Origin of the sequence: Kordia aestuariivivens (assembly GCF_014397005.1) — a bacterium.
In the GTDB taxonomy this organism is placed as follows: Bacteria; Bacteroidota; Bacteroidia; order Flavobacteriales; family Flavobacteriaceae; genus Kordia; species Kordia aestuariivivens.
Genome location: NZ_JACGWS010000007.1, coordinates 115343 through 173013 on the forward strand (window position 1 = coordinate 115343; position 57671 = coordinate 173013).

Annotated in this window: 58 protein-coding genes (1 of these 58 cut by a window edge); 25 read left to right on the forward strand and 33 right to left on the reverse strand. The window is 34.8% G+C overall.

What is annotated here, in order from left to right:
• The 4 genes in view from H2O64_RS12550 to H2O64_RS12565 are tightly spaced (at most 50 nt apart) and all read right to left on the reverse strand, a layout consistent with a single transcriptional unit that may run on beyond the window.
• Nucleotides 1-45, reverse strand: the beginning of a protein-coding gene (locus tag H2O64_RS12550) for a metallophosphoesterase (RefSeq protein ID WP_187562549.1). The gene continues 3645 nt to the left of window position 1, outside the view; only the first 45 of its 3690 coding nucleotides appear in the window; the start codon lies at nucleotides 43-45; the stop codon falls past the left edge of the window.
• Between the two features lie 50 nt (nucleotides 46-95).
• Entirely contained in the window at nucleotides 96-365 is a 270-nt protein-coding gene (locus tag H2O64_RS12555) for a hypothetical protein (RefSeq protein ID WP_187562550.1), read from the reverse strand.
• Complete coding sequence (locus H2O64_RS12560; protein WP_187562551.1) at nucleotides 362-616, reverse strand: peptide methionine sulfoxide reductase; 255 nt, start codon at nucleotides 614-616, stop codon at nucleotides 362-364. The genes H2O64_RS12555 and H2O64_RS12560 overlap by 4 nt, the downstream gene beginning before the upstream one ends.
• Complete coding sequence (locus tag H2O64_RS12565) at nucleotides 613-870, reverse strand: glutaredoxin family protein (protein ID WP_187562552.1); 258 nt, start codon at nucleotides 868-870, stop codon at nucleotides 613-615. Before H2O64_RS12565 ends, H2O64_RS12560 begins: the two co-directional genes overlap by 4 nt.
• A gap of 159 nt (nucleotides 871-1029) precedes the next feature.
• Here H2O64_RS12565 and H2O64_RS12570 point away from each other — a divergent pair, with 159 nt between their 5' ends.
• Nucleotides 1030-2274 (forward strand): Pycsar system effector family protein, encoded by a 1245-nt coding sequence (locus H2O64_RS12570; RefSeq protein WP_187562553.1) that lies wholly within the window; start codon nucleotides 1030-1032, stop codon nucleotides 2272-2274.
• Between the two features lie 15 nt (nucleotides 2275-2289).
• Here the strand turns inward: H2O64_RS12570 and H2O64_RS12575 are convergent, their stop codons facing one another.
• From H2O64_RS12575 to H2O64_RS12585, 3 genes are all read right to left on the reverse strand, one after another.
• The gene (locus H2O64_RS12575) at nucleotides 2290-4662 is read right to left on the reverse strand and encodes a GAF domain-containing protein (protein WP_187562554.1); all 2373 of its coding nucleotides are present in this window, start codon (nucleotides 4660-4662) and stop codon (nucleotides 2290-2292) included.
• A 283-nt stretch (nucleotides 4663-4945) separates the two neighbouring features.
• Nucleotides 4946-5359, reverse strand: a complete 414-nt coding sequence (locus tag H2O64_RS12580; RefSeq protein WP_187562555.1) for a hypothetical protein — start codon at nucleotides 5357-5359, stop codon at nucleotides 4946-4948.
• Between the two features lie 3 nt (nucleotides 5360-5362).
• Complete coding sequence (locus tag H2O64_RS12585; protein WP_187562556.1) at nucleotides 5363-5671, reverse strand: hypothetical protein; 309 nt, start codon at nucleotides 5669-5671, stop codon at nucleotides 5363-5365.
• Nucleotides 5672-5862: 191 nt separating this feature from the next.
• On the opposite strand from H2O64_RS12585, the gene H2O64_RS12590 reads away from it, so the two are divergent.
• Nucleotides 5863-6075, forward strand: a complete 213-nt coding sequence (locus H2O64_RS12590) for a hypothetical protein (RefSeq protein WP_187562557.1) — start codon at nucleotides 5863-5865, stop codon at nucleotides 6073-6075.
• Between the two features lie 14 nt (nucleotides 6076-6089).
• Here the strand turns inward: H2O64_RS12590 and H2O64_RS12595 are convergent, their stop codons facing one another.
• From H2O64_RS12595 to trmB, 7 genes are all read right to left on the reverse strand, one after another.
• Nucleotides 6090-6425, reverse strand: coding sequence for a 2Fe-2S iron-sulfur cluster-binding family protein (locus H2O64_RS12595; protein ID WP_187562558.1), 336 nt, complete (start codon nucleotides 6423-6425; stop codon nucleotides 6090-6092).
• A 305-nt stretch (nucleotides 6426-6730) separates the two neighbouring features.
• On the reverse strand, nucleotides 6731-7786 hold the full coding sequence (locus H2O64_RS12600) for an NAD(P)/FAD-dependent oxidoreductase (RefSeq protein ID WP_187562559.1): 1056 nt from the start codon (nucleotides 7784-7786) through the stop codon (nucleotides 6731-6733).
• 65 nt (nucleotides 7787-7851) lie between these two features.
• Nucleotides 7852-8094 (reverse strand): NifU family protein, encoded by a 243-nt coding sequence (locus H2O64_RS12605; RefSeq protein ID WP_187562560.1) that lies wholly within the window; start codon nucleotides 8092-8094, stop codon nucleotides 7852-7854.
• A 19-nt stretch (nucleotides 8095-8113) separates the two neighbouring features.
• A complete protein-coding gene (locus H2O64_RS12610; RefSeq protein WP_187562561.1) occupies nucleotides 8114-9241 on the reverse strand; it encodes an Mrp/NBP35 family ATP-binding protein in 1128 nt (375 codons plus the stop codon).
• Nucleotides 9242-9671: 430 nt separating this feature from the next.
• A complete protein-coding gene (locus tag H2O64_RS12615; protein WP_187562562.1) occupies nucleotides 9672-10007 on the reverse strand; it encodes an MGMT family protein in 336 nt (111 codons plus the stop codon).
• On the reverse strand, nucleotides 10004-10648 hold the full coding sequence (locus H2O64_RS12620; RefSeq protein ID WP_187562563.1) for a lysine transporter LysE: 645 nt from the start codon (nucleotides 10646-10648) through the stop codon (nucleotides 10004-10006). The genes H2O64_RS12615 and H2O64_RS12620 overlap by 4 nt, the downstream gene beginning before the upstream one ends.
• Nucleotides 10648-11322 (reverse strand): tRNA (guanosine(46)-N7)-methyltransferase TrmB, encoded by a 675-nt coding sequence (gene trmB, locus H2O64_RS12625; protein WP_187562564.1) that lies wholly within the window; start codon nucleotides 11320-11322, stop codon nucleotides 10648-10650. Before trmB ends, H2O64_RS12620 begins: the two co-directional genes overlap by 1 nt.
• 71 nt (nucleotides 11323-11393) lie before the next feature.
• Between trmB and H2O64_RS12630 the strand changes: the two genes are divergently transcribed.
• Complete coding sequence (locus H2O64_RS12630; protein WP_187562565.1) at nucleotides 11394-12455, forward strand: glycosyltransferase; 1062 nt, start codon at nucleotides 11394-11396, stop codon at nucleotides 12453-12455.
• Here the strand turns inward: H2O64_RS12630 and H2O64_RS12635 are convergent.
• Together H2O64_RS12635 and H2O64_RS12640 are read right to left on the reverse strand one after the other, a co-directional pair.
• Nucleotides 12429-13472, reverse strand: a complete 1044-nt coding sequence (locus tag H2O64_RS12635; RefSeq protein ID WP_187562566.1) for a sensor histidine kinase — start codon at nucleotides 13470-13472, stop codon at nucleotides 12429-12431. The genes H2O64_RS12630 and H2O64_RS12635 overlap by 27 nt on opposite strands.
• 6 nt (nucleotides 13473-13478) lie before the next feature.
• Nucleotides 13479-14159 carry a response regulator transcription factor gene (locus tag H2O64_RS12640; RefSeq protein ID WP_187562567.1) on the reverse strand — a complete coding sequence of 227 codons (681 nt, stop codon included), beginning with the start codon at nucleotides 14157-14159 and terminating at the stop codon, nucleotides 13479-13481.
• Nucleotides 14160-14290: 131 nt separating this feature from the next.
• On the opposite strand from H2O64_RS12640, the gene H2O64_RS12645 reads away from it, so the two are divergent.
• The 5 genes from H2O64_RS12645 to H2O64_RS12665 all read left to right on the forward strand — a co-directional run bounded on the left by H2O64_RS12645 (nucleotide 14291) and on the right by H2O64_RS12665 (nucleotide 23491).
• A complete protein-coding gene (locus H2O64_RS12645; protein WP_317173827.1) occupies nucleotides 14291-17221 on the forward strand; it encodes a TonB-dependent receptor in 2931 nt (976 codons plus the stop codon).
• 40 nt (nucleotides 17222-17261) lie between these two features.
• A complete protein-coding gene (locus tag H2O64_RS12650) occupies nucleotides 17262-18443 on the forward strand; it encodes a multidrug transporter (protein ID WP_187562568.1) in 1182 nt (393 codons plus the stop codon).
• Nucleotides 18444-18625: 182 nt separating this feature from the next.
• Complete coding sequence (locus tag H2O64_RS12655) at nucleotides 18626-20452, forward strand: T9SS type A sorting domain-containing protein (protein ID WP_187562569.1); 1827 nt, start codon at nucleotides 18626-18628, stop codon at nucleotides 20450-20452.
• A gap of 336 nt (nucleotides 20453-20788) precedes the next feature.
• Nucleotides 20789-21766: a LuxE/PaaK family acyltransferase gene (locus tag H2O64_RS12660; protein ID WP_187562570.1), complete on the forward strand. Its 978-nt coding sequence runs from the start codon at nucleotides 20789-20791 to the stop codon at nucleotides 21764-21766.
• A 108-nt stretch (nucleotides 21767-21874) separates the two neighbouring features.
• Entirely contained in the window at nucleotides 21875-23491 is a 1617-nt protein-coding gene (locus H2O64_RS12665) for a glutamate synthase-related protein (protein ID WP_187562571.1), read from the forward strand.
• A 372-nt stretch (nucleotides 23492-23863) separates the two neighbouring features.
• Here H2O64_RS12665 and tyrS read toward each other — a convergent pair whose 3' ends face one another.
• Nucleotides 23864-25165, reverse strand: a complete 1302-nt coding sequence (tyrS, locus tag H2O64_RS12670) for a tyrosine--tRNA ligase (protein WP_187562572.1) — start codon at nucleotides 25163-25165, stop codon at nucleotides 23864-23866.
• A 65-nt stretch (nucleotides 25166-25230) separates the two neighbouring features.
• Between tyrS and H2O64_RS12675 the strand changes: the two genes are divergently transcribed.
• Complete coding sequence (locus tag H2O64_RS12675) at nucleotides 25231-26235, forward strand: NAD-dependent epimerase/dehydratase family protein (RefSeq protein WP_187562573.1); 1005 nt, start codon at nucleotides 25231-25233, stop codon at nucleotides 26233-26235.
• A 38-nt stretch (nucleotides 26236-26273) separates the two neighbouring features.
• Here H2O64_RS12675 and H2O64_RS12680 read toward each other — a convergent pair whose 3' ends face one another.
• Genes H2O64_RS12680 through H2O64_RS12690 form a run of 3 tightly spaced genes read right to left on the reverse strand, consistent with a single transcriptional unit; the run spans nucleotide 26274 to nucleotide 28796 of the window.
• Nucleotides 26274-26735, reverse strand: a complete 462-nt coding sequence (locus tag H2O64_RS12680) for a DUF4296 domain-containing protein (RefSeq protein ID WP_187562574.1) — start codon at nucleotides 26733-26735, stop codon at nucleotides 26274-26276.
• On the reverse strand, nucleotides 26732-28066 hold the full coding sequence (locus H2O64_RS12685; RefSeq protein WP_187562575.1) for a dihydroorotase: 1335 nt from the start codon (nucleotides 28064-28066) through the stop codon (nucleotides 26732-26734). Before H2O64_RS12685 ends, H2O64_RS12680 begins: the two co-directional genes overlap by 4 nt.
• Entirely contained in the window at nucleotides 28059-28796 is a 738-nt protein-coding gene (locus H2O64_RS12690; RefSeq protein ID WP_187562576.1) for a polyprenol monophosphomannose synthase, read from the reverse strand. The genes H2O64_RS12685 and H2O64_RS12690 overlap by 8 nt, the downstream gene beginning before the upstream one ends.
• A gap of 273 nt (nucleotides 28797-29069) precedes the next feature.
• On the opposite strand from H2O64_RS12690, the gene H2O64_RS24370 reads away from it, so the two are divergent.
• Nucleotides 29070-29729, forward strand: coding sequence for a DUF4271 domain-containing protein (locus tag H2O64_RS24370; protein ID WP_187562577.1), 660 nt, complete (start codon nucleotides 29070-29072; stop codon nucleotides 29727-29729).
• Between the two features lie 21 nt (nucleotides 29730-29750).
• The gene (locus H2O64_RS12700; protein WP_187562578.1) at nucleotides 29751-30497 is read left to right on the forward strand and encodes a uroporphyrinogen-III synthase; all 747 of its coding nucleotides are present in this window, start codon (nucleotides 29751-29753) and stop codon (nucleotides 30495-30497) included.
• Nucleotides 30498-30586: 89 nt separating this feature from the next.
• Here the strand turns inward: H2O64_RS12700 and pckA are convergent, their stop codons facing one another.
• Together pckA and H2O64_RS12710 are read right to left on the reverse strand one after the other, a co-directional pair.
• Nucleotides 30587-32185 (reverse strand): phosphoenolpyruvate carboxykinase (ATP), encoded by a 1599-nt coding sequence (gene pckA, locus H2O64_RS12705; RefSeq protein WP_187562579.1) that lies wholly within the window; start codon nucleotides 32183-32185, stop codon nucleotides 30587-30589.
• A gap of 68 nt (nucleotides 32186-32253) precedes the next feature.
• Nucleotides 32254-32652, reverse strand: a complete 399-nt coding sequence (locus H2O64_RS12710; RefSeq protein ID WP_187562580.1) for a DUF423 domain-containing protein — start codon at nucleotides 32650-32652, stop codon at nucleotides 32254-32256.
• Between the two features lie 254 nt (nucleotides 32653-32906).
• Here H2O64_RS12710 and H2O64_RS12715 point away from each other — a divergent pair, with 254 nt between their 5' ends.
• Together H2O64_RS12715 and H2O64_RS12720 are read left to right on the forward strand one after the other, a co-directional pair.
• Nucleotides 32907-34271 carry a saccharopine dehydrogenase family protein gene (locus H2O64_RS12715; protein ID WP_187562581.1) on the forward strand — a complete coding sequence of 455 codons (1365 nt, stop codon included), beginning with the start codon at nucleotides 32907-32909 and terminating at the stop codon, nucleotides 34269-34271.
• A 75-nt stretch (nucleotides 34272-34346) separates the two neighbouring features.
• The gene (locus tag H2O64_RS12720; protein ID WP_187562582.1) at nucleotides 34347-34817 is read left to right on the forward strand and encodes an Lrp/AsnC ligand binding domain-containing protein; all 471 of its coding nucleotides are present in this window, start codon (nucleotides 34347-34349) and stop codon (nucleotides 34815-34817) included.
• Nucleotides 34818-34955: 138 nt separating this feature from the next.
• Here the strand turns inward: H2O64_RS12720 and H2O64_RS12725 are convergent, their stop codons facing one another.
• The 3 genes from H2O64_RS12725 to H2O64_RS12735 form a co-directional block, all read right to left on the reverse strand.
• Nucleotides 34956-35651 (reverse strand): zinc metallopeptidase, encoded by a 696-nt coding sequence (locus H2O64_RS12725; RefSeq protein WP_187562583.1) that lies wholly within the window; start codon nucleotides 35649-35651, stop codon nucleotides 34956-34958.
• Nucleotides 35652-35765: 114 nt separating this feature from the next.
• The gene (locus H2O64_RS12730) at nucleotides 35766-36344 is read right to left on the reverse strand and encodes a hypothetical protein (RefSeq protein WP_187562584.1); all 579 of its coding nucleotides are present in this window, start codon (nucleotides 36342-36344) and stop codon (nucleotides 35766-35768) included.
• Between the two features lie 22 nt (nucleotides 36345-36366).
• Entirely contained in the window at nucleotides 36367-39369 is a 3003-nt protein-coding gene (locus tag H2O64_RS12735) for a leucine--tRNA ligase (protein ID WP_187562585.1), read from the reverse strand.
• Between the two features lie 439 nt (nucleotides 39370-39808).
• Here H2O64_RS12735 and H2O64_RS12740 point away from each other — a divergent pair, with 439 nt between their 5' ends.
• From H2O64_RS12740 to truB, 8 genes are all read left to right on the forward strand, one after another.
• Nucleotides 39809-40687, forward strand: a complete 879-nt coding sequence (locus tag H2O64_RS12740) for a cell division protein FtsX (protein WP_187562586.1) — start codon at nucleotides 39809-39811, stop codon at nucleotides 40685-40687.
• A 23-nt stretch (nucleotides 40688-40710) separates the two neighbouring features.
• A complete protein-coding gene (locus H2O64_RS12745; protein ID WP_187562587.1) occupies nucleotides 40711-40881 on the forward strand; it encodes a hypothetical protein in 171 nt (56 codons plus the stop codon).
• Between the two features lie 107 nt (nucleotides 40882-40988).
• On the forward strand, nucleotides 40989-42341 hold the full coding sequence (locus H2O64_RS12750) for a hypothetical protein (RefSeq protein WP_187562588.1): 1353 nt from the start codon (nucleotides 40989-40991) through the stop codon (nucleotides 42339-42341).
• A 19-nt stretch (nucleotides 42342-42360) separates the two neighbouring features.
• The gene (locus H2O64_RS12755) at nucleotides 42361-43128 is read left to right on the forward strand and encodes a hypothetical protein (protein WP_215907162.1); all 768 of its coding nucleotides are present in this window, start codon (nucleotides 42361-42363) and stop codon (nucleotides 43126-43128) included.
• A 188-nt stretch (nucleotides 43129-43316) separates the two neighbouring features.
• Nucleotides 43317-43676, forward strand: a complete 360-nt coding sequence (locus H2O64_RS12760) for a hypothetical protein (RefSeq protein ID WP_187562589.1) — start codon at nucleotides 43317-43319, stop codon at nucleotides 43674-43676.
• Between the two features lie 58 nt (nucleotides 43677-43734).
• Nucleotides 43735-44013 (forward strand): DUF3098 domain-containing protein, encoded by a 279-nt coding sequence (locus tag H2O64_RS12765; protein ID WP_187562590.1) that lies wholly within the window; start codon nucleotides 43735-43737, stop codon nucleotides 44011-44013.
• 3 nt (nucleotides 44014-44016) lie between these two features.
• A complete protein-coding gene (locus H2O64_RS12770) occupies nucleotides 44017-44814 on the forward strand; it encodes an undecaprenyl-diphosphate phosphatase (protein WP_187562591.1) in 798 nt (265 codons plus the stop codon).
• Entirely contained in the window at nucleotides 44814-45509 is a 696-nt protein-coding gene (truB, locus tag H2O64_RS12775; RefSeq protein WP_187562592.1) for a tRNA pseudouridine(55) synthase TruB, read from the forward strand. Before H2O64_RS12770 ends, truB begins: the two co-directional genes overlap by 1 nt.
• Before the next feature lie 257 nt (nucleotides 45510-45766).
• Here truB and H2O64_RS12780 read toward each other — a convergent pair whose 3' ends face one another.
• Complete coding sequence (locus H2O64_RS12780; protein ID WP_187562593.1) at nucleotides 45767-46378, reverse strand: thioredoxin family protein; 612 nt, start codon at nucleotides 46376-46378, stop codon at nucleotides 45767-45769.
• Nucleotides 46379-46549: 171 nt separating this feature from the next.
• Here H2O64_RS12780 and H2O64_RS12785 point away from each other — a divergent pair, with 171 nt between their 5' ends.
• Nucleotides 46550-47131 (forward strand): DNA-3-methyladenine glycosylase I, encoded by a 582-nt coding sequence (locus tag H2O64_RS12785; protein ID WP_187562594.1) that lies wholly within the window; start codon nucleotides 46550-46552, stop codon nucleotides 47129-47131.
• The gene (locus tag H2O64_RS12790; protein ID WP_187562595.1) at nucleotides 47131-47691 is read left to right on the forward strand and encodes a hypothetical protein; all 561 of its coding nucleotides are present in this window, start codon (nucleotides 47131-47133) and stop codon (nucleotides 47689-47691) included. Before H2O64_RS12785 ends, H2O64_RS12790 begins: the two co-directional genes overlap by 1 nt.
• 49 nt (nucleotides 47692-47740) lie before the next feature.
• Here H2O64_RS12790 and aat read toward each other — a convergent pair whose 3' ends face one another.
• The 4 genes from aat to H2O64_RS12810 all read right to left on the reverse strand — a co-directional run bounded on the left by aat (nucleotide 47741) and on the right by H2O64_RS12810 (nucleotide 51521).
• The gene (gene aat, locus H2O64_RS12795) at nucleotides 47741-48370 is read right to left on the reverse strand and encodes a leucyl/phenylalanyl-tRNA--protein transferase (RefSeq protein ID WP_187562596.1); all 630 of its coding nucleotides are present in this window, start codon (nucleotides 48368-48370) and stop codon (nucleotides 47741-47743) included.
• 191 nt (nucleotides 48371-48561) lie between these two features.
• Nucleotides 48562-49953 (reverse strand): short-chain fatty acid transporter, encoded by a 1392-nt coding sequence (locus tag H2O64_RS12800; protein ID WP_187562597.1) that lies wholly within the window; start codon nucleotides 49951-49953, stop codon nucleotides 48562-48564.
• 326 nt (nucleotides 49954-50279) lie between these two features.
• The gene (locus tag H2O64_RS12805; protein ID WP_187562598.1) at nucleotides 50280-50654 is read right to left on the reverse strand and encodes a DUF3127 domain-containing protein; all 375 of its coding nucleotides are present in this window, start codon (nucleotides 50652-50654) and stop codon (nucleotides 50280-50282) included.
• Between the two features lie 6 nt (nucleotides 50655-50660).
• On the reverse strand, nucleotides 50661-51521 hold the full coding sequence (locus H2O64_RS12810) for a flavin reductase family protein (RefSeq protein WP_187562599.1): 861 nt from the start codon (nucleotides 51519-51521) through the stop codon (nucleotides 50661-50663).
• A 292-nt stretch (nucleotides 51522-51813) separates the two neighbouring features.
• On the opposite strand from H2O64_RS12810, the gene H2O64_RS12815 reads away from it, so the two are divergent.
• Nucleotides 51814-52983, forward strand: coding sequence for a sensor histidine kinase (locus H2O64_RS12815; RefSeq protein WP_187562600.1), 1170 nt, complete (start codon nucleotides 51814-51816; stop codon nucleotides 52981-52983).
• A 207-nt stretch (nucleotides 52984-53190) separates the two neighbouring features.
• Here H2O64_RS12815 and H2O64_RS12820 read toward each other — a convergent pair whose 3' ends face one another.
• Nucleotides 53191-53580, reverse strand: coding sequence for an HIT family protein (locus H2O64_RS12820; protein WP_187562601.1), 390 nt, complete (start codon nucleotides 53578-53580; stop codon nucleotides 53191-53193).
• A 112-nt stretch (nucleotides 53581-53692) separates the two neighbouring features.
• Nucleotides 53693-54169, reverse strand: coding sequence for a transcription elongation factor GreA (gene greA / locus H2O64_RS12825; protein WP_187562602.1), 477 nt, complete (start codon nucleotides 54167-54169; stop codon nucleotides 53693-53695).
• Between the two features lie 197 nt (nucleotides 54170-54366).
• Here greA and H2O64_RS12830 point away from each other — a divergent pair, with 197 nt between their 5' ends.
• The gene (locus tag H2O64_RS12830; RefSeq protein ID WP_187562603.1) at nucleotides 54367-54810 is read left to right on the forward strand and encodes a Rieske (2Fe-2S) protein; all 444 of its coding nucleotides are present in this window, start codon (nucleotides 54367-54369) and stop codon (nucleotides 54808-54810) included.
• 212 nt (nucleotides 54811-55022) lie between these two features.
• On the opposite strand, the gene H2O64_RS12835 is transcribed toward H2O64_RS12830, so the two are convergent.
• Nucleotides 55023-57410, reverse strand: a complete 2388-nt coding sequence (locus tag H2O64_RS12835) for a TonB-dependent receptor (RefSeq protein ID WP_187562604.1) — start codon at nucleotides 57408-57410, stop codon at nucleotides 55023-55025.
• Nucleotides 57411-57671: the final 261 nt, after the last annotated feature.

Below are 57671 nucleotides of genomic sequence, written 5' to 3' on the forward strand. Positions count from 1 at the left end.
TAGTAAAAGAACTATTATTCCTACTGATCGTAAAGATTTTATCATTGGTTGGTGTTTTATTCGATTTAAAGATAATCATTCATTTTCAAAATGATTTACTTTTTGTAATTGACCTCACACGTTTCGCATGTATAGGTATCTTTTTTTAGTATTATTTTATCAAGTTTACTCGCAACTTCGTGGATAAAGCTGTTATACTCATTGTGTTCTGGAGTAATGTTGTTTGCCGTTATTTTTTTGTAAAATTGACCGTCCCATTCTTGTTTCCCCCAACAGTTTGGGCAGATTCCTTCTGGAGCTTTTACGGTTGCTTCTTGATTTTTATTGGTCGTAAAGTAGTTTTTTAGGTTTTCGATGATATTCATGTCTGTTTTTTTAAATTGGTTAAAAAGTGAATGACTTTTTGTTCGGGCATTTCACAAGGTTTTAGGAGTTCGCCTTTACTTGTAATATAATAATTTAAACTTATAAAATCATTTCCACCTAGTTCTTCGGCGAAGATTTTATAGCTATTTCCATGATTGAATTCACTCTTTGTGACTCCATATTTTTTGTTATGATAATGGACTTCGGAATATCCAAGTGGTAATTGCTCAATGTATTTTATAAGTATCATATCATTAATTTTTTTAACCATTTTTCGAGTTCTTCTGTACGTGGATTTCTAAGTTTTTTATCGCCAATGGTAATCGTAGGAAAGTTTAGTTTTCTATTTTCATATAGATTTCGCAACGCTTCCGCATGCGCTTCATTTTCATTAACATCTAAAAATTGATATGGAAATTCTGTGTCATTCAAAACATCTATATAGTAATTTGTTTTGTGACAGGCTGCGGTTCCGAATAGTTTTATTTTAGGAATTGTTTTCACACTTTTTTAAGTCGTTTTTTTGTTATAAACTTACAATTGTATGTTTAACAAAACCTTATGAAAGGTTTCGTAAAATATATGACTAAACTATACGTTTTACTGTTCTTTTGTCAAGATTGATGAAAGTTTAGTATTTTTACTTAAATTAAAAAAACCTTTATGGATACGCTTATTGTTGAAGCTGAAAATTTTGTTGTTGATTATTTGAATAAGAATTTAGACAGCAAATTTGTTTATCATAATTTATCACATACCAAACGTGTTGTTGAAAGTACACAAGAAATTATTGAAGCCTTAGCGATTACTGATCCCGAAGCAACACAATTATTGCTTGCAGCGTGGTTTCATGATACAGGATATACAAAAGGAATTGAAGGTCATGAACATGATGGTGCACTAATTGCCACCGATTTCCTAAAACAACAAAACGCTTCCGAAGAAGATATTAATGCGGTTAGTCAATTAATTTTGGCGACTAAAATGGGCTATTCGCCCAAAACACTTCTTGAAAAAGTTATTTGCGATGCCGATTGTGCGCATATCGGAAGTAAGAATTTTGAGGATTTAACAGCGTTGTTGCGCAAGGAATGGGAACTTACCAAAGATAGAGTCCTTACAGAAAATGAATGGCTCGATGAGAATATTAAATTTTTAACGAGTTCGCACAGTTTTCATACTACATATGCTGCAAAAAATTGGCAAAAACGCAAAGGGAAAAATTTATCAAAACTATTAAAAACAAAAAGTAAATCTTCTTTTGAGCGATCGAAATTAAAACATAAAAAAGCTGAGTTAAGTTTTAAGAAGAATAAAGTTGAATTGCCCGAACGTGGAATTGAAACCATGTTTCGTGTCGCATTACGAAATCACATCACGTTAAGTGATATTGCTGACACAAAAGCAAACATATTATTATCGGTAAATGCCATTATTATATCTTTAGTACTTTCTAACTTGGTTTCTAAACTTGATAATCCTTCAAATGATTATTTAATTTACCCAACAATTATTTTTGCAGTTTTCACCGTAGCATCAATTGTACTTTCTATTTTGGCTACGCGACCTAATGTGACACAAGGAAAGTTTAGCAAAGAAGATGTTGCCAATAAGAAAGTGAATTTGTTATTTTTTGGAAATTTTCATCAGATGAAATTGGATGAATTTGAATGGGGAATGGGAGAAATGATGAAAGATCGCGATTATTTATACGGCTCACTTACCAAAGATTTATACTTTTTAGGATTGGTCTTGAATAGAAAATATAGCATATTGCGAACTACATATACCGTATTTATGATCGGAATTGTAATTAGTGTCCTTTCTTTTATTATTGCCTTTTACACAAGAGATCCAGAAGTTGGTAGAAAGACACATGAGGCTACAACAGCTTTTTTACTGCATTAAAAAGCAGGAAGAACTCTATTTGAGTTCTTCCATTAATTCATCTATTGTTATGGATGATTTTTCGTTGAAATCATCTTTATATAGTACTTCTACACGAAGTGCTCGTAAACCTGAAACACCTTGTAAGTCTTCCAATTCCAGCTTTTCTAGCTTTCCAAAATAGTTTTTGGATTGCATATATTTGATATATTTTACATACTCACGTGCATCTTTGTCTTGTGAATATACAATGGCAATTTTCCCCGGAATCGTCAATCGGTCATTAGTTCCTTTAATGTTGGCTTTGTCAATACGTTTTTTAATGATTTCGTATCGAATGTTATATGCGCCATCTACATCAAATTGTTTTTCATCCATTCGGAATTTGATCGCTAACGGACTGCTATGCACCAAAATCAATGAAGCAACTTCTAAATCGTGCTCCATTTTCTTTCTAGCCTGATGCGCCACTTGTTCCATTTCGTACATATTCTGCAATTGCCACAAACGCAAATTGAATAAGTACAAATCGTTGAAGGTTTTATTTTTCACCAACGATTGTCCAATGTACATGTTGTACTCTACACCATCTGTTTTGTATCGCTCAAAATAATGCGGAAACATTTCTTGTGCTTCTTCTTGTTTTTTATCGAGGTAATTTGCTAATTTTTTATTCAGAATATTTACGCTGTCTTCATACGCTTTTCGCTTGTCATACACTACTTGTAGTTCATCATCTAAGCTGTCAATGTATGTCTTTACAACTGCAGCGATTTCTTCGTCCGAATTTTTTAAATGATTGAATACTGGATAAATATCTTTTTTCAAGAATTGTAAAATGCCTAATTCGTCACCTGCATTTAATCCTTCTTTTGTATGATTCAAATACTCAGCAATTCTGAAAATCAATTCTTCATATATTGGCAATTCAACTTTTTTAAGCGCAGCTTCTAAAACATGTATTGCTAATTCTAATTGTGTTGTTAAATCCTCTTTAATCGCTTCATTTCGCGCCAGAGAAGAACCTTTAATATCACTTTGTCCAAATAGTGGATATACATTTTCAAATACAATATCATCAATCATCGGATCTTCTACATGTTCCGCTAATTTGTTTTGATAATCTTCGGCAGCATCATAAAAACGCCACTTTACCGCAGGATGAATGGAAGTATATTGTTCTTGAATTGTAGCTTCTAATATATTTTGATAATCTTCAGAAGCACGCGAAACCGCCGCTTCAAATACTGGAATGATATCTTTTAATTTTTGTTGATTTACCGAGTTGAGATCATACGCTCTTGGAGACGCAATTTCCAACACGGCTAAGTCTCTACCTTTAGATGCTTTTATAGGAATTAAGATAATACTCTGAATTCCTTGTACTTTCAATCGTTTATAAAATCCGTTTTCACCCGCATGCGATTTGTATTTTTCAACATCAGAAATTGCCATTTCTTTGTGATCTTTAAAGATATTTTTCATGATTCCTTCGCAAAAGAATTCGGAACATGCTATTTCTTTTTCATCTTTGAAAATTAGGCTTTCAGACTTTTTTATGTGACTTATATAAGTGCCATTTTCAGGAGTTCCATACATGGAAAATCCTAATTTTAAATCTTTTATGTTGAAAAATTCACTTAAGTTTTGACGAATATCTGAAAGAAGATTGTCATCACTTCGCAACAAGTTTTCTCGCAAAGAAGAAAGCGTTTCGTCAAAAGTAACATCAAATAGATTCATAATTCCAAAGCCTTTGAAAATGTAACTTTCTAACGGAAATTTTTCTTTCCAAATTTCGATGTTTTCATAGTTATCTAGCAATAGTTTTACATCTTCATCGGTAATCTTAGGCGCATTTTCGGTTGGGACAATCTGGCAAAAATCGCCATTAAACGCAACTCTGTAGTGCTTGGTAATACCTGAATTTTCATCGGGAATATCAAAGAAGAAAGGTCTTTTTAAATCGATTGTATATCCATAACATACATTCAAAATCATGACGCACGCATGTAAATACAGTTCTTTTTCGGCTAAATTTCTAGCGGTAAAGCAGTATTCATGCTCTGCATTTTCAAGTATTTTTTTGAGTCGATTCGAATATTTAAAGGATTGAAAAGAAAATGGTACCGTTGCTACTTTGATTTCATTATCCGAAAGAATTTCTGGAAACAAAGCATCTAAAAGCAGATCGATTTGTTCTTTATATTCTTCTAATTTTGACAGCTCTGTAAATCCTGAACGCAACTCCGGATACGTGTCTAAGTATGTGGTAATTTCTTTTGCAGATTTGTGATATGGATGAGTTTCATCTTCCACATATTTATCGTAGAATGACATTACTTGCTCAAAACTGATCACAAGCTGTAACGGCAAACTTAAATTATTATTTTCGTTTTTGTTTTCCATAACTGAAACAGTTTAGTCTACAAAGATAATGAATCTTACATTATGTGGTTATTGTTTTGACTTCTTAGACTTTTTTAGACTTGCTTAGATTGTTGAATTTATCAGATTTTTCCTTGACACGCGTCACACTGAACCGAATGCTGTACTTCGACAAACTAAGCATTCGGTTCAGCATGCCGAAAAAATTTAATCTTCTTCATGAATTGTACTTACTACTCACATGAAAATGACTTATCCTATATTCAAGAGTCTTTTACAGATAATTTTACGAATATTAGAGTACTTATTTTGGAGATCGCGTAACACGAATTGATACTTCTAAGTTATCTAAAAAGTATTGACGTATTTCTGCTATTTCTTCCGATGTTAACGAATCTGCATAGGTAATGACTTTACCTTCCATTTTAAATAAAAGATTCAGTTCTGGGCATGTTTTGAAAAAGGTTTTAAAATTTTCATAGAAAAAATCCTTAACTGTGATTTCATAATCGTGTTCTTCTTCCATTGCTAAATGGACAAGGTCTTTATGCCACATTAGTATATCTCTAACTAATAATTTAATGATTGGTGTTCCTATTTCTGTTTCTCCTAAAGCTTCATTAGTTTTGGCAAATAAATGGTACTTACTACTCCCATGAAAATGGCTTATTCTATGTTCAATAAACTCGTCTAGTAATAATTTTATAATTGGTTTCATTCTTTATATTTTTTTATAATTATTTTTTACAAATTTTGATATTTCATTTAAATATCTAAAATCTAATTTAAAACCCATTTCTATCTGAAATTGTCTTTGATAAAAATAAGCTCTTTTTTCCTTAGAATGTATATTTCCAAATTTTAAAACTTGTTCTTTAAAATCTAAACTTGCCTCCACTATAGACTCTAAAGCATGTGTTCCTTCATGGATTATTAACCCTAAAAATTCTTCTAATTTATTATCAGCAGCTGTTGTTTTTCTAAAATACATAACTCCTCCTCTCTCAATGGACAAAGCTAATAAGATCATATAATAAAGTTAATCTAACTCCTGAGGAACGTATTCTTAACGAATATGAACAAGAGTTCTATGCAAATTTTGAAATTGTAGATGAAGACGCTGATATAAAACCCTGTGAATTAAAAAAACAAATAATTTTTCACAACTATTTTGTCGATGTAATAAAGTTACTTAAAGTCAACGAAGAAGTAAATGAAGAATTGATTAAAGAAGCAGAATTAATTAAAAGCGAAATACCTAATATGACCAAGAAGGTTACTGTTAGGAGAATTAGTGGCTTTTTTGCTAATGTTAGAAAAAAGAGTTTGCCTTTATTGAAACAAATCTTAGAGCTAGGAAAAAAAGAAGTTTTCAAAAAAGGAATAAATTTTCTACTTGATGGCATGAGCGATTTGATTACCATGATTGGATAAATCAAAAACAACTATCAACTCTCCGGCGCCAACTCAACTTCCAAACCATCCATTTCTGGTGTCATTTGAATTTGACAACCCAAACGGCTGTTATCTTCTACATAGAACGCCTCTGCAAGCATCATATCTTCGTCTACGCTCATTTCTGGCAGTTCATGATCAGACTTCACATAACATTGACACGAAGCGCACATTGCCATTCCGCCACAAATTCCAATAGTTCCTTCGGGTGCTAATTCGTACGAACGCACAATTTCCATGAGATTCATTGCCATGTCTGTTGGCGCTTGTACTTCATGCAAAACGCCTTCTCGGTCTGTTATTTTTAGTGTGATGTCTACTTGTGACATTTTTGATGTACGATTTTGTGATTTACGATTGTTGATTTTAAAGCTATTCTCGATACATTTTTTTCCGTTTCTCTTCAAAAATTACTCGAATTGACGTAATTCTGATTTAAAAAGACGTCAGTTCGAGTGATTTTTTATCATCTTGACGAAGTCAGAAATGATGAAAAATTGTATCGAGAACATGTTACTTTATTACGTCATTACAAACGATAGTGAAATAATCTGTTAATCGAAAAACAGATTGCCACAAGTTTTTTCTATTTCTGCTTTGCTCAATATAAAGAACTTTCGCAATGACACTATAATTAATTTATTGCTTTTACAACCGCTTTTGGTGCTTCTTTTCGAGATCCGTCAAAACCATCAATTCCACTAACAGTTGTGTATTTCATTACATATTTTTTGTTTGGAAAGATCCGTTGATACGCACTTTGACACATTAACGTTGCTTCATGAAATCCGCAAAGAATCAATTTCAATTTCCCTGGATAGGTATTGACATCGCCAATGGCATAAACCCCAGGAATGTTGGTTTGATAGTCTAATGTATTGTCAACTTTAATTGCGTTTTTCTCAATCTCTAATCCCCAATCTCCAATTGGACCTAGTTTTGGCGCCAATCCGAATAGTGGAATGAAATGATCGGTTTCTAAGGTAAAAGATGCTTCTCCTTTTCTAGAAACCTCAACACCTGTAACCTTGCCTTCTCCATGAATTCCTGTGATTTCCGCAGGCGTAACCATATTGATTTTTCCGAGATTTTTGAGTTCTTGTACTTTTTCAACAGAATCTAATGCGCCACGAAATTCGTTTCTTCTGTGAACTAAGGTTACTTCCGAAGCAACATCTGTTAAAAAGATACTCCAATCGAGTGCAGAATCGCCTCCACCTGCAATAACAACTTTTTTATCACGATAAATTTCTGGATCACGAATGATATATTCGACTCCATGATCTTCGTAATTTGCTAAGCCCTGAATTGGTGGTTTTCTCGGCTCAAAACTTCCCAATCCGCCAGCAATGGCAACAATTGGCGCGTGATGTTTTGTTCCTTTATTTGTAGTAACGATGAATGTACCATCGTCTAGTTTTTCAATAGTTTCTGCGCGTTCGCCAAGCGTAAATGTTGGTTCAAATGGCTCAATTTGCTTCATTAAATTGTCGACCAAATCACCAGCCAATACTTCCGGGTATCCAGGAATATCATAGATTGGCTTTTTAGGATATATTTCAGAACATTGTCCACCTGGCTGTGGCAATGCATCAATTAGGTGACATTTTAATTTTAATAATCCTGCTTCAAAAACAGTAAACAGTCCAGTTGGACCAGCTCCAATAATGAGTATATCGGTTTTAATCATTTTTCTTTCAATAATATATTACAAAAATAACATGTACAAGAATGTCTTGTTATGACATTTATCAGCTAGTCAACGCTGATTACTTTTTCTATTTGCGGAACATGTTTTTTTATGGTCATTTCAACACCAGATTTTAATGTCATTTGATTTACACTACATCCGACACAAGCTCCTTCTAGTTGTACTTTTACCAACGTATCATCATTTTCAATTCCTACGAGTCTAATATCGCCGCCATCACTTTGAAGAAAAGGACGAATTTCATCCAATGCTTTTTGTACGTTATTTTTTATTTCTTCACTTGTCATCCTGTATCTTGTTTACGTGTTATTTTTTAACTGCTGAACATCCTGCCATCGTTGTTATTTTGATAGCTTCTGTAGCAGGCAAACTTTCGTTACGATTAACTACTTCTTGTACCACATTTTGTGTCAATTTTTCAAAAGCAGCTTCTATTAATGTAGCTGTTTGCATTGCTGCAGGTCGTCCAACATCTCCAGCTTCACGAATACTTTGCACCAATGGAATTTCTCCTAAGAATGGCACATCGATATCTGTAGCTAGGTTTTTAGCACCTTCTTTTCCAAAGATGTAATATTTATTATCTGGCAATTCTTCAGGAGTAAAATACGCCATATTTTCTATAATTCCCAATACAGGAACGTTTATACTTTCTTGTTGAAACATAGCAACCCCTTTTTTAGCATCGGCTAATGCTACATTTTGTGGTGTACTTACAACAACAGCTCCCGTAATTGGCAACGACTGCATGATGCTTAAGTGAATGTCTCCAGTTCCAGGAGGTAAATCGATGAGTAAGAAATCCAATTCGCCCCAAGCGGCATCAAAAATCATTTGATTTAAGGCTTTGCTCGCCATGGGTCCACGCCAAACGACTGCTTGATTTGGTTTTGTAAAAAATCCGATAGAGAGTATTTTGACACCATAGTTTTCTACAGGTTTCATTTTAGAAACATCACCTACACGAACCGCTAATGGTTTTTCGCCTTCTACATCAAACATTATTGGCATTGATGGTCCGTAAATATCAGCGTCTAATACACCAACACTAAAGCCCATTTTAGCTAAAGTTACGGCTAAGTTTGCTGTAACTGTAGATTTTCCAACACCACCTTTTCCAGAAGCAACCGCCACAATATTTTTGATATTTGGCAACGATTTTCCTTTGATTTGAGGTTTTTCAGGCGCTTCTACTTTTATGTTTACTTTTACTTTAGCGTCTGCATATACTTTTTCACGTAAAACGGAAGTGATTGACGTTTCTACTTTTTTCTTTGCTTGTAATGCAGGATTTGTAATGACAATATCAACTACAATTTCATCTGCAAATGTCATTATGTTTCGTACCGCTCCGCTAGCAATCATGTTTGCGCCTTCACCTGGAACAGTGATGGTACTTAATGCTGCTTGTATGTCTTTCTTTTCTATTTTCACAACGTTGTTTTTTTAATCTATAAGTTTAGATGAAATGTATTTTTTAGCCCTTTAATGTAAATTGATTCTAAATTGCAAAGATAGTAGTAAAAGTTCGTATTGTAAAGCGAAGAAATCGAAATGATTGATAGGTCGATGTGTTTGGTTTATAGTGTTTGTGTTTTTTATGTGTTGAAAGATTGAAGAATTGAAAAATTATAATGATTAAAAAAAGACTTTTGACTTTAATATTTAAAATTTGATATTTTGCGGTTTACCTTTTTTTAGCCACGAATGCACGAATGTTTTCAATGGATTAATTTTGTCATTCCTGCGGAGGCAGGAATCTATTTATGTATTGCGTTACTTGTGGGAAGTTGAATCAAGTTCAACTTGACACTTTGAGTAAAATTCAAAAATATAAAAGTGTTTTCATTATCAAATTGATACATTAAGATAATTCTGTTGCTGGATCCCAAAAGTGTTTTTCTAGGTTTTGAATTTGATTGTCAATGACTTCTATGCCTTCACTTTCTAACAATTGTTGCATGAGATTTGTGCCTTGAAAGTGATGTTTTCCTGTGAGCAATCCCTTTTTATTGACAACTCTGTGTGCATGTACATCTTCATGTTTTCCAGAACTGTTCATTGCCCAACCAACCATACGCGCACTTCTTGCTGCACCTAAGTATTTGGCAATAGCGCCGTAACTGGTAACACGTCCGTACGGAATGAGTTTTGCAACTTCGTATACACGCTCAAAGAAGTTTTTGTTTTCTGGTTTCATGTGATGTCTTGTCCGTTATAAAAGATACGTACAAGTGTAACGATCACCAAAATTAACATGAGTACACTTAAAATATAGTCTGAATATTTAGAGAATTTACCTGAGCGCGATTGCGATTTGTCAAAGTAAAAAACATACATATACAACATGGCAAACGTACCAAAACCTGCCGCCAATACAAAGGTGACAATGTCCGTGATTGTAAATTCCATCAGGTCAGAAACATTCCACAAAGCATTTAGTCCTGCAAAGTATGGAATTGGCAATACGTTGAGCGTTGCTAAGAAAATCCCTTTGAAGAAACTGCTTTTTTTGCTCACTTTCACCATTCGGATTCGCTTTTCTTTTTTCTTTCTGGCAATGATGAAAAAGTAAATTCCTAAGAGTCCAAAAATAACCAATGCTACTTTTAGTAATACATCGATAACTTCTTGATTGTGGTATAGATATTTAGAGATGGAAACCGCAATTATTGCTTGAACAATAACTACTAGCGAAGCGCCAAGTGCAAAGATCACACCATTCATTTTCCCCTTTTGTGTACTTATTTTTGCCGCTGTAATGTTTATTAGTCCGGGCGGCACAACACCTAAGAGTGCAGCCGAAAAGGTAACAAAAAAGAGAATAATGAGATCGGTCATTACTTGATTTTGAAGTGAATATAGGTAATTGCTTTGTTTACTTCCAAATATTGCAACTCATAAAATGTCTGAATGTCAGTAACTTCGGCTGGACTTCCTTCATTTTTGTATACATCATGGTTAGCGTATAAGACATTGTGTCCTGCGCCATGCAAGAGTCCTAATGTATAACCGTGCATAAATTCGCTATCCGTTTTTAAGTGTACAGTTCCTTCTGCTTTTAGTATTTTTTTGTAGCGTGCTAAAAATTCTGCATTCGTCATTCGGTGTTTGGTACGCTTGTATTTTATTTGCGGATCTGGAAATGTAATCCAAATTTCAGAGACTTCATTTTCTGCAAACATTCCTTCTATGAGTTCTATTTGAGATCTAACGAAAGCAACATTTTTCATATCATCTTCTAAAGCCGTTTTTGCTCCTCGCCAAAACCGAGCACCCTTGATATCGATTCCAATAAAATTTTTATTTGGAAACTTTTTTGCTAAAGCTACCGTGTATTCTCCTTTACCACAACCTAATTCCAATACAATTGGCGCGTCATTCTTGAAAAAATCGCTATTCCATTTTCCTTTAAGCGGAAATTCATTTGCTACAATTTCTTCGCGTGTTGGTTGTATCACATTTGAAAACGTATCGTTTTCTCTAAAGCGTTTTAGTTTGTTTTTACTTCCCACAATGTTTTCTTAATATTTTGACAAAACTAAGAAAATCTCGCAGACCTTTTAATATTCTTATCTTTGATTTCATGAAGAATTCCAAAACGATACTTGTTGCGCCACTAAATTGGGGCTTAGGTCATGCTACACGTTGCATTCCTATTATAAAAGCATTGCTTTCGCACGATTTTACACCTGTGTTGGCTTCCGATGGAATTGCCTTGCAGTTGTTGCAGAAAGAGTTTCCTGAGTTGGAAACCATCGCTTTGCCCGATTATCAAATAGAATATGCTAAGAAAGGAACGAATTTTAAGTTGAAAATACTGAAAGATTCACCAAAGATGATGAAAGCTATTTCGAAAGAAAAAAAGATTATTAAAAAGTTGGTAAAGACACGCGATTTTTGCGGAATTATTTCTGATAATCGATTGGGCGTGTACAGCAAAAAAGTGCCTTCTGTTTTTATCACACATCAATTGAATGTGTTAAGCGGAAACACTACTTGGCTGAGCAGTAAAATTCATCAATTAGTTATTAAAAAGTTTGATGAATGTTGGGTTCCTGATGTTGCCGGAAAACCAAATCTTTCTGGAAAATTGGGACATTTAAAAAATAGTTCACTTCCGCTAAAATATATTGGACCATTGAGTAGATTGCATGCGCAAGAAGCACCAATGGTGTATGATTTGATGGTGATTTTGTCAGGACCCGAACCGCAACGAACGATGTTGGAAGATAAGTTGTTTGAAGAAGTGAAACATTTTGATGGCAACGTACTTTTTGTTCGTGGAAAGATTGAAACTAAACAGGAGCGTTTTCAGTTTTTGAATTGTGATGTGTTTAATTTTATGCAAAGTGCCGAACTCGAAAAGGCATTTAACGAAAGTGAATTTGTATTGTGTAGATCGGGTTATACCACCGTAATGGATTTGGCAAAGTTGCAGAAGAAAGCATTTTTTATTCCAACTCCAGGGCAGTTTGAACAAGAATATTTAGCCAAACGGTTGCAAAAACAACAATTAGTTCCATTTGCAACACAAGCCGATTTTTCTATTGATCAACTTTCGCGCGTACACGATTTTAAAGGATTGAGCAGTTTTAATCAAGAAGAAAATTATGAAGATTTATTCCGCCTTTTCCAACGTAAATGAAAATTCGGAACCGACATCATATTCACTTTCTATATATATTTTTTCGTTGTGCGCTTCAATGATATGTTTTACAATGGAAAGTCCTAAACCTGAGCCACCTTCTTCACGCGAACCACTTTTGTCCACACGATAGAAACGTTCAAATAATCGTGGGATGTTTTCTTGCTCTATTCCTTCTCCGTTATCTGTTACACGCACAATTACTTTATTTCGGATTAAGTTTTCAACGCTTATTTCTGTAGTTCCGTTTTCACGCCCGTATTTTATGGAGTTTACAACGAGATTGGTAAGCACTTGCTGAATTCGTTCTTTGTCTGCCAACACCATAATTGGTTTCGCATAATTCATGTCAAATGCTAGTGTAATCTGTTTTTTAGCTGCTTTCATTTCCAACAGATCAAATACATTTTGCACCAATTCAATGATGTCAAATTCTTCCGTATCTAAGTGTACATCGCCGGCTTCGAGTTTGGTAATCATGTCTAAATCCTTCACTATGTAGATAAGACGCTCTACCCCTTTTCCTGCACGATTTAGGTATTTTTTACGAATGTTTTTATCTTCCATTGCACCATCAAGCAACGTCAAAATATAGCCTTGCACGGTAAATAATGGCGTTTTTAATTCGTGAGAAACATTCCCAATAAATTCTTTTCTATAGTTTTCTCGAATTTTTAAGGTTTCAATTTCGAGTTTTTTATTCGTGGCAAATTTTTCAATTTCTTTTGTTAACGTTGCCATATCAGTTGTGATCGGATAATTCTGAAAATCGCTTACATCTAACAACGTTACATCGTCATAAATTCGTTTTACACGCCTATAAATAAAACGTTCAACTCTATATTGAATGATGAAGAAACAAAAGGTAAAACACATACACATAAAGAGTATAGGTATTATCACGTTTTGAATTCCGGAAAAATATAGCAATATGACTAACGCCAACGTTGTAAATAAGGTAATATATAACGACGAACGCAGCGCAAACCGATAGGATCTTTTGAGTTTTTTTGCCATGTATTATTATACGTATTTGTAACCTACGCCTTTTACGGTTTTGAAATGATCTTCGCCAATTTTTTCTCTAAGTTTACGAATGTGTACATCTATCGTTCGTCCGCCAACAATGACTTCATTTCCCCAAACTCTATCCAAAATTTCTTCACGTTTGAATACTTTTCCTGGTCGCGAAGCTAATAATGATAGCAATTCAAATTCTTTTCTTGGTAAGATGATTTCTACACCGTCTTTTAAAATTTTATATTCTTCTCTGTTGATGACAATGTTTCCAACCGTAACAATTTGAGCGTTACTGTCATCATCTTTCAGTCTGCGAAGCAATGCTTTTACTTTACTCACCAACACTTTTGGTTTTATTGGCTTTGTAATGTAATCATCTGCGCCAGCATCAAATCCAGCAACTTGTGAGTAATCTTCTCCTCTAGCAGTTAAAAACGTAATTATTGTATTGGCAAGATTGCTGTCTTTTCGAATATTTTCACACGCTTCAATACCGTCCATTTCTGGCATCATTACATCCATAATGATTAAATGCGGTTTTACTTTTTTTGCTTTTGCAATAGCTTCTATACCATTTGTTGCCGTTGAAATTTGATATCCTTCAGATGATAGATTGTATCCAACAATTTCCAATATATCTGGCTCATCATCAACAAGTAAGATTTTAATATCCTTTTTTTTCATTTGTGCGTTGTTTCGTTTAAGTAGTTGATTTTGTTTTATTAAACAATAGTTATGTATTATTTCAACACTTCAAAAGTAAAGATAAAACTAAATATTGAAAGCAGTTAACACACATTTAATATGATAACATTATGCTAACATACACATCACAAAGTTTTAACCTGCAAGTAACACCATCTTTACAAGCTGCCCATTTCTTTGTAATTGAAATAAAAATTGAAATGAGACAGAAAATTACATGCACACTTTTCCTATTCTTTACCTTTATAATAGGACATGCACAAACCAATGGTTCTATTGCCGGAAAAGTGTTAGATAAAGAAGTTAATAATGATCCACTACCGTTTTCTAATATTACAATAAAAGGAACAACTAAAGGAACAACTTCCGATTTAGACGGATTATACCAAATTCCAGATGTAGCTCCTGGAACTTATACACTCGTTTTTAGTTTTGTTGGATACGAAACAAAAGAAGTGCTAAATGTGGTTGTAAATGCTGGGAAAGTTACCACACTCGATGTGATTTTGTCTGCAAATGCTGCTGCATTAGATGCGGTGATTATTACGACTACAACGCGTAAAGTATCGGAAGCTGCTTTGTTATTAGAACAAAAGAAAGCCGTAGATATCAAACAAAGTATTGGTGCGGAAGAATTGGCAAAAAAAGGTGTGAGCGATGCTGCTGGTGCAGTTTCAAAGATATCTGGAGTTTCTAAACAAGAAGGATCAAGCAATGTATATGTACGTGGTTTGGGCGACAGATATTTGAATACCACTTTTAACGGATTGCCATTACCTGCAAACGACATCAACAAGAAGAATATTGAATTGAGTTTATTTTCTTCTGATATCATTGAAAATGTATCGATTAGCAAAGCATATTCTGCAAAACAATATGGAGATTTTGCTGCGGGTAATGTAAATATTGATTCGAAAGATTATAAAGGAAAAGGATTTTTTAATGTGTTTGCAGGAACTAGCGTCAATACAAACGCCATCGGAGAGAATTTTGTAAAAAGTGAAGGTTCTGGGTTTTTTGGAGATTATGCACGACACAATCAGAATCCTTTCGCTGTGATTTTATCACACGGAATTGACCCAGAAGATGTAAGCGCACCTATTAATGTAAGTTTTGGAGCATCTGCTGGAAAATCTTTTAATTTTGAAAATGGTTCTCGTTTAAGCGTATTTGGAACGGTTTCTTTTGAAAACGCGTATGAATATAGAAGAGGAGAAGCGACTGACTTTACAACGGTTGAAAAGAAAGCTTTTGGAGATGCAGAAGAATTCGAATATAGCACAACAACAACGGCTATGACAACTGTAAATTATAAGATTGATGATCAAAACAAACTTAAATTCAATTCATTATTCATCAACAGTTCTACAAATGAAGTTGGATATTTCGGAATTGACGGAAAAGGAAGAAATAGAGATGCAATCTTAAATACAGATGAAGGTTTTTATCAAATGAATGCTCAGTTCGATCAAAACCAAGTATATGTAAACCAATTGATTGGTAATCACAAAAACGAAAAAATTGAAATTGATTGGGCTGCGGGTTACAATGTTGTATTGGCAAAACAACCAGACAGAAAGCGTATCAGTATCGAAAACTATCAATTTGCGTTGGATACGGATCCAACCACAAATCCTACATTTTACAGTAACGTAGATTTTGACAACCAGCGTTATTTCCAAGATATTGACGATACAGAATTTAACGGACGTATCAATCTTGCATACAAAGCAACTGAAAACTTGAAGTTAAACTTTGGGTACAATGCAAGAAGTAAAGAGCGTAATTTTGAAAACATTCGTTACGGATATGACATTACAGATTCTGACTTTGCAATTACAGATGTAAATAACTTAAATAACATTTTCAACATCCAAAACTTTAATTCTGATGGAGGAGCAATTTATGATATCAGAGTCATCAATACAATTCCTACTTTAGGAAATAGAAACAGACCTGGATTGGCTGAAAACACATATAGTGGTAATTTAGATTTGTTTGCAGGTTATGTAAATGCTGAAATCAAAAGCGAAAAATGGTTAATTGTTCCAGGAATTCGATTAGAATCATTCGACCAAAGCGTTGATTATGATGTAATTAATTTAGGGAACAATGGAAATTCAAGCGCTAGTGCTTATGAAAATTTCTTCTTACCAAGTTTAAACATTCGATATGCATTAACCGAAGAGCAAAACTTACGTTTCTCTGCAAGTAGAACGGTTTCATTGCCTGAATTTAAAGAAACTGCACCTTTTGTATACATTGATGTAACCAACAGAATTGGTGGAAATCCTGACTTATTAGGGTCAAGCAACCCAGATTTTGTAAATGTAAAAGACATATCCTATTCAGATATTTTAAACTTCGATGTAAAATATGAATGGTTTTTTGGAAAAGGGGAAATTTTCTCGGTGTCTGCTTTCGCAAAACAAATCAAAGATCCAATCAACAGAGTTGTTGCTTTTGATGCTACGGGAACACAACGGTATTTCAGAACTGGTGAACAAGCAAATGTATATGGTGTAGAAATTGAAATTAGAAAGAACTTATTACAAGACGAAAATGAAGACACATTACTTTCTGTAGGTTTAAACACCACAATAATGCACACAGAACAAGACTTATATGATGCTGTTGAAGGTACGTATAGTGTAAGTTTTAGAAATGATAAAGAACAATTACAAGGAGCTTCTCCATTCATTATGAATGCAGATATAAGCTACTCTCCAACATTTGGAAGCTACAAACCAACAGGAAACTTAGTCTTTTCATACTTCTCAGACAGAATTGATGCCTTAGGATCTGGACAATTAGGAAACATTGTTGAAAAAGCAGTGCCAACATTAGACTTTATCTTAAAGAATAAAATTACAGACGACTTCGAGATTAATTTCAGCGTAAGAAACTTACTAAATCCAAAAATAAAATACGTTCGAGAAACTTCTGGAGGAGATGTATTGGTAACCTCAACAAACGGAAAAGGAGTTTCTAATTTCGATAGAGGAAGAAATATAGGAGTACAATTAAAATATAATTTTTAACAAACAACAACCTTTCACAACACAACTTAAAATTAACGAAATGAAAAATTACTTAGTATTTGGATTCGCACTTTTAGGGTTATTATCAATCACTTCTTGTGCTTCAGATGATACTGCCGACATTAACATCATAAATAACGGTGGAACAACGCCCGTAACTCCAGGTTCAACAATATTTTTATCTGGTACATACACGGAAGATTTAACATTAGACATCAATAACTCTTACAAAGTTAACGGATCATTAATCATGGAATCTGGTACTACATTAACAGTTCCTGCAGGAATGACCTTAGAAGCATTAGCTTCTGGAGCTGATGTGTATATTGCTATTTCTCAAGGTGCTAAAATCAATGCGGTAGGAACTGCAGCAAATCCAATTATCTTTACGTCTGATGCTTCTGCACCAACTGCTGGAGATTGGGGAGGATTAATTTTATTAGGAAGCGCGCCTATTAATTCTGTAGCTGGAACTGCAACAGCAACTTCTGAAATTGCGAGTTTACCTTACGGAGGAAATAATGCTGCTGATGACTCAGGAATTTTACGCTATGTACGTGTACAATATTCTGGTGGAGCTGCTGATGGACAATCTGAAAACAATGGAATTTCTTTCTACGGAGTTGGAAACGGAACCACTGTTGAATACATTCAAGTTTTCGAAGGAAAAGATGATGGTGTTGAATTCTTTGGCGGAACAGTAAACGTAAACAATGTTTCTGTTGTAAATGCACAAGATGATTCTATCGATTGGACAGAAGGATACACCGGAACTATTACGGATGCGTATGTAAAGCATGGAGCTGATCACGACAAAGGAATTGAAGCTGATGGTTTCAACACTGACATCGGAAACAACTCAAACCCAATCTACTTTTCTAGTCCAACATTAACAAACCTTACAATCATTGGTTTAGGGTCTGCTAACAGTAGTGAAGCAATTCGTTTAAGAGCTGGAACAAGAGCTACATTTACAAACGTAGTTTTACAAGGATACGCAGAAGGATTTGACTTAGATGGAAACGATACTGATAGCCCAACTGGAGCTGGAGTTACAAGTGGAGAAACTTCTGTTACAGATATTTTATTCACAGACATCACTTTGAAAGTAAAAAATGATACAGGAGTTATGTTTACAGATGCTGACTTTATCACTGGTGACGGAAACGGAACTGGAACTGACTACGCTACTTGGGGCGCTGGTTGGACGGTAGGAAATTAATTCAAAAAAACATACAAAATAAAAAACGCTTTCTGACTAGAAGGCGTTTTTACTGTTTATACAGTAATTCTTTTGCTATCAAATAGTTAAAACAACGTAGAAATACGCAAGTCTAGTATGACAATTCAAGTTCTTTTGTATATTTGCACTATATATTATTATAAATAGTTAAAATATAACATATGATTAAAAATTACTTATTATTAGTTGCTTTGCTAATATCTACTGTCACTTTTGGACAGGTATTAGTTGAAGACTTTGATTATGGAACGACAGCTGGAGATTTAACTGCAGTAAGTGGTGGAGCATGGGTTCAACACTCAGGATCTACAGGACCAGTTGCGTATGTTGCTGCTCCTGCTAGTTTAACGATGGCTGGTTACCCTTCATCAGGAATTGGTGGACACGCAACGTATTCAGGGACTTCTCAAGACGTAAATAGAGCTTTTACTGGAATTTCTTCTGGAACTGTCTATGGAAGTGCACTTATAAACTTAAGTGCTGTGGGTACAGGGAATTACTTTATGCACTTTAACTCTGGTGGTTTTAGAGCAAGAGTTGGAGCACAAGATGACGGTAGTGGAAATGTACTTTTTGGTATTGGAGCTAGTAGCTCTACACTAACGTACGGAACAACTCCTTACAGTTTAAATACAACATACTTATTAGTTTTCTCTTACGAGATTGCTACTGGAGTTTCTAACTTATATGTACTATCTGCTGTAACTCCTACGGAGCCTGCAACGCCAGAAGCTACAAATACTGGAAGTACTGGAACAACAATTTCAGCGATTGCTTTCCGTCAATCTAGTAACATTCCAGCTGTAGCAATTGATGGTGTTCGTATTGCAACAAACTGGAACGAAATCATGAACAACTCTTCAGTTCCTTCATTAAGTATTGTAACGCCTGCTGATGCTAGTGTGTTTGACCCAGGAACTTCAAATGTTGATGTAACTTTTACAACGCAAAACATTGATTTAATGATCGCTGGAAACCAAGTAAATGTAACAGTAGATGCAAATCCTACTGATGCTGATACTACAAGTCCTTACAGTGTCACTACAATGGATGGTGGTATGTACAACGTAACTGTTGAATTACTTGAAAACAACATGGTAGTTGATACGAAAATGGTATCTTTCTCTGTTGCAGCTATTACTCAAGTAACTAACATCACTGACTTACGTGCTGGAACTATTGGTGAATATTATGAACTAACTGGTCAAGCGTTCATTTCTTATATCGTAACAGAAGGAACAAGAAATCAAAAATACATCCAAGATGGTGCTGCTGGAATCTTAATTGATGATGTAGCAGGAACATTAAGTGCTCCTTTAAACATTGGAGACGGAATCATTGGATTACAAGGTCAATTATCTCAATTTGGTGGTGTATTACAATTTGTACCAACAGCAAATATACCTGGTGCAGCTACAACTGGAAACACAATAACTCCAATTGATGTAACTGTTTCTGATTTATTAACGAATGGTGAAACATACGAAAGTAGATTAATTAGATTAATAGACGCAACTTTTGACGCTGGAGATGTTGGCGGAATGTTTGCTGACAACACAAACTATAATGTAACTGTAGTTGGTGGAACAGACATGACTGTTTGTAGAGTTTCTTTTGGTGACGAAGACATCATCGGAAGTGTGATTCCTTCTACACATGTTAATATTATTGGTTTAGGAGGAGAGTTCAACGGAACACGCCAAGTATTACCAAGATATGCTAGTGATATTGAAGATGCTTTAAGTACAGAAGAATTCGGAACTACATCTTTTAGCATGTATCCAAATCCTTCAAACGGAAGTACAGTAACGATATCTTCTGCTTCAAACAATGCAAAAGACGTAAAAGTATACAGCATTATTGGAAGACAAGTAATCAATACTACAATTACAAACACATTAGACGTTTCTGGTTTACAATCAGGAGTCTATGTAGTTCAAATTACAGAAAATGGTAAATCGGCTACTAAGAAATTAGTGATCAAGTAATTTTACCAAACACATATTACATACAAAAAAAGCATCTTGAAGTTTCAAGATGCTTTTTTAATTTAGTGAAACTCAACTTTGAGAAGCTTATACTGAACTTGATTCAGTATCTATGACGCACACAAAGTTATTAGTTGAACTAATCCCGCTGAAAAGCGGGATCTTATAATAGTTTGTATCAGTTTTGAGAAATCAACAAGACACACTTAAGATTGTTAGCTTAGCTAGGTTCAGTTTTAAAAAGTCTAGAAAAGCATCATTCTGATTTTAATTCAGAATCCCATCAAACTAATTTTCTTCTTATTTTAAGTACTTTTGTCGTTTGAGCCTAAAAAAATGAATTCCAATACTATTTTCAATATCACCGATGAAACAACTTTTGAAGCACTTGCGTTTCAAACGTTCAAACATCAATTTGAAAATAATGCTACCTATCGCTCATTTTGTGATTTACTATACATTCATCCAAGCGATATCAAAAAAATAGAAGACATTCCTTTTCTTCCCATCGAATTCTTTAAATCGCACGAAATTGTCTCCAACAACAACCCTATTCAAGAAACATTTACAAGTTCTGGAACTACGGGAAGCACACCAAGCAAGCATCATGTAACAGATGTATCAATCTATGAAGAAAGCTATCTAAAAGGATTTGCACATTTCTATGGAAACATTGAAGACTATGTAATTTTGGCGCTATTGCCCAATTATTTAGAACGCACTGGCTCTTCACTAGCCTATATGGTAAATGACCTCATCAAGCGAAGCAAACACGCAGAAAGTGATTTTTACTTACACGATTTAAAAGCGCTTACTGCACAACTCATCAAACTAGATCAAGAAGGAAAAAAAGTGCTCTTAATTGGCGTTTCTTTTGCCTTATTAGATTTGATTGAAATAACTCAATTCCAGCTAAAGCATACCATTATTATGGAAACTGGCGGCATGAAAGGTCGCAGAAAAGAAATGATTCGCGCAGAATTGCATCAACAGCTTTGTGAAGGTTTTGGCGTGACCGAAATTCATTCCGAATACGGCATGACCGAACTACTTTCACAAGGATATTCCAAAGGAAACGGAATCTTTCAAACGCCGCCTTGGATGAAAATCTTCACGCGCGATCCTGAAGATACCTTAACAATTCAACCCAACGGAAAATCGGGTGGCATCAATGTAATCGATTTAGCAAACATTAATTCTTGTGCTTTTATTGCTACGCAAGATTTAGGAAAAGTGCATGCTGATAACTCTTTTGAAATTCTAGGACGCTTTGATCATTCGGATATCAGAGGTTGTAATTTAATGGTGTTTTAACTCAAAATGAACAAACTACGCTTCAATTTGTAATCAATCGTTTTATTCTTCGACTTAAATGTTAAATAATTTCTATCTTAATAGAAATCTAACAACCAACCACAAAATATGTCGAAAACATTCATAGAAATTGCTAAAATTTCTCAACTCAAAGAAAAAGAACCTACACACGCATTAGTCCTAAACACTGACTTAGTCATTATAAAATTTGAAAAAAATATCTCTATTTTATACGGAAGATGTTTGCATCGTGGTGCGTTAATGTCGGATGGTTTTATAGAAGGAGATAATTTAATCTGCGGGCTGCACGGCTGGGATTACAGATACGACACAGGCGTTAGTGAATACAATGATGCTGAAAAACTACATAAATTCACAACACATATAAATGGCGATATCATATCAGTTGATGAAACTGAAATTGAAGCATTTCAAATACAACATCCACAACCATTTAAACGAGATGAATATCTTGGTACGTATGCAGACACACACCCAGAAGCTACAGAACCATATACTGGTTTCATAAAAGATTTAGCTAAAAACGGATTAAAAAACCATGGACATCACGGACCTTCATCTTCCATGGGCGTTGATAGAAATACATTGCCAAAATGGGAAGAAATCCAATTTCTTCCTGCGCAACTTTCCAGAAGACCTTTATTAGATCATGATGTTGTAAACACACAAGTTATTATTGGCTCAAAAGCTAAAAAACCGCTTCATTTAGAAATGCCCGTTTTTGTATCTGACATGAGTTTTGGAGCATTATCAAAAGAAGCTAAAATAGCACTTTCAAAAGGTGCTGAACTCAGCGGAACAGGAATTTGTTCGGGTGAAGGCGGAATGCTTCCAGAAGAACAACAAAACAACTCACGCTACTTTTACGAATTAGCTTCCGGAAAATTTGGCTTCTCTTGGGAAAAAGTAAAAAAAGCACAAGCCTTTCATTTCAAAGGTGGACAAGGTGCCAAAACAGGAACTGGCGGACACTTACCTGGGGCTAAAGTTACCAAAGAAATTGCCGAAGTTCGCGGATTAAAAGAAGGAGAAGCCGCAATTTCGCCAGCTGCTTTCCCAGATTTATTCACGGTAAATGACTTCAAAGCTTTTGCAGAAGAAGTAAGAGAACATACAGGAGGAATTCCGATCGGTTTCAAAATTGCTGCCAGCAGAATTGAAAACGATATTGACTTCGCATTAGCCGTAGGTGTAGATTATATTATTTTAGATGGACGTGGCGGCGGAACAGGTTCGGCTCCAAACATTTTAAGAGACAACATCAATGTACCAACAATTCCTGCATTAGCAAGAGCCAGAAAACACTTAGACAAGGTAGGCGCAAAAGATGTAACACTCGTTATTACGGGCGGTTTACGCGTTGCGGAAGACTTTGCAAAAGCGATGATGCTTGGTGCAGATGCTATTGCAGTATCAAACTCAGCATTACAAGCAATTGGTTGTTTAGGAATGCGTGCTTGCGGAAGCAACAATTGTCCTGTTGGAATTGCAACACAAAAAGAAAACTTGCGCTCGCGACTTATCATTGATCAATCGGCAAAGCAACTTTTTAACTTTTTTACAGCTTCCAATGATCTCTTAAAAGTAGTTGCAAGAGCTTGCGGACATGATGACATCAAGAAATTCAACTTTTCAGATTTGAGCACATTAAATCTAGAAATACATAAACTCACAGGCATACAATATGCAGGCGTAAATCCATAAATAAAAAAGGCGTTTTCTAAGCCCGTTATTTTAATAGTTTTTTAACATGATCACGCTGAAAGGTTTACACATAAAAAACGACTTAACTAAAGAGATTTTTCATCTCAAATTAATTTAGTTATTTAATAAATTCAAAAAGCCCTAAATATCGTCCTACTACAGATATTCAGGGCTTGTTTTATTCTTTTTGAAATCTAATCAAAACGTCTTTGCGAGAATTTTGAAAAAATTTATGGAAATCTGCTTCTTTAGTAACAGATTACTTCGTCATACTTCCCCGTTAATGGCGAATCATAATATCCAACAGTGTTAGCTGTCTAACAATCTAAGAGCGAAGCGATCCAAAAGATTCCCGCCTACGCGGGAACGAATCTATTTAACAATCAACAAGAAATTCTTCTTCTTTCCACGCTGAATTACAACAAACTTATCATTAATCAAATCGTCAGTGGTAATCTTATAATCTTCTTTAACTTTCGTTTTATTTACTGCAACTGAGTTTTCTTTCAACGCTCTCCGCGCTTCTCCATTGGAAGCTAAGAAATTTGTTTTTGCCGATAACGCAGCAATCATATCCAAACCTTCTTCAATATCAGCACGTTCAATTTCCGCTTGCGGAACACCTTCAAATACATCTAATAAGGTTTGTTCGTCCAACTGCTTCAAATCATCCGAAGTCGATTTTCCAAAAAGAATTTGCGTTGCTTTCAATGCATTTTCTAACGCTTCTGTTCCATGAACCAACGTTGTAACTTCTTCCGCTAAACGTTTTTGTAAAGTACGTCTTCCAGGATCTTCGTTGTGTTCAGCAATTAAACCATCAACCGTTTCTTTATCTAAAAATGTAAAGATTTTAATATATTTTTCTGCATCTGCATCCGAAGCGTTGAACCAAAATTGGTAAAATTTATATACTGACGTTTTATCTGCATCTAACCAAACATTTCCGCCAGCCGTTTTTCCAAACTTCGTTCCATCTGCTTTTGTAATTAACGGACAGGTCATTGCGTATGCTTTTGCAGCTTGTTCCGTGTTCATTCTACGCACCAATTCGGTTCCGGTGGTAATATTTCCCCATTGATCCGATCCGCCCATTTGTAACAAACAATTGTGTTCTTTGTGTAAATGGTAAAAATCGTATCCTTGAATTAATTGGTATGTAAACTCAGTAAACGACATTCCAACACCTTCTTCGCCTACGCGTTTCTTTACCGAATCTTTCGCCATCATGTAATTTACCGTAATTCGTTTTCCAACATCACGTGCAAAATCGATAAAAGAGAAATCTTTCATCCAATCGTAATTATTTACTAAGATTGGTGCATTTTCAGCATTCGAATTAAAATCTAAAAAACGAGACAATACACGCTTGATTCCAGCAACATTTTTTGCCAAAATATCTTCTGTTAATAAATTACGCTCGTCTGACTTTCCTGATGGATCTCCAATCATTCCCGTAGCACCACCAACCAATGCAATTGGCTTATGTCCAGCTTTATACAAATGCATCAATAAAATAATAGGAACCATATTTCCAATATGTAATGAATCTGATGTTGGGTCAAATCCAACATACGCAGTCGTCATTTCTTTGTTCAATTGTTCTTCTGTTCCTGGCATGATATCGTGCATCATTCCTCTCCAACGTAATTCTTCTACTAAATTATAATTCATTTGTAAATTCTTTTTAAGCTTCGCAAAGATATAAAAGTGAAAAGAAAAAAGATTATTTTAGTAGCATGATATTAGTTACTGGTGGAACTGGATTGGTTGGCGCGCATTTATTGGCGTATTTGGCAAAAAACGAACAACATATTAAGGCAATTTATAGAACGCCTGATAAGTTGGAAGCGGTCAAAAAAGTATTTTCGTATTATTTTGATGATGCAATTCCTTTTTTTGATAAAATTGAATGGTTTAAAGCGGATGTAACCGATGTTCCATCACTAGAACTTGTATTTCCTAACGTAACACATGTATATCATGTAGCAGCATTCATTTCGTTTGATCCGAAAGATTTTGATGTGTTGCGAAAGATTAATATTGAAGGAACTGCCAATATTGTAAATTTATGTATTGGATACGGCGTGAAAAAACTCTGCTTTGTGAGTTCTATTGCTGCGGTTGGCGAAAATGAAGATCCTACCATTCCGATTACGGAAGAAACACACTGGAATCCAGAAGCAGATAATAATGTATATGCCATTTCAAAATACGGCTCAGAAATGGAAGTTTGGCGTGGTTCGCAAGAAGGTTTAGAGGTTGTCATTGTAAATCCTGCAATTATTCTAGGCGCTGGATTTTGGCGTTCGGGAAGCGGTTCGTTATTTAGAGCCATCAAAAAAGGACTCAAGTATTATACCAAAGGAATTTTGAGTTATGTAGATATAAAAGATGTTGTTTCCGTGATGATTCAATTGATGAATAGCGATATAAAAAGTGAACGTTTTATTTTGGTTGGCGAAAATTGGACGCTGGAAAAATTCACGAAAGTGACCGCAAAAGCATTACAAGTAAAACCGCCTGAAAAAGAAGCAGGTTCATTTTTATTAGGATTTGCGTGGCGAATGGATTGGTGGCGACAATTTTTTACTGGAAAAAGACGAAAGTTGACAAAACAAACCGCGCAATCTATACAATCGCAAGCATTTTTTGATAGTAGTAAAATTCAAAACACCTTAAATTTTACATTTACGCCCGTGGAAGAAAGCATTGAACGTGTGAGTAAACGGTATGATGGTTAGCTTTTTAATTAATAGAAACTCACATCAAAATTACAGCACTATTTCTTCTTCTTCGCTTGGTCAAACTTTGGCTTTGGCAAGGTATCATTTTTCTTTCTCTCTGCTTCTTTCGCTGCCTTTTTTGCTGCTTGCACTGAATCTCTACGTTTTTGTTCTGCATCAAGTTCTTTTCCAACGTCTTTGCGCTCTTTTTGGAGTCGTGTAGCTACCAAACCATAAATTTCGTTGTATATCATCGGATTTGCCGCATAATAGTTATTGCTACTTAAAAATTGCAAACTATCCGTTTCATGTTTTTTATACAAATAGGTGTCCAAATGCATGTTGTTCTCTTCCAATTTCTTTTTGTTCACACCCTTGATAGAATTCATCAACGTTACGTCGTATAAGATTTCCGCCATTTTTTCCTTAGATAATAAATTATCAGGTTTTGGCACGGCTTCTTCTCTACAAGAAACCGCAATCAATGCAATAATTAAACACCAAATATATTTTTTCATCTGTTAAATTCTAACTGTTTTACATGACGTTTTTCAGAAAACGTTCCTTCATGGTATGCTAAATTTCCATTGACAAATGTATGCGTGATGGTTGAATCAAAGGTTGTGCCTTCAAATGGCGACCAACCACATTTGTACAATACATTATCTCTGGTAACTTCTTGCGATCTTTCTACATCAACCAATACTAAATCGGCGTAATATCCTTCTTTAACAAATCCTCTGTCTTTTACCTGAAAGAGTCTCGCTGGATTGTGACACATTTTTTGGACTATTTTCTCTAACGAGATTTTTCCTTGTTTGTGTGCTTGAATCATCGCAACTAATCCATGTTGCACTAACGGTCCGCCAGAAGGTGCTTTGGTATATACATTGCTTTTTTCTTCTAGTGTATGTGGTGCATGATCGGTTGCAATCACGTCAATTCGATCGTCTAGTAAAGCTTCCCACAATTGCGCTCGGTCATTAGCTGTTTTAACCGCAGGATTCCACTTAATATGTGTTCCTTTTGCTGCGTAATCTTCATCCGAAAACCACAAATGATGAATACACACTTCTGCTGTAATTTTCTTTTCTTCTAACGGAATTGAATTGTCAAATAATGCTGTTTCTTTTCCAGTAGATAAGTGAAAAACGTGCAAACGTGCACCTGTTTTCTTCGCTAATGCAATCGCACGAGAAGAAGATAGATAACAAGCTTCTTCACTTCGTATGATTGGGTGAAATTCCATAGGAATATCCTCTCCGTATTTTTCTTTGTATTCCGCTAAATTCTTTCGAATCGTTGCTTCATCTTCACAATGCACAGAAATTACCATATCCGTACTTGAGAATATTTTTTCTAAAACCGCTTCATCATCTACCAACATATTTCCCGTAGAGGAACCTAAAAATAGTTTTAAACCCGCCACTTGTGTTGGATCTACTTTTAAGATTTCATCTAAATTATCATTTGTTCCACCAAACATAAACGAATAGTTCGCAAAAGCAGTTTCTTTTGCAATGTTTAACTTGTCATTTAACTTTTCAATCGTAGTTGTTTGCGGATTTGTATTTGGCATTTCCACAAAAGATGTAATTCCGCCAGCAATGGCCGCTCTAGATTCCGTTGCAATGTTTGCTTTATGTGTTAATCCGGGTTCTCTAAAATGCACTTGATCGTCAATTACACCCGGAAATACATGCTTTCCTGCGGCATCAATTACTTGATCGGCTTCATCGGTAAGATTGCTTCCAATTTTAGCAATTCGTTCCCCTTCAATTAAAATATCAGCCGTTTTTATGTCGGCTTCACTAACAATTTGTGCGTTTTTGAGCAGTATTTTATGCATTGTGTTTCTTTTTAGTAAACATACTTCTGACTTTCATTTTTATAATTCCGAAAACAGCTTCCGAAAATATAGAACTGTCCATTTTAGATTGTCCTTTGGTTCTATCGGTAAAAATAACGGAAACTTCTTTGATATTGAAACCAAGTTTCCATGCTTTAAATTTGAGTTCTATCTGGAAAGCATAACCCACAAAGCGAATATTGTCCAAACCGATTGCTTCCAACACTTCTCTGCGGTAGCAGATAAATCCTGCTGTGGTATCATGAATTGGAATTCCTGTAATGAAGCGCACATATTTAGAAGCAAAATACGACATTAACACACGATTCATTGGCCAATTGACCACATTAACTCCTTTTACATACCGCGAACCAATTGCTACATCTGCGCCATCAGCTGAACAAGCATTGTACAAACGAATTAAATCTTCAGGATTATGTGAAAAATCGGCATCCATTTCAAAGATGTATTCATACTCGCGTGCCAATGCCCATCGAAAACCATGAATGTAGGCGGTTCCTAAGCCCGTTTTGGCTTTTCTTCGCTCTAAAAATAGTTGTGTTGGGTATTTTTCTTGAAGTTTTATAACCTGTTTATACGTTCCGTCGGGAGAATTGTCGTCCACAACCAAAATATGAAACGCCTTTTCTTGAGCAAAAACTGCTTCAATGATTGTTTCTATATTTTCAATTTCGTTATATGTTGGTATGACAACAATTGCGTTTGACATCTGCTAAAATTAGGATAATACCAAATAAACTTTAAAATAACCGATAAATTTGTTTCTATTTCCTTTATATTTTCAATATAAAACAGAACCGTAACTAAGGCTATGCTTATATTTTCTATTTCATCTAAAGAAACTATAATTCAAATTTTACATCAATCATTTTAAAGTTTATTTGGCATAACAAAAGTAATCAAATTATCAGTTTTAAAAATAGGTATGTTATTTTGTGCTAATTTTTTATGTATTATTTAACATACTTGCTAATTTTACCAAATGTTACAAACTGTTGAAAGAACACTAATTTCTAAAGATTTGTTCACGTTATTTTTCGTGATTACGTTCTGTTTGCTTGTTATTACGCGTTTTGTTTTCAGAAAACAATTTGGATTCTTTTTATCATTTTTGGTTTCTAATAAATATCAAAATCAGTTTATAGCAAAGCAAGATCATATTATTAACGGATTTACAACGCTATTATTCGTTGTTCAACTCATTTCGTTTGCAATATTTAGCTATGTTGCGGCTGTTTTTTTTCGCCCAGACTTGGTCAATGTGCCGTTACTTTTTGTCAAGATCATCTCCTTCATGCTGTTTTTCATCATTATTAAATATATTATTGAAAAAATAATTGCGGTGATTTTAGATATTGAAAATCAAATAGATACGTATAATTTTCATAAAATTAACGCTAGAAATCTATTCGGACTTATTTTAATTCCTATTAACTTACTTCTTGTGTACTACTTTGATGGGAATAAGTTTATATTTTTCTCAGTAATTTGTATATTTTTCCTGTATAATCTCATTCTATTATTTCTTCTGCTAAAGAATCATCAAATTTTGATTATCAGCAAGTTGTTTTATTTTATTTTGTATCTTTGCGCACTTGAAATTGCCCCCTATTTAGTTATCTATAAATTTTTAATTAAGTAACGCAACATTAAATACAGGTTTATGAAGGTAAAAACCATTTTAGTTTCTCAACCGGAACCAAAAATTGAGAATTCTCCTTACTCAAGGCTTATTGATAAGCAAAAGGTGAAGATCGATTTCAGGCCGTTTATACACGTTGAAGGAGTATGTGCTAGAGATGTAAGACAGCAAAAAATTGACTTAGGTAAATTCACTGCTATTGTTTTAACAAGCAGAAATGCAGTAGATCATTTTTTCAGAGTCGCTGAAGAAATGCGCTTTAAAGTTCCAGATACTATGAAATATTTCTGTCAGTCAGAAGCAGTAGCTTACTATTTACAGAAATATGTAGTGTACAGAAAACGTAAAATTTATGTTGGAAAACGCACATTTAAGGAATTAACTCCGCTCATTAAGAAATATAAAGATGAATCATTCTTATTACCTTCTTCTGACGCATTAAAACCTACTGTTCCTGAAATTTTAGATTCTTTAAATATTACTTGGGAACGTGGTATATTTTACAAAACTGTAGTGAGCGACTTGTCTGATTTACGTAATGTATATTATGACATTTTAGTGTTCTTTAGTCCATCAGGAATTAAATCACTATTAGCTAATTTCCCTGATTTTGAACAAAATGATACACGTATTGCTGTATTTGGAAATTCTACTATAGACGCAACTACGGAAGCTGGATTGAGAGTCGATATCAAAGCTCCAACACCAGAAACACCTTCTATGACAATGGCATTAGCAAAATACATTGACGAAGTGAATAAAAAATAATTACACTACTACATAATATTAAAAAAGCGTGCATCCTTTCAGATACACGCTTTTTCGTTTTTGGGTTGGTTATGTAATTATTATTGATGTTAGCTTATTGGGCCACCAGCCATAATTTCTTTATTTGCATATTCCTCAAACTGTGCAAAGTTGTTTTTAAATGAATTTGAAAGCTGAGAAGCTTTTGCATTGTAAGCATCTTTATCTGCCCACGTATCAATAGGATTCAACACTTCACTTGGTACATTAGGACAACTTTTTGGCATTGCCAATCCGAAAACCGGATGTGTATGGAAATCTACAGTATCTAACTCACCTTCTAAAGCTGCACTAATCATAGCACGCGTATATTTCAATTTCATACGCCTTCCTGTTCCGTAAGGTCCGCCTGTCCAACCGGTGTTGATCAACCAAACATTTACACCAGCTTCTTGCATTTTATCGCTCAACATTTCTGCGTATTTCGTTGGATGTAATGGCATAAAAGGCGCTCCAAAACATGCAGAAAAACTTGGTAATGGCTCGTCAATTCCCGCTTCTGTTCCAGCAACTTTAGCCGTATATCCTGAAATGAAGTGATACGCTGCTTGTCCAGGTGTTAATTTTGAAATTGGAGGCAACACACCAAAAGCATCTGCCGTTAAGAAAAATATATTTTTAGGATTTTCCCCAATCGATGGCACTTGAATGTTATCAATATGATAAATAGGATAACTTACACGTGTATTTTGTGTGATGGATGTATCTGTAAAATCTACATTCTTATTTTCATCTAACACTACATTTTCAAGAATTGCTCCTTTTTTAATAGCATGATAAATTTCTGGTTCTTTTTCTTCACTTAAATCGATTGCTTTTGCATAACAACCACCTTCAAAGTTAAAAACAGTATTTTCATTGGTCCAACCGTGTTCATCATCACCAATCAACTTACGATTTGGATCTGCTGATAACGTTGTTTTTCCTGTTCCTGATAATCCAAAAAAGATAGCTGTATCTCCATCTTTACCAACATTTGCACTACAGTGCATTGGTAAGGTGTTTTTAAATACGGGAAGAATAAAGTTTAACGCAGAAAAAATTCCTTTCTTAATTTCTCCCGTATACCCCGTTCCACCGATTAAAGCAATTTTCTTTTCAAAGTTTAAAATTGCAAAATTATGCTGACGTGTTCCGTCTACTTCAGGGTTTGCCATAAATCCTGGCGCGTTTACCACTAACCATTCTTCCTGAAAACCATCAAGTTCTGCTTCCGTAGGACGCAAAAACATATTATACGCAAACATATTGCTCCAAGGATACTCATTGATCACTCGAATATTTAGCTTGTAATTTTCATCAGCACACGCATACGCGTCACGTACATAAATTTCTTTTTCTGATAAATAATCAACAACTTTATCGTACAACTTGTCAAAGGCAGCTGGTTCAAAAGGTATGTTGATGTTTCCCCACCAAACTCTATCTTCTGTAATACTGTCTTTTACTATAAATCGGTCCTTTGGCGATCTTCCTGTGAACTCTCCTGTATTTACAGTAATAGCTCCAAAAGAAGTTTCAATTCCTTGTCCCTTTTGTATAGTTTCTTCATGAAGTTGATCCGAGGAAAGTTGATAATGCGCTTTGGCATCTTTGATCCCGTATTGATTTAACGAAATCGTTTTCGTTGAGAAGGTGTTATTCGTCATAACTTTTAACTCTTGTTGTGTTTTTTGTAAAGCGCAAAAGTATAAATATTTTTATAGATAACAGATTTTTAAGTGATTTTATCCGTTTTTAACCTAAAAAAACTTGCAATAAGAATCAACCATCCAATGATTAGTAAAGTTCCTCCGACTGGCGTGATGAATCCGATTACTTTAAAATTGAAAGCAGTCACATCATTTGTCGTTAATAAATAAATAGAACCTGAAAACAAGATGATTCCCAATAAAATAAATACAAATAATAATTTTTTCGCTTTCGCTGAAATGTACTCGGTGCTACCTACAAATAATAGTAACAATGCATGATACATTTGGTAACGAACGCCCGTTTCAAAAGAAGCAATTTGATCAATAGTTAGTACTTTTTTAAGTGCGTGCGCGCCAAATGCACCCAAAATTACTGCCAAACAAGCTATAATTGCGCCTGTGATTAGAATTTTTTTTCTCATAAAATCGCGAAGTTATTTTTATAAATGTAACAATTTGATACATTCGTGTTATATTTGCCATATCATTTATTGTTTGAATTTATTATAAGAGAAAGTGATGATTTTTTTCTTTATGTGAAACATCAAAATCAAGCATAGCCTTAGTTACGGTTTATTTTAATGATAAAACAGAAAGGAAAAAAGGGCATTTTTATTACGGTAAATTCAAAATAATAAATGATATTAATAACAAAATTACGCAACAAAACTTACTTATGCGAAACATTTTAATTATTGGTGCAGGAAAATCTGCTTCTTACCTCATCAAATATTTTTTAGATAAAAGTCAAACTGAAAATTTACACATAACTGTTGGAGATATCAACGTTGAAAACGCAAAAAAGCTAGTTGGAGATCATCCAAATGCTTCTGCCATTTTCTTAGATGTTTTCAACGAAGAAAATAGAAAAAAAGCCATTGAAAAAGCAGCTATTGTTATTTCAATGTTGCCCGCTCGTTTTCATATTGAAGTTGCAAAGGATTGCGTTCATTACGGAAAAAATATGGTGACAGCTTCTTACATTAGTCCTGAAATGAAAGCGCTAGACGAAGCGGTCAAAGAAAAAGGATTGGTCTTTATGAACGAAATTGGAGTCGATCCAGGAATCGATCACATGAGTGCCATGATTGTCATTGATCGTATTCGTGATAATGGCGGAAACATGGTACTATTTGAATCGTTTACAGGCGGATTGGTCGCTCCGGAAAGTGATACCAACTTATGGAACTATAAATTTACGTGGAATCCAAGAAATGTGGTATTAGCTGGGCAAGGCGGCACGGCAAAATTCATTCAAGAAGGTGCGTACAAATACATTCCGTATCACCGATTATTCCGTAGAACAGAGTTTTTAAAAGTAGAAGGCTACGGAAAGTTTGAAGCCTATGCAAACCGTGATTCTTTAAAATACAGAAGCGTTTACGGATTGGATGATATTTTAACCTTATACAGAGGAACTATCCGAAGAGTTGGATTTTCAAGAGCATGGCAAATGTTTGTGATTTTAGGAATGACAGACGATAGTTATACCATTGAAAATTCTGCGGAGATGACCTATCGCGATTTTATAAATTCATTCTTGCCGTACAGTCCAACAGATTCTGTGGAACTAAAATTGCGCCATAATTTGAAGATTGATCAAGATGATACACTTTGGGAAAAGTTATTGGAACTAGATATTTTTAATGGAACTAAAAAAGTTGGATTAGATAATGCAACGCCAGCACAAATTCTTCAAAAGATCTTGATGGACAGCTGGACACTTGCTCCAGAAGACAAAGACATGATTGTGATGTATCACAAATTTGGCTACGAAAAAGATGGAAAAAAACATCAAATTGAGTCAAAAATGGTAATTCTTGGAGAAGATCAAACCTATACTGCAATGGCAAAAACCGTTGGATTGCCTGTCGCAATTGCTGCTTTAAAAATTTTGAATGGTGAAATCACAACGCCAGGAGTTCAATTGCCAATTACGAAAGAAGTATATACACCAATTTTAAAAGAATTAGAAAAATACGGCATTGCTTTTCATGAAGAAGAAGTTCCGTATTTTGGGTACGATCCGGCAAATATGTAAGGATAATTAGTTCGTTTTAATTAAAATTAACACAAATATCGTAGTTTTGACTTTCATTTGATAAATAGCCAACGTATGAAAGTGATAAATGAACAAATAGAAATTGACGGAATTGACAAAAAGATTCTTCGTGCATTAATGAAAGATGCCCGAACACCAATTTTAAGTATCGCCCGAACTATTGGGATTTCTGGCGCAGCCGTACATCAACGCTTGCGAAAACTAGAAGATGCAAAGTTAATTGTAGGTTCAAAATTTGTAATCAACCCAAAAGTATTAGGCTATAAAACCATGGCGTTTATTGGCGTGTATTTGGACAAAGCCATGCGAAACCCGGATGCAGTAAAAGCCTTGGAGCAAATTCCTGAAGTGATGGAAAGTCATTACACCACAGGAAATTGGTCACTTTTAATTAAGATTTTGTGTAAAGACAACGAACACTTAATGCACATTTTAAACCATAAAATACAAGCGATTAAAGGCGTTTCACGAACAGAAACATTTATTTCGTTAACACAACAAATTGATCGACAGATAAAGGTGTAAAAATACATCTCGATAGCTTCGCTAGGTATTTTCAATCAAAATGTATTTTGATTTCAATAATGCTCGATGCCACAATATATAAACTAAAAAATCCGAATGCTATAACATTCGGATTTTTTAATAGTACATATTTAGAAGCTATCTCCTATTCAAATATTTCATGAAGTATAATAAAGTTGCGAGTGAACCAAGCGCAGCAACCACATAGGTTCGTGCTGCCCATTTCAACGCATCTTGTGCGCCTGCAAATTCTTCTTGCGACACCATGTTTTTATTTCTTAACCAAACCAATGCTCTGTTACTTGCATCGTATTCTACAGGAAGTGTAATGAAACTAAAAGCGGTTCCCATCGCAAACATAATTAATCCTATAATTAATATATTTTGACCCAATCCTGCTCCCTGACTCGCCATTAACGCGATTCCACCAAAAATAACCCATTGCGAAAATTTAGATGCAATACTCACTAAAGGCACCATTTTCGATCGCATTTGCAACCATTTATACGCTTTTGCATGTTGTACGGCATGTCCAACTTCGTGAGCAGCCACGGCAGCCGCAGCAGCATTTCGCTGATTGTATACACCTTCACTTAAGTTTACCGTTTTCTTTTGAGGATTGTAATGATCGGTTAACATTCCGGGTGTTGAAATTACTTTTACATCTCTAATTCCATGATCGGAAAGCATTTTTTCTGCAATTTCTGCGCCGCTCATTCCATTCCGCAATTGTACTTTAGAATACTGTGCAAATTTGCTTTTGAGTTTAGAACTCACAAACATACTGATTAACATTATTGCGCCCGCTAAGAGCATATATCCACTTGAAAACATAATTTATTTTAATTTGTATATCATCTAAAATACAAAAACCTCGCCAAATGAGCGAGGTTTATATTTACATGAAGTTTTGTCAGTCTTTTATATCATTTCAATGTAGAAATGGTATTAATCACGGTCTACTTTTCGCAATGCTGCTTTTTGAATTACAATAGCATTATAACTTATTACAGGCGTTTTTTTATCACCCGTTTGTCTTGATTCTGCTTTTTCTGTAACAATAATATTAAAGAATACTCTTCCGTCATTTTTAAACTCTACACTACTATTTAAGATTCTATTATTTACTTCAAACGTACTAAATAAGGTTTGTCGCATATAATTTGCTCTCAATACAACGCCGTTATTTTCATCCAAATCAAACAATCCTTTTGCCTGATCTACGATCACAAGCGTATATTTACGCTCGTCTCTTTTCTTACTTATAATATACGCAAGTGTATATGAGTACTTTTTTGGATCTTCTGTTGGTGCAATAATTAATTCCATCGGAACATTTTGTAAAACACCTGAAGCATCTGCAACGTTTAAGTTTCCAGCATACGTACCCACATATTCTTTTGGAAATGCATACGTAGTTGGATATATTTTGTCTTCCGCATTTTTATTTGCGCGTTCTTTCTGCTTTTTCTGTGCCATGCAAGAAGACATACAAATGATCGCTAGTAAAAAGACTATTTTTTTCATATTGAGTTTCTTAAGTATAATTTTATCCTACTATATTAATGATTTTTCCCGGAACTACAATTACTTTTTTAGGAGTTCTGCCTTCTAATTGTGCTTTTGTACGTTCGTCTTCGAGAATTATTTTTTCTATTTCTTCTTTCGAAAGGTCTAATGATAATTCTTTTTTGAAGCGCATTTTCCCATTGAAAGAAACTGGATATTCCTTGGAGCTTTCTACCAAATGTTTCGCGTCAAATAGTGGGAATTCCGCTGTCGCGATAGAACTCGTATTGCCCAAACGCTCCCACAATTCTTCTGCAATATGCGGTGCGTACGGCGACATTAAGATCGTTAATGGTGCTAAAATTTCTTTGCTTGCACATTTTTGCGCTGTCAATTCGTTGACACAAATCATGAAGGTACTTACCGAGGTATTAAACGAGAAGTTTTCAATATCTTCTTCCACCTTCTTGATGGTTTTGTGCAAGGTTTTCAAGTTGTCTTTCGTTGGTGCAGCATCTGTTACTCTTGATACACCTTCTTCGCCAACATATAATTTCCACAATTTCTTTAAGAATCCGAAAACACCTGAAATTCCTGCCGTATTCCATGGTTTTGCTTGTTCTAATGGTCCAAGGAACATTTCAAACAAACGCAAACTATCGGCTCCGTATTCGTTACAAATCTCATCAGGATTCACAACATTATATTTCGACTTCGACATTTTTTCGACTTCGCGAGAAACTTTGAATGTTCCGTCTTCTTCACAGATAAATTCTGCATCTTTAAAATCAGCACGCCAGTTTTTAAAACCTTCTAAATCTAATTCATCAGAAGCATTTACTAGAGAAACATCTGCATGAATTGGATAAAAAGCAACTTCAAACTCACAGTCTTTAACAAACTCTGAGTTTGACAATTTTGAGATTTCGTCATCAATAAATGCTGAAATATTATCACCCAAAATAGATTTATCTTTTGATAAATTATAATTATCCAGTTTATCCTTAGAAATATAAATTGGTTCATTGAATGAAGAATCAATACTGGTAATAATTGATTCAGTTTCCTCCTGCCAAATATGCGCAAAAAAAGTAATTTCAATTCTATGAACAAAAGCACTCGTTCCCAAAATCATTCCTTGGTTGATGAGTTTTTTGAAAGGCTCTTCAACTCCCACAAACCCTCTGTCTTTTAGGAATTTTACCCAGAAACGTGAATATAATAAATGTCCGGTGGCATGTTCGCTTCCTCCAATGTATAAATCTACATTCTCCCAGTATTTTAAGGCTTCTGAACTTGCAAAATCTTCACTTCGCAATGCTTTTTCCATGTATCGGAAGAAATACCAAGAACTTCCTGCCCAACCTGGCATGGTGTTTAGTTCTAATGGAAATATCGTTTTGTTGTCAATTAAATCATTGCTGACAACAGTATTTGTAGTTGTGTCCCAAGCCCAAACTTCTGCGTTTCCTAATGGCGGTTCGCCTGTTTCGGTTGGTAAGTATTTTTCAACTTCTGGCAATGCAATTGGCAAATGTTTTACATCAATCATTTGCGGCATTCCGTTTACGTAGTAAACTGGAAATGGTTCGCCCCAATAGCGCTGACGCGAGAATACGGCATCGCGCAAACGATAGTTTATTTTTCCTTTTCCAAAACCGCGTTTCTCCATTTCATAAATCACGGTTTTCATTGCTTTTTTGTATGGTAAACCATTTAGGAAATCTGAATTTGCAATCACCGAGTTTTCTTTTTCGCTGTATGCTTCTTCTGAAATATCTACACCTTGAAAGATGTTTGGAATTTCTAACCCGAAGTGATTTGCAAAGTCATAATCACGTTGATCGCCACATGGAACCGCCATAACTGCACCTGTTCCGTAACTTGCCAATACGTAATCGCCAATCCAGATTTGCACTTTTTCTCCCGTAAAAGGATGCAATGCGTACGCACCTGTAAATACACCTGAAATGGTTTTTACATCTGCCATACGTTCGCGTTCGCTACGTTTGGAAGTTGCGTCTCTATATGTTTTGACAGCTTCTTTTTGATCGGCTGTGGTAATTTTTGCTACTAAATCGTGTTCTGGCGCTAAGGTCATGAAACTTACACCATAAATCGTATCTGGTCGTGTGGTGAATACGTCAATTTTTTCATCGTGTCCATCCACTTTAAAAGTAACCATGGCACCTTGCGAACGCCCAATCCAATTGGTTTGTGAATCTTTTAGCGGTTGTGGCCAGTCGATTGTATTTAAACCGTCCAATAAACGTTGTGCATACGCAGAAATTCGCATGCTCCATTGTGTCATTTTTTTACGCACTACAGGATGTCCGCCACGTTCTGAAACTCCGTTTACAATTTCGTCATTTGCTAGAACCGTTCCTAAAGCTGGACACCAATTGACTTCGGTTTCCGCCAAATAGGTAAGTCTGTATTTTAGTAGTATTTCTTGTTTCGTTTTTGAGTCGTACTGAGTCCATTCTACGGAAGTGAAAACAGCAATATCATCGTCGCAAATTGCTTTTACTTCGGCATTTCCTGATTCGGCAAATTTCGCGATAAGCGTATCAATATGTTCCGCTTTGTCAGTTTCTAAGTTGTACCAAGAATTGAATAGTTCGATAAAAATCCATTGTGTCCATTTGTAATACGCAGGATCTGAGGTACGAACTTCTCTGCTCCAATCGAATGAAAACCCAATTTTATCTAGTTGCTCACGATAGCGTGCAATGTTTGTTTTTGTGGTAATTGCTGGATGCTGTCCCGTTTGAATTGCATATTGTTCTGCGGGCAACCCGAAACTATCATATCCTTGCGGATGCAATACGTTGAATCCTTTGTGACGCTTGTAACGTGCGTATATGTCTGAAGCAATATATCCTAATGGATGTCCCACGTGTAATCCGGCTCCTGATGGATATGGAAACATGTCGAGCACGTAATATTTTGGTTTATCGGATTGATTTTCTGCATGAAACGTTCCGTTTTCCGCCCAATATTTTTGCCATTTGGCTTCAATTTCGTTGAAATTGTACTTCATTTTGATCTTTTTTTAAGAAGCGCAAATTTAACGGTTATTGTATGAACGGCAAAAGTTTTGTTGACTTACGTAGACTTCTTAGACTTAATTAGATTTTTAGACTTGCTTAGATTGTTTGCGTTTCGCTTTGCTCAATGTTTGTTTATGTGTTTATGTGTTTATGTGTTTATGTGTTTATGTGAAATTACTTTTTCGTTTGTTATTTTGAGTTTTGCATATATAATTTTATCAAAACTTATGTAGAACGTCATTTCGAGTGAAATTCGATAGAATTTTGTATCGAGAAATACTTATTTATGATAAATGTACGTTTATGATGTTCCTTTTAGTTTCAAATTTGTTCTCGATACATTTTATCTAGATATTCATTACGATAAAACACTCGAACTGACGAGTTCTGAATTTTATTTTATAGTTTTACCAAACTAACACACTGTTTATGAGTTCCTCTTTTGAAAAGTATCAAAAAAAACGATTGATTTCTTCGTATTTCTCTGTTGTATTAAGTACTACGTTGGTACTTTTTCTGCTTGGAATATTAGGTTTGTTGGTATTGAATACGAAAAAAGTTGCGGATTATTATAAAGAAAAGATTGCACTCACAGTGTATTTGAAAGACAGCGCAAAAGATGTTGAGATTAAACAATTACAAAAAACTTTAGCGCTGGCAGAGTATACAAAATCGGCCGATTTTATCCCGAAGGAAACCGCCGCGGCAAATTTGACCGAAGATATTGGCGAAGATTTTGTAGCGTATTTAGGCGAAAATCCATTACTGAATTCGTTAGACGTGTATTTGAATGCAGCGTTTGTGGATAGTGTAAAGTTGGAAGCAATTGCTGCTGAAATTTCAGAAAAGAATTTTGTAGAAGAAGTTTCGTTTGATAAACCATTGGTTTCTAAATTGAATGCTAATATTAAAACGATTGGACTCGGAATTTTAATTGCCTGTATTTTCTTTGCTATTGTAGCTGCCTTGTTGATTAATAGTTCGATTCGATTGTCGGTCTATGCAAAACGTTTTACTATTAAAACTATGCAAATGGTTGGCGCTACTAAAGGATTTATTCGCAAGCCTTTTATTTGGAATAGTGTAAAAATGGGCGTTATTGCTGCAATTTTAGCCTTAGCTGGAATGGCTGGCGCCTTGTATTATGCCAATAAATCATTACCAGAATTACAACTTACAAGTGATAAAATGTTGATCGGAATTGTATTTGCTGCAATTTTAGTGATTGGAATTTTTATTACGTTGATTAGTAGTTTCTTAGCTACGCAACGTTTCTTGAATTTGAGAACAGATCAATTGTACTACTAAAATAGTAATCACGAATTAGCTTTATGAAAAAATCAATCCTTCCTATTTTATTAATTGTTGCCAGTGTTATTTTGATTGTTGTGAATTTTATTGCTTCCGACGAAATGGATAGAGCATTTTGGATGCGAACAGTTTCAAGTGTGCTTTTAATCTTCGCGATGATTTTAACGATTCGAAGTCAACAGAAAAAATAGATTTTGATTCCTTTCAAATGCATTTGGCTTCCAAATAGCATTCAAACTATTATTTTAATATCTTGGTACGCTAAACATAAGCGCATTGCTTTTCTATTATTATATGTATGGGATTTTTTGATTTTTTTAAACGCAAAGACACATCAACACTAAAAACAACACAAAATTCTTCTGCTTCTGAAGTTTACAAAGTAGCTTCAAAATACAACGAATACACCAAGCTGTTTGTCAACATGATGGTAAATGGTAATTATGCGCCAATTGCTGCGTATGAGAAACTGAATGGTGAAATTATTGGTTATTTGTATGTAACAAAAGATGAAAGTTATATGCTTTCTGTAGAAGACGTGATTGCTGCAATGAAAGAAGAATTTGCTTCGCGATTGGATACGAATACCATCAATTCATACGCAATTTATTATCACTCCTTGTTTAATAATGACAACAATCATACTGCTGCAAATGAAGAACAGGAACCCAAAGCAGTTTCTATCATTCTAAAAGATAAAAACGCTTTTAGCACTACAATTGCTGTTCCGTATACGTTTGAAGGCGAAGGATTTTCTATTGGTCCAATGACTGATGTTACGAATGAAGAGTATAGACAAGTTTTGCAAACCGATTTACAAGAAGGAAAAGATTATTTCCAAGAACGTATTGAGCGCGAACCCAAAATGATTGAAAACGAAGCCGGAATTACCATAAAAACCGTAAACAACGGAAAAGTGGGCGATTTTTGGGGCGGAATGTTAGGTTTTGAATTTTTCAGAAGCACAGCTCCTGACATGCTTATGCAATATATTGCGTTGGCGCAAACAAAAGATAATCCAATCAAAGTTGTTGATAATGTAAAACTGTATGAGTTAGCTTTTGATAAACTTTCGTTACGAGTTATTAGCACACATGAAAACGTAGTTTCTGCATTTCCAACGGTGCAAACAAATTATAGTATTGATGTAGAACATACACAAATTGATGAATGGGAGCACTCAAACAATTTGGAAGCAATTGTGTACGGAAAAGGACGTGATACGTTTGCGATTCGCTATTACGCTACTGATTATTCAGTAAACAGAGCTAAATATACAAGCCAAAAGCAGCATCGTGTGCAATTGTCGGCTATTTTATATGTACTTGATATTCCTGAAGAGAAAAAAGGAGAAAAAGGCGATTTGAAGTTTAGTGACGATTTTTGCATGTACATGCCAAGTCAGGAACATGCAGCGTTTGGTTGTTTTGATTTTGAAGGCATTTTGGAAGATCTAGAAGAAGCTACTTATTTTGACATGAAAGAACATAGTGGTTATATCCTGAAAATTAGATTAGTTAATCATGAAGAAATTGAAGACTTTTTCACGTTGGATATGTTTATCAATCAAAAAAACATGCGCTTCTCCGATTTAATCGTTGGTATGAAATTAACAGGAATGTTTCAATTATTGGGTGAAATTGCGGAATGAGAAAATAGCATCATACAAAATGAATTTTGAATACGAACATAAACTCGTTAACATTGAAAACAACGTGCAAGATACATCTACGGAAGCATGGGGGAAAATCTGTGAATATGTTGAAATTGCCGCTAAAGAAGAACACACAGAATTTAATCCCGCTGCACATTTAGGAATTGAACTTTACTCTAAATTATTCACGTTGCCATCAACTATTGCAAAGCTTAAAAAAGTAAAAAAGCTTTTTCTATATGGAAGTAATTTAAAACGAATTCCACCTGAAATTGGTGAAATGACTTCGCTTGAAGAATTTGTTCCATATACTTCATATAATTTACATTGGTTTCCTTATGAAATTACAAATTGTGAGAATCTAACAAAAAGCACCGTAAGTACGAGAGCGCTTTATGGTAATTTTAAACACAGAAAACCTTTTCCTGATTTAAGAGAAAATACTGTGACATACGATTCGGAAATTATCAATTGTAGTGTTTGTAAAACTCCAATCAAACAACAAGAAACGAATCAATGGTGGATTTCTTTAGATGCTGCCACAGATATATTACCATTATTGGTAAATATATGTTCACTAGACTGTAAAAAAGCGTTGCCAACTCCGCCTAAAGCATTTTTAAAGTATCCACACAAAGGCGGAAAAAACTTAGGGCAACCATCATATCAAGATTGGGAAGACACATATATGAAGAAAATTTCAATGAAAGATATTCAGCAAAACAGTTCACAAAACAATAAACTATCTATTTGGAAAGCTATTCGAAAATTCTGGAGAAAATAGAAAACACTCTACTTCACGAGCAAAATAGTATCAAACAATCCTCAAAACATTAACAGCCTTTAACCTTTCCTTATAAAATAATTAGGAGATTATAGAGTTATATTTACAACAACAAATTCAAACCACAATTTATGATGAAAATATTTACGTGATAAAGAAGACATTTTAATTTATAAAAATTATAGATCATGAGAAGATTCACATTTATATTTTTAGGCATCGCACTTGTTGTATTTTTAGCATACTCATTCAAGCCAGTAACCACGGTAAATTCGGATGATTGTGTGCTCATTTCAGGCAAAATAGTTTCTATAGAAGAAGGAACTTCAAATGATATCCAAATTCGACTCGAGAACGACAGTCATTATTATTACATCAATCGTGGCTTAGAGAAAGGTGTAAATTTAGAGCAATTAAGTTCAAAAGTTTTAAATAAAACCGTTACTTTGTACTGCCCAAACCGATGGACAATTGTCAGTCCTGACGGAATTGTTCCGCATATTTCAAAAATGGAAAAAGGTACAACCGTTGTATACAGCGAGTTCTAAAATGTACTTTTTTGCTAGTGTGTATGTTTCGGTTGGCAATTGTAAATTTTGAGCGTACATGAAAAATAAGAAGTCAGAAAGCAGCAAAACTGCTCCAAAAAATACTCCGCAACCGCAACGAGAATTTGTTTTCGGAAAGAAAAACTATCTATTTATGTTTATAGGATTGGCTGTCATTGCGTTAGGATTTATCCTGATGGCTGGCGGCGCAAGCGACGATCCAAATGTATTTGACGAAGCAGTTTTCAGTACCCGAAGAATACACATTGCACCTATGGTTGTCATTGCAGGATTTGCCATTGAAATATATGCAATATTGTTGAATCCAGATTCATAATTCATGGATGTAATCAATGCAATTATCCTTGGAATCATTCAAGGATTAACCGAGTTTCTACCCGTTTCTTCAAGTGGACATATCGAATTGGGAAAAGTCATTTTAAATGCTAAACCCGAAGAAAACATCCTATTTACAGTCGTTGTACATTTTGCAACAGCACTGAGTACGATTGTTATTTTCAGAAAAGATATTTTAGAATTATTCAAAGGAATTTTTCAATTCAAGTGGAATGAAGAATCAAAATTTGCAGCAAAAGTGATCATTTCTATGATTCCTGCGGCAGTAATTGGAATTTTATACGAAGACGAACTCGAAGCATTATTTGAAGGAAACATATTATTAGTCGGTTGCATGTTGATTATAACAGCAATCCTACTCTACTTTGCAGACAAAGCCAAAAACACCACTAAAAATGTAAGTTACGTCAACGCCATTATTATTGGAGTTGCGCAAGCTGTTGCGATGTTGCCAGGAATTTCACGTTCGGGCGCTACGATTTCTACATCTGTATTGCTTGGAAATGACAAAACAAAAGCAGCACGTTTTTCGTTTTTAATGGTGGTTCCGTTGATCTTTGGAAAAATTGCGAAAGATATTTTTGGCGGTAAACTTACGTTTGAAAGTTCTGATATCATTCCGCTTTCTGCTGGATTTTTAGCAGCATTTATCGCTGGATTGTTTGCGTGTACATGGATGATAAATCTCGTGAAGAAAAGTAAACTTACCTATTTCGCTATCTACTGTTTAGTTATCGGATTGATCGCGATTGGATATGTAGTATTTCAAAAATATTTTTAATGAAAACGGTCGAAGAATTCCAAGCTGGAGAAACATTGTTGATTGATAAACCACTGACATGGTCTTCGTTTCAAGCAGTTAATAAAATAAAATTAGCGCTCAAATCACGTTTTAAACTCCGTAAATTAAAAGTCGGACATGCTGGAACATTAGATCCACTAGCAACTGGATTGTTAATCATTTGCATTGGAAAAGACACGAAAAAAATCACCGGATATCAAGGTCAGCCTAAAGAATATACCGGAACATTTATGCTTGGTGGCACAACGCCTTCGTATGATTTGGAAACTGAAGTTACTGAAGAATTCCCAACAGCACATATTACAGAAAAACTCATTTATGAAACAAGTTTAGATTTTTTTGGTGAAATTGATCAATTTCCGCCTGTTTTTTCTGCACTAAAAGTAGATGGACAACGCATGTATAAATTGGCAAGAGCTGGCGAAGTGATTGAAGTTGAATCGAGAAAAGTTTTTATTCACGAATTCGAAATTACCCGAATTGCACTTCCTGAAATTGATTTTAGAGTCGTTTGTAGCAAAGGAACCTACATTCGTTCATTAGCTCATGATTTTGGAAAAGCATTGAACTCTGGCGCACATCTTTCTGCATTGCGTCGTACTAAAATTGGTGATTTTGATGTTAAAAATGCCATTACACCTGATTTCTTTGGAGAAAGTTTAAGGGAGGTTTAAGTTTTGTCATTCCTGCGAAGGCAGGGATTTATTAAGGAATTCTTCAATTAAATTATTTTACTTTTTGCCACAAATTCACGAATTTTATTAGCTTGTTTAACGGCACGAGTTATAAAACTCGCGCTAGCAGTTGGTTTTACTTTATGTGATGCTGAATCAAGTTCAACTTGACGCGATGTATAAAACAAAAAAAGGACTAAAACATCTTTCAATATTTCAATCCTTCACTTCGACAAACTCAGTGAACTAAAATCTGATTACACAAGTTTTAGTAAATCACTGACGGTATTCTGTCCTTTATCTTTATTATACCAAACTTGCAAATCTTGCTTAAATTCTGGTGTTAACGTTCCGTGCTCGGCTTTGTAATCGTTCACCAGTTGTGTTGCTTTCGTTGGTCTTGGCCCCCAATTTCCGATGACATCTCCTGAAGCATTATCAATGGCAATTAACTTCGGAATTGATTTTCCACCATTCGTTAAAAATTCGTTCATCAGAGCTTCATTTTCATCTCGCAATACGACTTTTAGCGTAATATTGTCGTTCAATTCTGCCACTTTATTGATTACTGGCATCGTTTGCGCAGCATCGCCACACCAACTTTCTGTCAATATTAACCATGTAACATCGCCATTATACGATTTAATTTCTGCAATTGCTTCTTCGGTTAATTTTGTGGTTTTATCCAAACGTTTCATCCGTCTGTCATTCAACATCGAATAATTAGACAACGCTTCTGTTTGTTCTTCGCCAGTTGATTTTCCTGCTGCTACTAAATCTTGAACTAAGGTTCTGTACGTTTGATATGAAGTTGCTTTCGCTAAACTTTCAGTAATAATATTTTTTATTGTGGTATCTGTTGTGATCATTTTTAATAATTTTTAATAATTTTTACAAAAATTCAGTCGTAGTTTTATGAAAAACTTACGTTTATGATTTTCAAAGACCTATTTTGTCGTTCTTATTTTGCTTCGTAAATTTACGAAACGATTCATAAACGTTGCATGATGTTTGTCATGAAATAATTTAAACTAAAAGAAATGGAATTTTCAGAAAAAAGAAGGTGTACTTGGTGCGGAAACGATCCGTTGTATATGGCGTATCACGATGAAGAATGGGGCGTTCCTGTATATGATGATGAAACCTTGTTTGAGTTTTTAATTTTAGAGACGTTTCAAGCCGGTTTGAGTTGGATTACGATTCTGCGAAAGCGTGAAAATTTCCGAAAAGCATTTGACAATTTTGATTATAAAAAGATTGCAAACTACGGAGAAGATAAATACGATCGTTTATTGCAAGATACTGGCATCATTCGAAATAAACTCAAAATAAAATCTGCCATTAGCAACGCAAAAGCATTTATGGAATTGCAAGAGGAATTTGGAAGTTTTTCCAACTATATGTGGCAATTTGTAGATAGAAAACCAATTCAGAACGTGTTTAAAAAAAGCAAAGAAGTTCCTGCAACTACTGAACTGTCTGATACGCTGAGTAAAGATTTAAAGAAAAGAGGCTTTAAATTTGTGGGTTCTACCGTGATATATGCACACATGCAAGCCACAGGAATGGTGAACGATCATACGACAGATTGCTTTCGATATGAAGAGATAAAAAACTTATAATGAAACACGTTTGTTTAATATTGTTTTTATGCGGTTCGTTGGTATGTACAGCGCAAAATTCTCATGCATACAAGAAAGAAGAACGCATTGAAAAGAAAGCATTTCCTAAGAATGCACTTGATTTATTAGACAAAACCTTGCCAAAGAAAATCAAAGAAGTAACGTATTACAAACTACAAGATAGCCTAAAAGTCAGCTACGAAGTCAAACTAAAATATAACGATCAAAAATATAGTATTGCGTTTGGTAAAAAAGGTGTTTTGAAAGATGCGGAAGTGATTATCCAGCAGAAATATATTACACCTAGAACACTAGAAAAGATAAAGAAATATCTATACAATACATATGCTTCATTTCGCATCAAAGAGATACAACGTCAATATCGAAATACAAAAGATAACACTGCTGAAGACGCTATAAAAGATGTATTTTCAAATGATAAAAAACCTTCCTATTATTATGAAATTATCGCAGAAGTAAAAATTGAAAAGAAGCGTTACTTTATCGAAATTACATTTACAAAAGAGGGTGATTTTGAAGTGGAAAGAATTCTTAATTAAAGTTCGTTTTGGACATCATTTATGAATTAAGCAATGAATTGAATGCTTTCTACAAATATGAAAGAAACACTTCTCGCGGCACTTCATACGCGCCTAAACTCGCCAAATGATCGGTATGCATTTGACAATCGATGAGTTGACAACCATTTGCTTTTAATTTTTCTACTAAGTGAATAAAACCAAATTTACTCGCGTTGCTTTCCAGACTAAACATGCTTTCGCCACAAAAAACGTGTCCTAAATCAATTCCGTAAATTCCGCCCACCAATTTTTCATCGCGCCAGACCTCAACAGAAATTGCATGACCCATTTTGTGAAGTTCTAGATATGCTTCTTCCATTTCTGACGTAATCCATGTATCATCTTGCCCAGGACGCTGGATGAGTGCACATGCTCGTATGACATGTTCAAAAGCAGTATTGTACGTAACTTTAAAAGTCTCACGGCGCAGCAATTGCTTCATGCTTTTTGACACTTTTAAATCTTCTGGAAATAAAACCATTCGCGGATCGGGCGACCACCAAATAATTGGTTCATCAGCGCTATACCAAGGGAAAATTCCGTTTTTGTACGCTAGTAATAATCGTTCTGGTTGTAAGTCGCCACCAAAAGCTAAGATTCCTTCCGGAGAAGTTTCTTCTACTGGAGGAAACACTATTTCATCTGTTAAAAGGTGCATTTATTTACTATTATCTTATCCATTCTTAGAGAAAAAGCAAACTTAATACTTTGATTTTTAGTATTTTTTCGCCAAATTTGTGTTTAATCTTACTATATCTAAACGTTTATTTTCATCATTGCTTTTTGAATTAGTGTAGTAAAATTAAAGCCTAAAACCACAATATTAAGTCCCGTTTTTCGGGACTTTTTTTATAGCAATAACAAGCCTAAAATATATACTGCCGAACCAACCAACATTAATATAATAGTGTATGGTAATATTTCTTTTGCTTTTAATTTTGTAATGCCTAAAAGTGGTAATGCCCAAAATGGTTGTAACATATTGGTGATTTGATCTCCATACGCCAACGCCATGACAGCTTTTTGCAACGGAACACCTAATTCTAATGCTGATTTTATGACAATAGGACCTTGTACTGCCCATTGTCCGCCGCCACTTGGTACAAATATATTGACCAATCCTGCACTTAAAAAGGTAAAGATTGGCAAGGTTGTTTCGGTAGCAACCGACACAAAACTATCTGAAATCATTCCGACCATTCCAGAACTTTTCATGATGCCCATAATTCCAAAATACAACGGAAATTGAATTAAAATTCCTGAAGTTCCTTTGATAGCTTCTTCCACAGCATTTAAGAAACTTTTAAAATTTCCATGCAATACGATTGCCAAACCTAACATAAAAAAGTTAAGCATATTGGGTGATATTTTCAGTTGCGAAAGCGAACTCAAATTTCCAGAATATTGAATGAAAAATGTACCCAATATCAAAACACCAAATACAATAGCAAACCAAGGAGAATAATCGAGTTTTTCTGCGCCTTCAAGGTCTTCTTTTGCTGTTGTATCAAATTGATATTTTGGTAAGTTTAACTGTGTTGGTTTTGCTTTTTTTGAAAGGATGCTTAATACAAAAGGAATTAGCACTAATAAGATTCCGAAGAGTAGTAAATTCCACCAACTAAATATCGTACTACTTGACGTGATGACTTCTGGTAGTTTTCCAAACATATCTACATCTAAAACACCATTCATCATTTCGATTAAATGTCCTTCTTCGGCTACTTTTGAAGGCGCTGAACCACTAATTCCGCCATGCCAAACCATTAAACCTACATACCCAGCTGCACCAACTAACGGATAGTTAATTGGAATTTGGTTTGCTTGTGCATGTTCGCCAACTTTCCGCGCTAAAATGGCTCCGAATATTAAACCCAATCCCCAATTGAAAAACGCAACTAACATCGTTGTCACGCTGACTAAAATTACAGCGTTCGTTGTGTTTGTAACTGATTTTGTAATGGTTAAAATGATTGAATTTATAGGTTTACTCAACACCAATACATGTCCTAAAACTAGAATCAGCATCATTTGGTAAGCAAATACTAACAGACTCGAATTCCAAATTCCATCTTCCCAATAGGATAACACTTTCGTGAAATAATGCACGCTATTTTGTGTCGCTGGTTTGGTAAAAATCGTAGCCATTGCAATGGTGATCAATGTTAACAATACAGCAATTGTAAACGGAGAAGGCAAATAACGCTTGAATAGCGTTTCGATGGCTTTGGTAATTCGCATGGATTGATTTTTGTGTGAATTTACAAAATTATGATATACTATTTAGATCGCTTCGCTTTTAGACTCGTTCCCGCGTAGGCGGGAATCTGTTAGACTTCTTTGATTTGTCATTACGAGGAAGCATGATGAAGTAATCTTTTTGTAATCATACTCAACATAGTTTTTGAAACGAACAGATTACCACAAGTGATTTTCGTTAGAAATTAAATAATTGAAAACTAAAAAACCTCATAACAAGTTGCTATGAGGTTTTGAGTATTTTAAATGCGCTAAACTAAGCTCGATGTAACAAGCTCAGTATAAAACATTTTCTGTCTTAATTTCTCTTAGAAAGGTAAATCGTCGTGATCTTCTTCTTTGAAATCGCTTGCTGGCTCAAAAGCATCTGCTGGTGGCACTGGCGGCATTCCTGCGGCATTTTCTTGTTGCGCAGCTTCAATTCTCCAACCTTGAATAGAGTTGAAATATTTTGTTTCTCCTTGCGGGTTTACCCATTCTCTACCACGTAAGTTGATGCTGATTTTTACAGCCTGTCCAACTTGAAAGTTGTTTAACAAATCTGTTTTATCTTGTACAAATTCCACCATAATATGTTGTGGATATTGTTCTTCTGTTGTTACCACAACTTCACGTTTTCTAAACCCATTGTTTCCAAATGTCTGAGTTTCTCCGACCATTTTTATTTTTCCTTGTACTTCCATCGTTATTTATTTTACTAATAATATTTTCCAAGCAGTCATAACTTCTCCTTTTGCAAGGAATTCTTGTGCTACTTTATGATTTGTTTCTTTGTTTTCTGAGATTGAAATTTCAGTTGTATTTTTAAATTCTTGAATGTCTTCTGATGAAGGCAATTGCTCCACATTTCCTAGAATTCCAAGATCATTTCCTGTTAATATATTACTTGTACGAATGTCTTCTGGAATTTGATCAACGCCAATTCCTAAAGTAGCAATTGGTTTTGGAATTTCAAAAAATCCGTCACGTGCTCTGCTGTAAAAACTTCCGCCTGCTCTGGCAACCAAATCAATTTTATAATGATCAATTGTTCCGCGATCATTTAAAATAGCTTCATTAATGTGTAATTTAACAACTTCACATATAATTAAGTTTCCTGCGCCACCTTCATTTCCTAAAGATACAATTTCGTTTACTTTACATTCAAATTGCACTGGCGATTCTGCTACGCGAAATGGTTTTACTTTGTCAGAAGGCAACATTGTTAACCCTGCTTTTTCAAACTCGTTTACACCTTCTGCATATTCTGTACTACTGAGCGACATTTGCTGTACAATGGCATGATTTACCACGTTAATTACAACTTCTTTCGTAGCAATTGCATTTTCAAGCGTATGCTTTGTCGTATTATCACGAACTCTTCGCGCTGGCGAAAATATCATGATTGGTGGATTGGCACTAAATACATTAAAAAAGCTATACGGTGACAGATTCGGATTTCCTTCAGCATCCACCGTACTTGCAAACGCAATCGGTCTTGGCGCTACTGCGCCTAGCAAATATCCGTGCAATTTAGAAGTAGGAATGTCTTTAGGATCTATCGATACCATTTTTACTGTTTTTTAGTGGCACAAAATTAGTGTAAAAAAGCGGAGCAAGCAAGTATATTTATTAACGTCATTATTACGTCAAAACTTACATTTAAAGTTGTTTAAACGAGTTGATTAAAGTATGCTATATGTCAAGCTAAACCATGTGCTGAACTTAATTCAGTATTGATTCAACTTCTCATCATCATAAGTATGTTTTTGCAGAACTTTATTACCAATTCTTTTTACATCTTTTCGTTTACACAATAAAAACACAAGTTTTCGTTTATCTTAGTGTTTTCAAAGTGTTTTTATGATTATAAAAAATAAACCAGTACTGATTCGTCGAATACTTATTGTAGCTTCTTTTGCTATTGTTTCTGGTATTTTATGGAATACCTATATTTTCTTTCAAGAGTTTAAACAAGAAGAACGTGCCAAAATGGAGGTTTATGCTGAAGCCGTTGTTGAAGTGAATCAAAATTCTTTGAAAGATGATTTAAGCAATTTATCTCTAAAGATTTTAAGTAGTAATACTTCTAACCCTAGAATATTTGTCACTATTGATAAGGTCATGGAAGCTCAAAACATGAACGAAGAAAAAATAAAAGACTCTCTTTATTTACAAAAAAAAGTGCTTCAATTTTCAAAAGAAAATATCCCAATAAATATCTCTTATTTTGATGAAAGCTTAAATAAACAAGTTAAAGTCGGAACTCTTTACTATGGGAACTCTACAGTCTTAAACAAACTCAAGTATTATCCGCTTGCTTTGTTGTTGATTATTGTGTTGTTTGGCGCTGTTGCCTATTTCTTTTTTAGTGCTTCAAAAGCGTCCGAACAGAATAAGTTATGGGCAGGAATGGCAAAAGAAACCGCGCATCAAATTGGCACGCCGTTATCTTCTTTAGTAGGTTGGGCGGAGATTTTAAAGACTGAAAATGTTGATCCGCAATATGTCATCGAGATTGAAAAAGATATTGATCGCTTGCAAACGATTACCGAACGTTTTTCCAAAATTGGTTCTATTCCAACTTTAGAACGCTTGGATATTGTACAGGAAACGAAAGATTCTTACGACTATTTGTTAACGCGCTCTTCAAAGTTAGTCAACTTTACGTTTGAAGCACCTGAAACACCTATTTACGCCGAAATTAATATGCAATTGTACAGTTGGACGATTGAAAATATGGTGAAAAACGCCATTGACGCGATGAAAGGAAAAGGCGCACTGAAACTGGAAATTATTCCTTCGGATACGTTTGTGAAGATTTTAATTACGGATAACGGAAAAGGAATTCCGAAAAGGAATTTTAAAAAGGTTTTTCAACCTGGATTTACAAGCAAAAAACGTGGTTGGGGATTGGGCTTATCACTTGCAAAACGTATTGTAGAGAATTATCACAACGGGAAAATTAAAGTATTAAAATCTGAACTTGGTAAAGGAACGACGATGCAGATTTCGTTGAAAACGGTGGTTTAGTTTGGACGCGCTTCGCTTTTGCGACTCGTTCCCACGTAGGCGGGAATCTTTTGGTATCGCTTTGCTCTTAGACTGCTTCGCTCTTGGATTGTTGGATACGCTTCGCTTTTAGCTTTTACATTTTAGAATCAATGCTTCAAAGTATTCTCGACTGCGCTCGAATTGACATTTGACGAACTTATAAACTCTCAACTCATAAACTACAAACTACAATTCTGCTTGAATTTTAGCCACTACTTCTTCAAATGCTTCTGGTGTTAATTGTGCTTTGTTTCTAAAGTTCATGCTTTCCATATTTTGTAATGGAATTAAATGCACATGCGCATGTGGAACTTCCAAACCAATAACTGTCATTCCAACACGCTGACACGGAATGGCTTTTTCAATAGCGATGGCAACTTTTCGCGAAAAACGCATTAAACCTATATATGCTTCTTCTGACAAATCGAAAATTTTATCAACTTCTTCTTTAGGAATACACAATGTGTGTCCCACAGCATTTGGATTGATATCTAAAAACGCATAGTAGTGCTCGTCTTCTGTAATTTTGTACGATGGGATTTCTCCGTTGACTATTTTGGTAAAAATAGAAGCCATGGGCATTTGGTTTGTATTGTTTGTAAGATAAAAAAGTTCTTGCTTATAAATGTAAAAAAATCCTTTTTTAACAAGTAAGAAAGGATTTTTCTGTGCATATTTTATGTCGTTGCTAGCCTCGAGTAATTTCTAAGACTTTAAATTTCATCGTTCCATTTGGCACTTGCACTTCTGCAATTTCACCAACCGATTTCCCAAGCAATCCTTTTCCAATTGGAGAGGTTACTGAAATTTTTCCTGCAGCTAAGTCTGCTTCGCTTTCTGCCACCAATGTATACTTTACCTCCATTCCATTGGTTGTGTTTTTCATACGAACCGTAGAAAGCACCAATACTTTTGAGGTATCTAACTGACTTTCGTCAATGACACGAGCGGTAGATAATACTTCTTCCATTTTTGAGATTCTCATTTCTAATAAGCCTTGTGCTTCTTTGGCTGCATCGTACTCTGCATTTTCACTTAAATCTCCTTTATCTCTAGCTTCTGCAATGGCTTGAGAAGCTTTGAATCGTTCTACATTTTTTAACTGATCTAATTCGTCTCTTAACTTTTTTAGTCCTTCTGCTGTATAATAAGATACTTTACTCATAATTTCTTCGTTTTCTATCTATTGATATGTGTCTTCATTGCCTAATATAAATAGATATTATACTATATAACGCAAGAAATCCCATCGGATACGGGATTTGTTATACAAATATAGCAAAATATTTAAAGTGGCTACCGATGATACTTTTTAAAAAAATGATTTTGCGTACATTGCAAAACTTAATGTAACAATTATTTATGAAACGATTTCTGATTTTATGTTGTGCCGTTGTGTGCTTATTTTCATGTAACTCTGATGATGGCGGAAATAATAACAACCCATATATACCAAATGCATTGGTTCAATTTCAAATTGATTTAGATTTTCCATTGTATGATAATTTACGATTTGCAGGCGGTTCTATTTTTATTCCAAACGGCGGTGGCGTACGTGGTTTTTTCGTGTTTAACTTATCGGGAGATCAGTTTTTAGCATGGGAAGCTAGTTGTCCTAATCATATTCCAAGTAATTGTTCTACAATGACAATTGTAGGTGTCTTGGCAACATGTGCTTGTGAAGATTATGAATATAGTTTGGCAAATGGTCAATTATTGAATCCTGTTGAAGGCAGCGATACTTTTCCTATGGTTAATTATCGTATTTCTAAATCAGGTGATGTGTTGACAATTTCGAATAATTGATCAGCTTTTAGCGATTAGCTCTTGGCTTCTAGTAATTTATTAGACTTATATATACTGCTAAACTTATAAACTTTTTAAACAATAAACTAAAAAAGCGACTTTTTCAAGTCGCTTTTTTGTTGTGAGATTCTAGTATTGAGTATTGAGATATTTTCTATTGACAATTTCTAAACTCATAAACTGTTAAACTTATACACTAGAAACTATTCAGATTAGAATTTCAAAGTCATTCCTACTAAGAAGTTTCTGGTTGCTTGCGGATAGAATCCTGCACCTTCAATTGTTGTTGTTGTTCCTGGAGTTGACCAAGTATCATCGAATGTAAAGAAGTATCCGTTAGACACATATTCAACACCAAAAATATTATTGATCAATCCTGAAAAGGTAATCGATTCAAAGATAGATTTCATTTTGATTGTATAATTCAAATTCAAGTCATTGATAAAATAACTATCTAATTTTGAAACATCTGAATCAATATTCCCCATGTATTGTTCGCCTACATATTTAGAAAGTAATGATACTTGAAAATTATTTGATGGCATGTATGAAATAATGTTTCCTGCTACGAAATCTGGCGAAAACGAAATGTTTGTGTTTCCTAAGTTAACCAAACTACCGTCTTGTGACGTTACAAAGTCTTTGTTTTTATTTGTACTAATTGCCACATTTGGGCGTAATGTTAATTGCTCACTTAATTTGAAAGAAGCATCAATTTCCAATCCTAAACGGTAACTTTTTCCACTATTGGTTCTCAATGGCGATCCTGTATCGTCCAACGCGCCTGTTAAGACTAATTGATCGTTGTATAACATGTAATATGCATTTGTGTTTACCGTGAAGTTTTCACCTTTCCAGCGCCATCCTAATTCAAAATCGTCCAGTTGTTCTGGTTTTACAGCATTGTTATTTTCAAAATCGCTTCGATTTGGCTCTCTGTTTGCTCTCGCATACGAAAAGTATAAGCTGTTATTAGTGTTTACTTTGTAGTTGATTCCTGCTTTTGGATTGAAAAAAGTATACGTTTCATCAATATTAAAAGGAACTACATCCGAACTTAATCCAGAAGTTTTATAGCTTACATTACGCAATTGTAAATCACCAAATAAACTTATTTTATCGTTGACACGAATAGTCGCTTTCGTGAAGAAACTTAGATCATTTTTCTTTCCGTTTCCGTCATAATAACGATCTCTAATTTCGCTATCACTTGCAAAACGTGCCCAAATTACTTCTCCAAAATGATCACCATCATACACACCTAAGAACGCTCCAAAATCCATATCTAGATTGTTCTTTTTGTAGTTTGCATTTAAGTTGATTACATAAAAATCATTGTCTAACCAACGTCTTCTAATCAAATCAGTTTCGTTGATTGTCGTTCCGTTTACTACGATTTCTTCAAAACCATATTCGTCAAATGATTCGTCTTCTTTGTATTGCTCAAAAAAGCCGCGACCTTGCGTATAGTTTAAACCTAAGTTTGTTGTCCAGTTTTCTGAAAGTTTCTGATTCCAGTGAAATTGGTAATGATCTTGACGGTAATTGTCAACTTCATTGTCATGAAAACGCACATTTCCATTTTCGTCTGTAAATTGTCCTGACGGATTGAAGGTACGATTGGTTTCTAAGGTTTCTCTGTCGATTCCGTTCCAAGCTTGATACGTAATTTCGTGTCCGCCAAAAGCCAATGCTTTGATTAAGGTATTGTCATCAACATACGAAGCTTGCAAAAAGTACGCGCTTAAGTCAGAGCTTGCACGATCAATATAACCGTCTGATTTTATTTTTGATAAACGACCAGCCAATTCAAAATGCTCATCTAGTTTTCCTGTGCTAAATTTTACCGTGTGTTTTCTGGTATTAAAACTTCCGAATGAGTTTGAAATTTCTCCGTTTGCTTTTTCCGAAACAGCATCTGTGAGTAAACTTAAACTGGCTCCAAAAGCTCCTGAACCATTGGTAGACGTTCCAACACCACGTTGCAACTGAATACTTTCAGTAGACGAAGCCAAATCGGGCATGTTTACCCAAAACGTTCCTTGGCTTTCCGCATCGTTGTACGGAATTCCGTTGATGGTAACATTTACACGTGTTGCATCACTACCACGCACTCTAATTCCTGTGTATCCAACTCCTGAACCAGCATCCGTAGTTGTCACAACCGAAGGCATGAAGTTCATTAAAACAGGAATGTCTTGTCCAAGATTTCTTTTGGTGATTTCCTTTTTGTCTAAATTGGAATACGTAATTGGTGAATCGGCATTTACGCGAACTGCCGAAATTAATACGGCGTCTAATGCTTCTGGCGATTTAGATACATCAAAGTTCAAAACAGTGTCTTTGGTAATTGTGACTGTTTTTTCAATTGGTTTTGAAAGTGTACGCACTACAATCGTATATGTTCCTTTGGAAATCCTTAGAGCATACTTTCCTTCAATATCAGAAACGGTTCCGTTACTTGTTTCCTTTACGAAAACAGTTACGCCAGGCAATGGTTCTCCTGATTCGTCTGAAATGGTTCCTGAGAGTGTAAAATTCTGCGCCTGCATACTGACTGACAGTACGAAAAGGCATAAAAAAGCGAATAAATTCTTCATATTCGTAATACGGTTTGTTACGAATAAAAGGGGTAATTATTCTTGATTAAAAAATTAGATAAATGATTTTGACAGACTATGACTGTCGGCATATCAAATCCTTTTTAAAAAGATTTGATCCGTCCCTTGGCAGCATTACCTGCCCAGGTTCATTGGGTATAATCTCAGCGTTTTGAATGTAATAACAAATAGTTATGATTCAAATTGCACCCCTTTGAGATGCTGCAAAAGTAATTCAGTTTTTTGAATTTTATCACTTTT

Bases quoted from the DNA above. Each gene is read 5' to 3' on its own strand.
- truB (WP_187562592.1), top strand. From the start codon at position 44,814: ATGAAAACGGTCGAAGAATTCCAAGCTGGAGAAACATTGTTGATTGAT.
- H2O64_RS12595 (WP_187562558.1), bottom strand. From the start codon at position 6,425: ATGTCACAAGTAGACATCACACTAAAAATAACAGACCGAGAAGGCGTT.
- aat (WP_187562596.1), bottom strand. From the start codon at position 48,370: ATGCACCTTTTAACAGATGAAATAGTGTTTCCTCCAGTAGAAGAAACT.
- H2O64_RS12665 (WP_187562571.1), top strand. From the start codon at position 21,875: ATGTCGAAAACATTCATAGAAATTGCTAAAATTTCTCAACTCAAAGAA.
- H2O64_RS12810 (WP_187562599.1), bottom strand. From the start codon at position 51,521: ATGGTATCGATAGATCCTAAAGACATTCCTACTTCTAAATTGCACGGA.
- pckA (WP_187562579.1), bottom strand. From the start codon at position 32,185: ATGACGAATAACACCTTCTCAACGAAAACGATTTCGTTAAATCAATAC.
- H2O64_RS12615 (WP_187562562.1), bottom strand. From the start codon at position 10,007: ATGAAACCAGAAAACAAAAACTTCTTTGAGCGTGTATACGAAGTTGCA.
- H2O64_RS12835 (WP_187562604.1), bottom strand. From the start codon at position 57,410: ATGAAGAATTTATTCGCTTTTTTATGCCTTTTCGTACTGTCAGTCAGT.
- H2O64_RS12800 (WP_187562597.1), bottom strand. From the start codon at position 49,953: ATGCGAATTACCAAAGCCATCGAAACGCTATTCAAGCGTTATTTGCCT.
- H2O64_RS12605 (WP_187562560.1), bottom strand. From the start codon at position 8,094: ATGACAAGTGAAGAAATAAAAAATAACGTACAAAAAGCATTGGATGAA.
- H2O64_RS12620 (WP_187562563.1), bottom strand. From the start codon at position 10,648: ATGACCGATCTCATTATTCTCTTTTTTGTTACCTTTTCGGCTGCACTC.
- greA (WP_187562602.1), bottom strand. From the start codon at position 54,169: ATGAGTAAAGTATCTTATTATACAGCAGAAGGACTAAAAAAGTTAAGA.
- H2O64_RS12575 (WP_187562554.1), bottom strand. From the start codon at position 4,662: ATGGAAAACAAAAACGAAAATAATAATTTAAGTTTGCCGTTACAGCTT.
- H2O64_RS12700 (WP_187562578.1), top strand. From the start codon at position 29,751: ATGAAGGTAAAAACCATTTTAGTTTCTCAACCGGAACCAAAAATTGAG.
- H2O64_RS12805 (WP_187562598.1), bottom strand. From the start codon at position 50,654: ATGGAAGTACAAGGAAAAATAAAAATGGTCGGAGAAACTCAGACATTT.
- H2O64_RS12720 (WP_187562582.1), top strand. From the start codon at position 34,347: ATGAAAGTGATAAATGAACAAATAGAAATTGACGGAATTGACAAAAAG.
- H2O64_RS12560 (WP_187562551.1), bottom strand. From the start codon at position 616: ATGATACTTATAAAATACATTGAGCAATTACCACTTGGATATTCCGAA.
- H2O64_RS12710 (WP_187562580.1), bottom strand. From the start codon at position 32,652: ATGAGAAAAAAAATTCTAATCACAGGCGCAATTATAGCTTGTTTGGCA.
- H2O64_RS12645 (WP_317173827.1), top strand. From the start codon at position 14,291: ATGCTAACATACACATCACAAAGTTTTAACCTGCAAGTAACACCATCT.
- H2O64_RS12555 (WP_187562550.1), bottom strand. From the start codon at position 365: ATGAATATCATCGAAAACCTAAAAAACTACTTTACGACCAATAAAAAT.
- H2O64_RS12690 (WP_187562576.1), bottom strand. From the start codon at position 28,796: ATGTCAAACGCAATTGTTGTCATACCAACATATAACGAAATTGAAAAT.
- H2O64_RS12735 (WP_187562585.1), bottom strand. From the start codon at position 39,369: ATGAAGTACAATTTCAACGAAATTGAAGCCAAATGGCAAAAATATTGG.
- H2O64_RS12730 (WP_187562584.1), bottom strand. From the start codon at position 36,344: ATGAAAAAAATAGTCTTTTTACTAGCGATCATTTGTATGTCTTCTTGC.
- H2O64_RS12675 (WP_187562573.1), top strand. From the start codon at position 25,231: ATGATATTAGTTACTGGTGGAACTGGATTGGTTGGCGCGCATTTATTG.
- H2O64_RS12715 (WP_187562581.1), top strand. From the start codon at position 32,907: ATGCGAAACATTTTAATTATTGGTGCAGGAAAATCTGCTTCTTACCTC.
- H2O64_RS12760 (WP_187562589.1), top strand. From the start codon at position 43,317: ATGAGAAGATTCACATTTATATTTTTAGGCATCGCACTTGTTGTATTT.
- H2O64_RS12750 (WP_187562588.1), top strand. From the start codon at position 40,989: ATGGGATTTTTTGATTTTTTTAAACGCAAAGACACATCAACACTAAAA.
- H2O64_RS12660 (WP_187562570.1), top strand. From the start codon at position 20,789: ATGAATTCCAATACTATTTTCAATATCACCGATGAAACAACTTTTGAA.
- H2O64_RS24370 (WP_187562577.1), top strand. From the start codon at position 29,070: ATGTTACAAACTGTTGAAAGAACACTAATTTCTAAAGATTTGTTCACG.
- H2O64_RS12765 (WP_187562590.1), top strand. From the start codon at position 43,735: ATGAAAAATAAGAAGTCAGAAAGCAGCAAAACTGCTCCAAAAAATACT.
- H2O64_RS12815 (WP_187562600.1), top strand. From the start codon at position 51,814: ATGATTATAAAAAATAAACCAGTACTGATTCGTCGAATACTTATTGTA.
- H2O64_RS12635 (WP_187562566.1), bottom strand. From the start codon at position 13,472: ATGGCAAAAAAACTCAAAAGATCCTATCGGTTTGCGCTGCGTTCGTCG.
- tyrS (WP_187562572.1), bottom strand. From the start codon at position 25,165: ATGAATTATAATTTAGTAGAAGAATTACGTTGGAGAGGAATGATGCAC.
- H2O64_RS12630 (WP_187562565.1), top strand. From the start codon at position 11,394: ATGAAGAATTCCAAAACGATACTTGTTGCGCCACTAAATTGGGGCTTA.
- H2O64_RS12655 (WP_187562569.1), top strand. From the start codon at position 18,626: ATGATTAAAAATTACTTATTATTAGTTGCTTTGCTAATATCTACTGTC.
- H2O64_RS12790 (WP_187562595.1), top strand. From the start codon at position 47,131: ATGAAACACGTTTGTTTAATATTGTTTTTATGCGGTTCGTTGGTATGT.
- H2O64_RS12830 (WP_187562603.1), top strand. From the start codon at position 54,367: ATGAAACGATTTCTGATTTTATGTTGTGCCGTTGTGTGCTTATTTTCA.
- H2O64_RS12820 (WP_187562601.1), bottom strand. From the start codon at position 53,580: ATGGCTTCTATTTTTACCAAAATAGTCAACGGAGAAATCCCATCGTAC.
- H2O64_RS12640 (WP_187562567.1), bottom strand. From the start codon at position 14,159: ATGAAAAAAAAGGATATTAAAATCTTACTTGTTGATGATGAGCCAGAT.
- H2O64_RS12755 (WP_215907162.1), top strand. From the start codon at position 42,361: ATGAATTTTGAATACGAACATAAACTCGTTAACATTGAAAACAACGTG.
- H2O64_RS12585 (WP_187562556.1), bottom strand. From the start codon at position 5,671: ATGATCTTATTAGCTTTGTCCATTGAGAGAGGAGGAGTTATGTATTTT.
- H2O64_RS12780 (WP_187562593.1), bottom strand. From the start codon at position 46,378: ATGATCACAACAGATACCACAATAAAAAATATTATTACTGAAAGTTTA.
- H2O64_RS12680 (WP_187562574.1), bottom strand. From the start codon at position 26,735: ATGAAAAAATATATTTGGTGTTTAATTATTGCATTGATTGCGGTTTCT.
- H2O64_RS12740 (WP_187562586.1), top strand. From the start codon at position 39,809: ATGAGTTCCTCTTTTGAAAAGTATCAAAAAAAACGATTGATTTCTTCG.
- H2O64_RS12725 (WP_187562583.1), bottom strand. From the start codon at position 35,651: ATGTTTTCAAGTGGATATATGCTCTTAGCGGGCGCAATAATGTTAATC.
- H2O64_RS12580 (WP_187562555.1), bottom strand. From the start codon at position 5,359: ATGAAACCAATTATAAAATTATTACTAGACGAGTTTATTGAACATAGA.
- H2O64_RS12685 (WP_187562575.1), bottom strand. From the start codon at position 28,066: ATGCATAAAATACTGCTCAAAAACGCACAAATTGTTAGTGAAGCCGAC.
- H2O64_RS12785 (WP_187562594.1), top strand. From the start codon at position 46,550: ATGGAATTTTCAGAAAAAAGAAGGTGTACTTGGTGCGGAAACGATCCG.
- H2O64_RS12600 (WP_187562559.1), bottom strand. From the start codon at position 7,786: ATGATTAAAACCGATATACTCATTATTGGAGCTGGTCCAACTGGACTG.
- H2O64_RS12650 (WP_187562568.1), top strand. From the start codon at position 17,262: ATGAAAAATTACTTAGTATTTGGATTCGCACTTTTAGGGTTATTATCA.
- H2O64_RS12745 (WP_187562587.1), top strand. From the start codon at position 40,711: ATGAAAAAATCAATCCTTCCTATTTTATTAATTGTTGCCAGTGTTATT.
- H2O64_RS12570 (WP_187562553.1), top strand. From the start codon at position 1,030: ATGGATACGCTTATTGTTGAAGCTGAAAATTTTGTTGTTGATTATTTG.
- H2O64_RS12770 (WP_187562591.1), top strand. From the start codon at position 44,017: ATGGATGTAATCAATGCAATTATCCTTGGAATCATTCAAGGATTAACC.